Origin of the sequence: Pedobacter westerhofensis (assembly GCF_900182595.1) — a bacterium.
Taxonomy (GTDB): Bacteria; Bacteroidota; Bacteroidia; order Sphingobacteriales; family Sphingobacteriaceae; genus Pedobacter; species Pedobacter westerhofensis.
The window spans coordinates 344,630-386,088 of sequence record NZ_FXTN01000006.1 but is presented as its reverse complement, the minus strand read 5'-3'; the positions used below and the strand labels follow the sequence as shown (position 1 = coordinate 386,088).

30 protein-coding genes and 1 tRNA gene (1 of these 31 cut by a window edge) are annotated in these 41,459 nt (G+C 43.6%); 14 read left to right on the top strand and 17 right to left on the bottom strand.

What is annotated here, in order from left to right:
- Positions 1-187: hypothetical protein (locus tag FN831_RS27715; RefSeq protein ID WP_185960479.1), on the top strand; the 187-nt coding region annotated here is incomplete at its 5' end.
- A gap of 275 nt (positions 188-462) precedes the next feature.
- On the opposite strand, the gene FN831_RS14160 is transcribed toward FN831_RS27715, so the two are convergent.
- The 5 genes from FN831_RS14160 to FN831_RS14140 form a co-directional block, all read right to left on the bottom strand.
- Complete coding sequence (locus tag FN831_RS14160) at positions 463-2,790, bottom strand: Tex family protein (RefSeq protein ID WP_142528826.1); 2,328 nt, start codon at positions 2,788-2,790, stop codon at positions 463-465.
- Between the two features lie 77 nt (positions 2,791-2,867).
- Positions 2,868-3,854: a pyruvate dehydrogenase complex E1 component subunit beta gene (locus tag FN831_RS14155; RefSeq protein ID WP_142528825.1), complete on the bottom strand. Its 987-nt coding sequence runs from the start codon at positions 3,852-3,854 to the stop codon at positions 2,868-2,870.
- A 128-nt stretch (positions 3,855-3,982) separates the two neighbouring features.
- Positions 3,983-6,955: a PD-(D/E)XK nuclease family protein gene (locus FN831_RS14150; protein ID WP_142528824.1), complete on the bottom strand. Its 2,973-nt coding sequence runs from the start codon at positions 6,953-6,955 to the stop codon at positions 3,983-3,985.
- Between the two features lie 3 nt (positions 6,956-6,958).
- Positions 6,959-10,189 (bottom strand): UvrD-helicase domain-containing protein, encoded by a 3,231-nt coding sequence (locus tag FN831_RS14145; RefSeq protein WP_142528823.1) that lies wholly within the window; start codon positions 10,187-10,189, stop codon positions 6,959-6,961.
- A gap of 7 nt (positions 10,190-10,196) precedes the next feature.
- Positions 10,197-11,972, bottom strand: a complete 1,776-nt coding sequence (locus tag FN831_RS14140; RefSeq protein WP_142528822.1) for a glycoside hydrolase family 3 protein — start codon at positions 11,970-11,972, stop codon at positions 10,197-10,199.
- 279 nt (positions 11,973-12,251) lie between these two features.
- On the opposite strand from FN831_RS14140, the gene FN831_RS14135 reads away from it, so the two are divergent.
- A complete protein-coding gene (locus FN831_RS14135) occupies positions 12,252-12,863 on the top strand; it encodes a porin family protein (RefSeq protein WP_142528821.1) in 612 nt (203 codons plus the stop codon).
- An 84-nt stretch (positions 12,864-12,947) separates the two neighbouring features.
- Here FN831_RS14135 and FN831_RS14130 read toward each other — a convergent pair whose 3' ends face one another.
- The 5 genes from FN831_RS14130 to rhaT all read right to left on the bottom strand — a co-directional run bounded on the left by FN831_RS14130 (position 12,948) and on the right by rhaT (position 20,423).
- A complete protein-coding gene (locus FN831_RS14130) occupies positions 12,948-14,258 on the bottom strand; it encodes a carbohydrate porin (RefSeq protein WP_185960478.1) in 1,311 nt (436 codons plus the stop codon).
- A 248-nt stretch (positions 14,259-14,506) separates the two neighbouring features.
- The gene (locus FN831_RS14125) at positions 14,507-15,898 is read right to left on the bottom strand and encodes an FGGY-family carbohydrate kinase (RefSeq protein ID WP_142528820.1); all 1,392 of its coding nucleotides are present in this window, start codon (positions 15,896-15,898) and stop codon (positions 14,507-14,509) included.
- Entirely contained in the window at positions 15,898-17,172 is a 1,275-nt protein-coding gene (locus FN831_RS14120) for a TIM barrel protein (RefSeq protein WP_142528819.1), read from the bottom strand. Before FN831_RS14120 ends, FN831_RS14125 begins: the two co-directional genes overlap by 1 nt.
- Positions 17,173-17,202: 30 nt before the next feature.
- Positions 17,203-19,323 carry a bifunctional aldolase/short-chain dehydrogenase gene (locus tag FN831_RS14115; RefSeq protein WP_142528818.1) on the bottom strand — a complete coding sequence of 707 codons (2,121 nt, stop codon included), beginning with the start codon at positions 19,321-19,323 and terminating at the stop codon, positions 17,203-17,205.
- A gap of 23 nt (positions 19,324-19,346) precedes the next feature.
- On the bottom strand, positions 19,347-20,423 hold the full coding sequence (gene rhaT / locus FN831_RS14110) for an L-rhamnose/proton symporter RhaT (RefSeq protein ID WP_142528817.1): 1,077 nt from the start codon (positions 20,421-20,423) through the stop codon (positions 19,347-19,349).
- 287 nt (positions 20,424-20,710) lie between these two features.
- Here rhaT and FN831_RS14105 point away from each other — a divergent pair, with 287 nt between their 5' ends.
- Positions 20,711-21,601: a helix-turn-helix domain-containing protein gene (locus FN831_RS14105; protein ID WP_142528816.1), complete on the top strand. Its 891-nt coding sequence runs from the start codon at positions 20,711-20,713 to the stop codon at positions 21,599-21,601.
- A 65-nt stretch (positions 21,602-21,666) separates the two neighbouring features.
- Here the strand turns inward: FN831_RS14105 and FN831_RS14100 are convergent, their stop codons facing one another.
- Positions 21,667-22,884, bottom strand: a complete 1,218-nt coding sequence (locus FN831_RS14100; protein ID WP_142528815.1) for an ROK family protein — start codon at positions 22,882-22,884, stop codon at positions 21,667-21,669.
- 513 nt (positions 22,885-23,397) lie between these two features.
- Here FN831_RS14100 and FN831_RS14095 point away from each other — a divergent pair.
- The 5 genes from FN831_RS14095 (at position 23,398) to eutC (ending at position 31,670) form a co-directional block, all read left to right on the top strand.
- A complete protein-coding gene (locus tag FN831_RS14095) occupies positions 23,398-26,412 on the top strand; it encodes a SusC/RagA family TonB-linked outer membrane protein (protein ID WP_142528814.1) in 3,015 nt (1,004 codons plus the stop codon).
- Between the two features lie 18 nt (positions 26,413-26,430).
- A complete protein-coding gene (locus FN831_RS14090; RefSeq protein ID WP_142528813.1) occupies positions 26,431-28,014 on the top strand; it encodes a SusD/RagB family nutrient-binding outer membrane lipoprotein in 1,584 nt (527 codons plus the stop codon).
- A gap of 150 nt (positions 28,015-28,164) precedes the next feature.
- Complete coding sequence (gene eat, locus FN831_RS14085; protein WP_142528812.1) at positions 28,165-29,514, top strand: ethanolamine permease; 1,350 nt, start codon at positions 28,165-28,167, stop codon at positions 29,512-29,514.
- 2 nt (positions 29,515-29,516) lie between these two features.
- A complete protein-coding gene (locus FN831_RS14080; protein WP_142528811.1) occupies positions 29,517-30,896 on the top strand; it encodes an ethanolamine ammonia-lyase subunit EutB in 1,380 nt (459 codons plus the stop codon).
- An 18-nt stretch (positions 30,897-30,914) separates the two neighbouring features.
- Complete coding sequence (gene eutC, locus FN831_RS14075; RefSeq protein ID WP_142528810.1) at positions 30,915-31,670, top strand: ethanolamine ammonia-lyase subunit EutC; 756 nt, start codon at positions 30,915-30,917, stop codon at positions 31,668-31,670.
- Position 31,671: 1 nt separating this feature from the next.
- Here the strand turns inward: eutC and FN831_RS14070 are convergent, their stop codons facing one another.
- The 4 genes from FN831_RS14070 to FN831_RS14055 form a co-directional block, all read right to left on the bottom strand.
- Entirely contained in the window at positions 31,672-33,213 is a 1,542-nt protein-coding gene (locus tag FN831_RS14070) for an alpha-N-arabinofuranosidase (protein WP_142528809.1), read from the bottom strand.
- A 156-nt stretch (positions 33,214-33,369) separates the two neighbouring features.
- Positions 33,370-33,457 (bottom strand) — tRNA-Ser (locus tag FN831_RS14065).
- Between the two features lie 46 nt (positions 33,458-33,503).
- Positions 33,504-34,934 carry a pyruvate kinase gene (gene pyk, locus FN831_RS14060; RefSeq protein ID WP_142528808.1) on the bottom strand — a complete coding sequence of 477 codons (1,431 nt, stop codon included), beginning with the start codon at positions 34,932-34,934 and terminating at the stop codon, positions 33,504-33,506.
- A 140-nt stretch (positions 34,935-35,074) separates the two neighbouring features.
- A complete protein-coding gene (locus tag FN831_RS14055) occupies positions 35,075-35,494 on the bottom strand; it encodes an IPExxxVDY family protein (protein WP_142528807.1) in 420 nt (139 codons plus the stop codon).
- A gap of 161 nt (positions 35,495-35,655) precedes the next feature.
- On the opposite strand from FN831_RS14055, the gene FN831_RS14050 reads away from it, so the two are divergent.
- The 3 genes from FN831_RS14050 to rnc are packed head-to-tail and all read left to right on the top strand — an operon-like array spanning position 35,656 to position 37,932.
- On the top strand, positions 35,656-35,892 hold the full coding sequence (locus tag FN831_RS14050) for an acyl carrier protein (protein WP_008508386.1): 237 nt from the start codon (positions 35,656-35,658) through the stop codon (positions 35,890-35,892).
- Between the two features lie 29 nt (positions 35,893-35,921).
- Positions 35,922-37,175, top strand: coding sequence for a beta-ketoacyl-ACP synthase II (gene fabF, locus FN831_RS14045; protein ID WP_142528806.1), 1,254 nt, complete (start codon positions 35,922-35,924; stop codon positions 37,173-37,175).
- A 28-nt stretch (positions 37,176-37,203) separates the two neighbouring features.
- Positions 37,204-37,932 (top strand): ribonuclease III, encoded by a 729-nt coding sequence (gene rnc, locus FN831_RS14040; protein WP_185960477.1) that lies wholly within the window; start codon positions 37,204-37,206, stop codon positions 37,930-37,932.
- A 66-nt stretch (positions 37,933-37,998) separates the two neighbouring features.
- On the opposite strand, the gene FN831_RS14035 is transcribed toward rnc, so the two are convergent.
- On the bottom strand, positions 37,999-38,712 hold the full coding sequence (locus FN831_RS14035; protein WP_142528805.1) for a hypothetical protein: 714 nt from the start codon (positions 38,710-38,712) through the stop codon (positions 37,999-38,001).
- Positions 38,713-38,867: 155 nt separating this feature from the next.
- Between FN831_RS14035 and FN831_RS14030 the strand changes: the two genes are divergently transcribed.
- The 3 genes from FN831_RS14030 to nadD are packed head-to-tail and all read left to right on the top strand — an operon-like array spanning position 38,868 to position 40,906.
- Positions 38,868-39,731: a YicC/YloC family endoribonuclease gene (locus FN831_RS14030; protein WP_142528845.1), complete on the top strand. Its 864-nt coding sequence runs from the start codon at positions 38,868-38,870 to the stop codon at positions 39,729-39,731.
- 13 nt (positions 39,732-39,744) lie between these two features.
- A complete protein-coding gene (gene gmk, locus FN831_RS14025; RefSeq protein WP_142528804.1) occupies positions 39,745-40,314 on the top strand; it encodes a guanylate kinase in 570 nt (189 codons plus the stop codon).
- Between the two features lie 16 nt (positions 40,315-40,330).
- Complete coding sequence (gene nadD, locus FN831_RS14020) at positions 40,331-40,906, top strand: nicotinate (nicotinamide) nucleotide adenylyltransferase (protein WP_142528803.1); 576 nt, start codon at positions 40,331-40,333, stop codon at positions 40,904-40,906.
- 4 nt (positions 40,907-40,910) lie between these two features.
- On the opposite strand, the gene FN831_RS14015 is transcribed toward nadD, so the two are convergent.
- Positions 40,911-41,459, bottom strand: the 3' portion of a protein-coding gene (locus FN831_RS14015; protein ID WP_142528802.1) for an SAM-dependent methyltransferase. It continues 159 nt past the right edge of the window; 549 of the gene's 708 nt are visible here — the last part of the coding sequence; its start codon lies beyond the right edge, outside the window; the stop codon is at positions 40,911-40,913.

Here is a 41,459-nt window from a genome sequence, read left to right as displayed (position 1 = left end):
CAGAAATATTTCTTATCCGGAGCTTCGTTTGCTTTTGTTCGGACTTTGTTTTGCCCAGGACCACTCCGGAAGTACTCCAACTGTACCAGCAGAGCACCAAAACCAGGGTCAGCGTGCTGTGCGGGTGCTGTTGTGGTGCAGTTGTGGTGCAGTTGTCCAAAGCAAACACCGAACAAAGAACGATTAAAGGTCAGACTGTCTTATACTGGTTTGCATTAAAAGGCTGTCTGAATTTACATAGATCGCTCTTTCACTATCCAGGATACAGGATAACATGGTTACCTCTTGCTCTGTAAAACAGAAAGGCATGTAGCGTAATCCCTGACGGTCATCTTTGGAGGTCACAAATTGTGACTTGAGATCATCACAAAAAAGCCCCTGCGATAGACTGCCCCCAAAAAGTTAAACACTATTGGGGGGCAGTCTATCGCAGGGGCTTTTGAATAGAAATTACCGGAGTTACTATTTAAACTTATTTTTCAGCGCGGCAAGTTTCAGCTGCAAATCACCTTCAGGTTCAGGTTTTTCGGCTCTCTGCGGCTTAGCAGCAACCTGACCCTTACCTGGAGCCGACTGAGGTCGGTTTTGAGGTTTAACAAAACCCTCCGGCTTTCTGAATCCACCAGCTCTCTCAGATTTGCCTGAACCTCCTTGTCCTGGTGCATTCTCGCTCTTCATAGACAGCGAAATCCGCTTGCGTACTACATCAATCTCTTTTACGGTAACTTCTACCCGCTGACTAACTTTCACCACGTCATTCGGGTTCGCAACAAACTTATCTGCCAGCTGACTGGTATGCACTAAACCATCCTGATGCACGCCGATATCAACAAAAGCACCAAAGTTGGTAATATTGGTCACGATACCGGATAACTTCATACCCACTTTGAGATCTGCAATCTCGTTTATACCTTCAGCAAAACTAAATGCTTCAAACTGCTCCCTTGGATCGCGTCCTGGTTTTGCAAGCTCAGCCATAATATCATTTAAGGTCGGTAAACCAACACTGTCACTTACATACTGTTGTAATTTAATCTGCTTTTGCAGCTGCACATCTTTCAGCAAATCATCTACAGAGTGTCCTAAATCTTTTGCCATCTGGTTCACCAGTGCATAACGCTCAGGGTGAACACCACTTGCATCCAGCACATGCGCCGCGTCCCTGATCCTAAGGAAACCCGCGGCCTGTTCATAAGCTTTCCCTCCCAGTCTTGGAACCTTCTTTAAACTCTCGCGGTTTTTAAATGCGCCATGTTCATTTCTATAAGCAACAATGTTCTGTGCAAGCTGAGGGCCCAGTCCGGAAACATAGGCCAATACTTGTTTTGACGCTGTATTCAGCTCTACCCCTACGGCATTTACGCAACTCATTACCGTATCATCCAGCGATGCCTGTAGTTTCGTCTGATCCACATCATGCTGATATTGACCTACCCCGATAGATTTAGGATCGATCTTCACCAGCTCCGCCAGCGGGTCCATCAGCCTGCGGCCAATAGATACAGCTCCTCTAACAGTAATATCCTGCGTAGGAAACTCCTCACGTGCTACTTCAGAAGCAGAATAGATAGAAGCGCCGTTTTCATTCACCATCACGATCAGCACTCCCGAAAGGCCAAGGCCGCGAGCAAAAACTTCGGTTTCCCTTCCAGCTGTTCCATTACCTATTGCAATGGCTTCAACCCCATGCTTAGCACACAACTTCTGGATGGTGTCTGCCGCATTCTTAATATTTCCCTGCCCGGTATGTGGATAGATCGTTGTATTTTCCAGTAATTTACCCTGCCTGTCCAGGCAAACCACCTTACATCCCGTACGAAATCCCGGATCAATAGCCAATACATTCTTTTGTCCCATTGGAGCAGCCAGTAACAACTGTCTTGCATTTTCTGCGAACACACGTATAGCTTCTTCATCTGCTTTTTGTTTAGACAGCAGACGTAGCTCTGTTTCCATCGATGGGCCCAGCAATCTTTTATAGCTGTCATGTACAGCAAGCTCTACCTGTTTTGAAGAGTCGTTATTGCCCAGGATAAAGTGTTTTTCGAGGATAGCGATTGCCCCTTCTGCTTCGGGAACAGCTTCCAGTTTAAGGATGCCTTCATTTTCGCCGCGCCTCATTGCAAGAATACGGTGCGAAGGAGAAGATTTCACCGGCTCTTCCCAGTCAAAATAATCCTTATATTTTATTCCTTCTTCCTCTTTTCCTTTGATCACGGCAGACTTGATCAGGGCTTTTTGCTGAAAATACTTGCGCATATCTGTTCTCAGCTCAGCATTTTCACTGATCAGCTCTGCGATGATATCTCTTGCTCCTGCCAGTGCATCCTCAAAAGAAGAAACTCCCAGCTCTGTATTCAGGTATTTTGCGGCTTCATCCTCCAAACTCAATCTTCCCTGTGCAAAAATCGCCAGGGCTAAAGGCTCCAAACCTTTCCGGCGCGCTTCAGAGGCACGGGTTTTCCTTTTAGGTTTATAAGGAAGATAAATATCCTCAAGAACAGTGATGTTCTCAGCGCCATTTACCTGCGCTTCCAGTTCCGGCGTAAGTTTCCCGAGGGTTTCTAAAGCCTTCAGAATCGCTTCGCGCCTTTTGTCCAGTTCTCTCAGCTGCTGGAAGCGGTCACGTACCGCAGCCACCTGAACTTCATCCAGGCTACCTGTCATTTCTTTACGGTAACGCGAAATAAATGGCACTGTTGCCCCTTCGTCCAGCAGCTCTATGGTGGCAATAACTTGTTTTTCTGCTACTGCTAATTCCGCAGCAATAATCTTTGAGTGACTACTCATATGAAAAAAATAGGTTTAAAATAAAAAATCCCGCAGGGTTTAACCAACGGGATTCTATATTCATTGTATTGAATAGCTTATTTTGTTACGTACATTACTTCTTTTACCGCTTTGATTACGCGTTCTGCGTTAGGTAAGCTGGCAGCGATCAATGTAGGAGCATATGGAAGCGGTACGTCAGCGCAAGTGATACGCAATACCGGAGCATCTAAATGATCAAAAGCATTTCTCTGTACATTGAAAGCAATCTCAGAAGAAATTGACGCCAATGGCCATGCTTCTTCCACGATCACCAAACGGTTAGTTTTTTTAACCGACTCAATGATGGTTGCATAGTCGATAGGACGTACAGTACGCAAATCGATTACTTCTGCGCTGATACCTTCTTTTGTCAATTCTTCAACTGCAGGGTTTACAACGCGGGTAAGCATTTTACCAAAAGTAACGATGGTTACATCAGTACCTTCTTTTACAACCCTTGCTTTTCCCAGTTCGATATAATATTCCTCTTCAGGAACTTCACCTTTGTCACCGTACATTACTTCAGATTCCATGAAGATAACCGGATCAGGATCGATAATTGATTGTTTTAATAATCCTTTTGCCTCATAAGGAGTAGAAGGAACTACAACTTTTAGACCAGGGCAGTTTGCATACCAGTTTTCAAAGTTTTGAGAGTGTTGTGCACCTAACTGACCAGCATTACCGGTAGGGCCACGGAATACAGCAGGAATAGAAAACTGGCCACCGCTCATAGATAAAATCTTAGCAGCACCGTTGATGATCTGATCGATAGCAACAAGGGAGAAGTTAAAAGTCATAAACTCTATGATTGGAACTAAACCGTTCATTGCAGCACCAATCCCGATTCCGGTAAAACCTAGCTCAGCAATGGGCGTATCTATGATACGTTTGTCGCCAAACTCATCAAGCATACCCTGACTTACCTTATATGCACCATTGTATTGCGCAACTTCTTCGCCCATCATAAAAACGTTTTCGTTCTTACGCATTTCTTCGCTCAAAGCTTCACGCAAAGCTTCTCTAAATTGAATCTCTCTCATTGTATATTCAAATGTTAACTGGCGCAAATATAACTATTGTAACTTAATAATAAAGTAGTGTTTTAAATACAATCCTTTCTGGCCCAAAATCACGGAAATATATCGACAAAGTGCCCTAAACAAGGATATTATTTGCCGCATAATGATAAATACGGACAATATTTGCAGTTATCGGCCTGAGTAGTGTGTATAAATGGAAGTTCAGGATTAAATAATTCTTCCAATTTTGACTTTAAAAGCACAATAAATTCTGCCTTCTGCCCTGCCAAATGTTCTACCTGCAGCCTTAGCCCTTTAGTAAATCCACCCGAGTAAAACAGTGTGCCTTCTTTTCTCATTTTCCTGATCAGATACAGATTTGGTTCCATACCTGTAATGCCTTTAGCCTGCTCATAAATATAGGTGTAGAAAAGCGTCTGTATCAGCGCTTTGTTCTGCTTTCCGCTATCCGCGTCAAAAAGATCGCTCAGCGAAGAATATGACAGTTCATCCCTGCCCGTTTTGTAATCCACTACTCTTGTAATGCCCTTTTTAAGATCTACCCTGTCAATAATTCCGTGCAGGGTTAAGGATCTCTCCATGCCATTTACGTCAATCTTAAAGTTGATCTGGTCTTTGCTTTCCAGGTCGAGTACCGAGAAGGGAGCCTCTGTTTCATCATAGTTCAGAATTACATTGGCATATTCTGCAACGATGGCCAGTACCACCTGCTGCATACCATTGTGATTTACCTGCTGATGCTCATTGTCGGCCATAATTTTCGCAAAAGCGATTTTCCCCAGCCTGTCCAGCTGCTTTCTGTGTTCCGCTATGCGTTCCCTGGTGATGTATGGCTCATCAGCTTTGAGTTCTTCGTAAAAACGCTCCATCACAAAGTGGAGCATGGAGCCGATATTATTGGCCTCCAGGTTTTCTGACAATTCCTTGGGCTCCTCAATTTTCGCGATGTACTTATAAAAAAACTGGACCGGGCAATTCATATAAGTAGTTAAAGCCGTTGCAGAAATTCTTAAGAAGGGGTCTTGCTGGTCGAGGTATTGATGTAAGCGAGTTAATATTTCTCCCTCCTTTTTAATATCAGTTTTGGTATGATGGCTCGTGGCAATGGTTTGCGACTGGTCAAAATATTTAAAGGTGTACCCGCTTTCAAATTCAAGCTGGCGTAAAAAGCGGCTGGGTTCGCCAGTGTTATTTTCATCGCCCTGCCCGTTGTAAACCAGGCTTACCTTACGTGAACGCTGCAATAAGCGGTAAAACATATAGGCAGAGATCGCGTCCTGATTTTCGATTACAGGCAGTCCGTATGCCCTGCGGATGCTATCGGGGATAAAACTCGGTGATACACTTACCTGCGGCAAAATTCCTTCGTTTACCCCCAGGATATACACATGGTCAAAATCCAGGCTCCTGCTTTCCAGCAGTCCCATTACCTGTACGCCTTCTAAAGGTTCGCCGCTAAGTGGGACGGCAATTCCCTGGATGGCTTTCTGCATCAGCGATAACACGAATGGCAGCGGGAGCTCATTCGTATACTCGGTTAAAGTGTCATGCAGCCTGTTTAATTCTTTGATAATAGCAATGAACAGGTCTGCCTCGGTTTGTTTGAGTGTTTTTTCAGCAATCTGCTGCCGCAGAATCAGCGTAAACACTTCCAGAAGTCCTGAAATTGCTGCCACGCCGGTATTTCTTCTTTTGAAGAATAATCCGGACAGCTCACCTGCCTCTTTCAGCACCTCCATCTCAATTTCCACAAAGATCCCATCAAGAATCTTTTTCTGAAGCTCATTCCGCAGCCCGGCCGGAAGGCCAACCAGCGGATGCGATAAAAAGGCCTCCACTTCGCGGTAATGGACCGTATCTTTTTTGCCCCCGGATAATTGCGACTGCACGCTGAGCCAGATATCGGCAAGTCCGAAAATCGATGTAGCCAGCAATGGATACCCCATAGTTACATTCAGATTTACAGCCTTTCTTTTTTCGTGTTCGGCAGTTGTTCCCTGTTCATTCCCCGGTATGAGTGAGTACTGATGATTGTTAACTGCTGATTCCGCATGATAACTCGTAGGGATGGTCTGCAAAACGGGCAGCAGCAAACTTTCGTCGGCAAGAATTAATGCAATTTTCCCGGCGTTATCTGCTGCATCAAGCATCGGATAATCCTCTTCCAGCTCCTGCTGCAGGATCTTAGCCTGTGCCGTTTGCCCCTGCGTTTTGTATACCCTGATCTCTTTCTGTACCGCTCTGATCAGATCGCGGCTTTCGCCAAGCGCATTGGGCAAGCCCAGTTTCTGGATATTTTTCCTGAGAAAGAGTCCCGCTTCCTGGGTCTCATCCTGCATGTAATAGTTGTCCGTATCAAAATAGAACAATGCTTTTTCATCCTGGCTCCAGCGTTTAAAGATCATCGCTTCGGCATTGCTCAGCGCATTAAAGCCTGCAAAAGCAAGCTTTCCTTTTGCAAATGCGTCTATAAAATCTGGTTTTTCTTCCTGTCCAAATGCCAGTTTACGATAAACATGGGCCATCGAGGTAAGTCCCTTTTCTTCCAGTGCTTCATGAAAGCCGTTGTACAGAGCCGGCATCCTGCGCCACATGCGGATAAACTGCTCCTGGTGGTTCTTCTGCTTTCCTAATGAAAAGGACGTCCAGAATTGCTCCAGAAAGGACTGTTGTTCCGGACTAAGGTGCTGAAAGTTCTTTTCAATAACTGCGATATCCTTCAGTTCTTCAAACAGCTGGCCGGCATTCACCAAGTCATTATCAATCTGGGCAAAATCACTGAGGATAATCCTGGCAATGGGGTAAAAAACATCAGGATTGATCGCTTTTGTACCTTCCTTCTTTAGCAATTCATTATACTGATGATAAAGTGTGAAGAACTGCGTAAAGCCATCTGCTACCTGCAGATCGGTAGACAAAGCAAAAAACTCCTGTATCGTAAAAAAGGAAGGGCTCCAGAATGGTTTACCTATGGTTTGTGCCAAATGGTTCTGCAGGTAAGCCACCGGTCTTTTATTGTTGAATACCACCGCAGCATGGTGCAGGTCTTTGCCCGTCCTCGCTACCAGATCCTCTGCAACTTCTTTTAAAAATGACACCATGTTTTAAACCAGTTTCAATTCGCCGCTATTGGCATAAAATAAATAAGTGCTCACCGACGGGTAGCCCATTTCCTGGAGCAGCGCCCGGTAGCCATGAACCTGTTTGATATGCGCAGGGCTTTCTTTCTGTGTAAATTTATAGTCGATCACCACCACTTCCGTATCGGATATCAAAACCTTGTCCGGGCGGTAGCTCTTGCCGTCGCGGTCGATAATACTTTTCTCATTTACTGTCTGGGTACTGCTGTTCAGTAAACGCTGCAGATCAGCATGGGATAAAACGGTGGTAGCCTGCTGCTGTAGGGAGCTGAGTTCCTCTTCCCTGAAATACCCTTCGTTGAGCATCTCAGCAAGCACATGATCTACCTCTTCAGGATCTGACGCACGCGCAAGTACCTCATGGAGTATACTTCCTTCCCTCCCAGGGGATACTGTACCAAGCATATCCAGTTCCCTTCTTTTGAGGTCGGTATTAAATACAGCTGTTAACCTGTCAGAAACAGGGTATTCTTTCAGATTGATCAGCTCTGGCTTGATGGTTTCTTCAGCCGTATCCTGTACCTTTTTAATCACTTCATCATCCTGAAAGAATCTTCCATCTTCAGAGATATCATCTTCCAGAACACGGATCAGCAGGTCGCCGATTGTACTGGTACCTTCGCTTTTCTTTCCAAGGGTACTGATATATAAGTATTCTTTGGTTCTGGTTGTAGCCACATAGAGCATATTCAATGCATCCATCTGGTTATAGAGCAATTCCTCATAATACGGGATCGCAACAGATGAAGCCCCCAGGTTGGAACTATATTTCAAAGGAATACGTCCAAGCTGGTGATAGGGTGTGTTTGCTGCAGGAACCCAGAAGATCGAGTTGATTTTCCCGTTAATATCCCAGTTACAAAAAGGGATCATCACCACTTTAAACGCAAGTCCTTTGGATTTATGTATCGTGATCACCTGCACAGCGTCGGTACTTTCTGATGAAGGCAAGGTCTTCCTGCTTCCTTCCTCATTCCAGTATTTCAGAAACGAAGTAATCCCTTTTTCTCCCTGCTTGCCGATATTCCCTGTAAGGTCTCTCAGTGCAAATAAATAGGGGAGATGGATTTCTGCGGTGTTCAAGCCGTAGGCCGCCATCAGTTTTTCGAGCAGTTCAGGCAGCGGCTGCTGCATCCAGCTTCGCCAATGCTGACAAAGATCAGGCGGAAGTACTTCCGTCAGTTCTTCAAGGGTTTTATTTTTCAGGTTAAAGAGGTCTACCGGATCCAGCACTCGGTTTTGCAGCTGTGCATATAAACTGATACAGTTTGCTTTATACAAAGCTGTATTCTCTGTCAGCCCGGCCATCACCTTCAAAGTATCGATCAGCAGAATTACGGCGAGATCATTTTCAATTAACAAGGCTTCGCCAGAGATTACGCTGATGTGGTTCTCCATCAGGGCATCCACTACAGCGATAGCCTCGGCATTGGAGCGTACCAAAACGCAGGCATCACCAGCGCGGTAGCGTTTTTCCTCAACCAGCAGCCGCTTCAGGGTTTCCACCATTTTGCGCAGCGCTTCGGACTTAAAGTCAGTGCTCTTTAGCGGGGCACCATCTGCATTAGTTTTCAGCACCTGGAAATCTATCGCTCCTCCTTCTGGTGTACGTGCGGTGGTCTTTTGTTCGGCCTCCGCATACACACTGGTCATGATCTGATCAAAGCCTTTTTCTTCCCACCAGGGCTGAAGTTCAGCAACTGAGGTTTGTGAGCTGATCGTATCATTGATATTTCGCTGCATTAACAGCGGCAGCGCTCTAAACAGGAAGTTATTGAACGAAATGATGTTCTTTGTACTCCTGTAATTCTCTTCAAGGCTCGCATCCGTTACATAGGTAACGCCGATATCCTGTTTTGCCTGCTGGTGGAGAATGTTCCAGTCGCCATTACGCCAGCGGTAAATCGACTGCTTTACATCACCTACAATCAGGTGGTCTATCAGTTTCCCATTGGCTTCTGCCATGGCATTTTTTAACAAAGGCTTAAAATTGCCCCATTGGTTGCTTGAGGTATCCTGAAATTCATCAAATAAGAAATGCCTGTAACGGCTGCCCGTTTTTTCCCAGATAAAGGCAGGATTGTCATCATCATCGCCGGTAATTCCTTTGAGCAGGTTTTGCGCATCGCTGATCAGCAGGTTGCCGCTTTCTTCACGGTATGCTTTCAGTAAGACCGCCATTTCCTGCATCAGGCGGAGGTAGTATAAATTTTTATTAAAAGCTTGGGCCAGAATATATTCTGGCAAGCGTTCAAGATAGCCGGTATTCAGTTCCCGGATGATGGGGTTCAGCGAGTCGTAGAGCGACATGTCTGAGCCTGGTTTAAACCATTCTTCGGGCTCATCAATCAATTTGTTAAGGCTATCCATTTTGCCCATTTCTCCGGCAGCGATTTTTTTAAGATTGTGCAGCGGAGATTTGGATTTTCCTTTTAACTGATCATGGTTTATGCCAGATGAATCAAACAGTTCAGTAGCCCTGGCAGACAGCTCGCTCACCATGTTTTCAAAAGAGCTGATATGTTTTTTGGTTTCCTTACCGTAGTTTTTGAATAATTCATTCAGATCATTATGCTGAACCAGGTCCTGTATGGCCGTATCAAAGGGCTGGTAACGTTCTTTAAAGATTTCTCCCGCAAGATCCGTCAGCTCCGTCCGGTAATTCCAGCTGATATTATTGCTGATCCGGTCCAGTGCCAGATCAATAATCCACTGCAGCAGGTTTGGGTTATGGTCCAGCTGCTGATCCAGCCGGTCGGCAAGATCATTTTTCACCTTCTCAAAATTCATTTCGAGGGCATAGCCCGAGTCAAGGCCCAGCTCAAAGGCAAAGCCCCGGATTACCTTCTGTACAAAACCATCAATTGTACTCACTGAAAAACGGCTGTAATCATGAAGGATCCTTTTATAGATCCGCTCAGATTTCTCCTGCAGCGTTTTTGGATTTAAATCAGGATGAGCCTTTAACACCAGCTCCCGGTAATCTTTTACGCCTTCGTTGCCGGTTGCAAAGCCCTTTAGCACCTCCATGATCCGCGATTTCATTTCTTCCGTTGCCTTATTTGTGAAAGTAACCGCCAGGATTTCCCTGTACTTGGTTTCTCCGGAAAGCAATAGCGTCAGATAATGGGCAGTAAGGCTGAATGTCTTACCTGATCCTGCAGAAGCCTGTAATATTTTAAGGGGCTGAAGCATTGCCGGGTTATAAACTGTTTACCAAAGTGATATTGATACCATCGCCATATTTAAAGGATGGGTTAACCGACACCGGCAGTTTACCAGTTGGGGCCAGCTGATTTTTAAATACCGAGGCGGCAGCTTTCTGCATAAAATCTTCCTTCTGATAAGCCACAAGAAGCGCTTTGCTTTTCTCTAAGCCAGGTATATTTGCCAGGTTATACGGATTGGCAAATAAGGCAAAAACTGCATTTTTATAGGCCATATTACTGATAAATGATTTTACGTCATCACTCAGCGGCATTCCATTGCCCGGACGGGCACGGCTATCATGAATACCAATGATCACCTGGTCTGAGGATACAAACGTACCGATCAGCTTTTTGATCATATTGATATCTGCATTGGCAGGAAGGTTGAGCAAGTCAGAATTTTTATAATATTTGTGGAGTTCCTCCTGGAAGGTTGTGGTAGGAATTGAACCAATACTCAGGATAATCGTATGCTGATCAGGAGATAAAGCTTTTATCGCACCAGAACCATTCAGCAGCGTCATGGATGCATCGGCAAGCTGCTGCAATAAGATTTTACTTTCCAGCCTGTTTACCCCTGCCTGTACATTGTGCACATCAACAGTATCCTTTTTATTTAATCCGGCCCAATATTTAGCCAGCAGGATTTTCTTCACACTTGTATCAATCCGGCCCATGCTGATCTTGTCCTCCCGTACGGCCTTACGAACCAGTTTCACTGCCCTTTTGCTGTTTTCTGAGAGTTCCAGGATATCATTGCCTGCGATGACGCCCATTACATCGGCTGTGCCATCCTTAAAGTTTTTTACTACTCCTTTCATTTCCATCGCGTCCGATACGATCAGTCCGCGGAAACCAAGTTCATCTTTCAGCACACCGGTAACAATCGGCTTTGATAAAGTAGAAGGCAAATTTGGTGTTTTATCCAGTGAAGGGATATTCATGTGCGCAACCATTACTCCAGCAGTTCCTTCCCTGATCAGTTCCCTGAAAGGGTACATCTCCAGGCTATCCAGACGTGCCTTTGTGAAGTTTAGCTGTGGCAGGTCGTAATGTGAATCCACATCGGTATCGCCATGGCCGGGGAAATGTTTAATGCTGACCAGCAAGCCGCCGTCCTGCATCCCGCGCACATAAGCCGCAGCTTTAGTGGCTACGTTATATTTATTTTCTCCGAATGACCGGTAATTGATAATAGGGTTTTTAGGGTTGTTATTGATATCTACATCCGGGCCAAGGTTCATCTGCATACCAATTCTTTTATAATCTTTCGCAATCTGTAAGCCCATCTGATAGATCAGGTCTGTGTTCTGAATGGCGCCCAGTGCCATCTGGTAAGGATAAGAGATCGTGCTGTCGAGGCGCATGCCTAAACCCCACTCTCCATCTGAAGCGATCAGCAAAGGTACTTTTGCCAGCGCCTGATATTTATTGGTCAGGATAGCCTGCCTGCCGGGACCGCCCTGAAAAAAGACCAGTCCGCCAATACGCTCTTTTTTGATCACCATCCCTACAGAATCTTCATAGGCTTTCCCCAGGTTGGTATGCGCACGTACAAAGAACAGCTGGGCTATTTTCTGCCGTCTTCTCATGGTGTGAAAAACAGAGTCTACCCATTGGTTGGGTTGGTCCAGCATCTGGATGTACGATTGGGTTGCAGACTGAACGTGTGGCGCCGGCGCAGATGGATCCTGCACATTTTGTGCTTTTACAGAATATACAGTTGAGCACAGCAGAATACCGGCGGCAAGTAATTGTCTTTTGATCATGAATGGTAGTGTATTTATACCAAAGTTAATCAAAATGACCAAAGGTGTGTCAGATGACCCGTTAATTCCGCTATTGCCATCAACAATTGTATCAAATTTGATACATAGATTTAGCAATATTTTTCTGCCCCAATTTAGTTATACCAGACGCAGACATGAGACACAAGAAGCTGATTATCAAATGATAATCTGCAATATTTAATTTCATAACGAAGCGATCTCATCAAACTGGCACATTTCTTTCAATGCCCTGTCAAACAAACACAAATATATACGACTATGAAAAAGATCTTTATTTTGGCTATAGGCCTATTTGTTGCAACTGCAGCAAGCGCACAGGATAGAATTAAATTTGGGATTAAAGCAGGATTAAACTATTCAGATATTATCAAAGGAGACGGTAACAACAATTTTGATACCGAAGCAAAACCAGGTTTCAATGCGGGTGTTACCGTAGAGATCCCATTAATTGCAGGCCTACAATTTACACCAGAGGTATTATATGCACAGAAAGGTTACAAAAACACTTACTCTTACGGAACATTCAAACAAACTACAAACTTTATCGATGTGCCGGTTTTATTCGCATTCAGGTTAGGAAGCAGCTTTAACATCGTAGCTGGTCCACAGGTATCTTTCCTGCTATCTACTAAAAACAAATTTGAGAATGGATTTGGCGGAGTAGAGGAAACACGCGTAGAAGATGATTCTGACAGGTTTAAGAAAAGCCTTGTTGCCGGTGTAATCGGTTTCAGGTATGATGTAAATGATAAATTTGATATCCACGCACGTTATGCACTGGATTTCCAAAAAAATAATGAGAACGGAACTGATTATACTCCAGAGTATAAAAATCAGGTGTATTCAGTTGGTGTAGGTATCAAATTCTAGTCAACATCTACTTAAGATACATTTCCAAATCCTTTGGAAAAACAGGCCCCGGCTTCTTTTATTAGAACCGGGGTTTTTTATGTGTTAGAACTCCACATGTGCTCTGAGCGCAAAGGCATTTACCGGGCCGCGGTCTTTATTGTAAGCTGGATGCAGCACAAACTGGTAGTCGGGCGACAAAAAGAATTTATGCTGGTATACATTGACCTTATAATATACTTCAGTTATCATTTCAGGGGCATAATTCAGTTTCCCGTCCCCGATAATAAAACCATATCCGCCATCGGCAAGATAATCGCGGTGATCTTTAGAAATCCCGTTCCCCACAAAGGCCAATCCTATTTCTGCGTCCTTCTGATTCCAGCTCCTGCCGTTGAGCACTGCACCAAAACTTAGTGAACGGTCTATTTCTGTGAAAGCCCAGGTTTCTGTTTTGCCGTCATTGTAACTTATTTTGGCAAACACCCCAAGATTACTATTCACATTTTGTTCGATGTTGAGCCCAAAACCATATTTATCGCGGCCATAAGCACGGGTTTCGGTTATATCAGGCGCCAGCGGATTTTGCGTGACCGCCAACCGGTAGCTTCCCATTTTTGCGGAATTGTTAAATCCTAACACGCGGATGGTTCCCTTCTGGTCGCTGATCGCATACCGTTTTTCGTATTCCAGTGTAAATGCATGTGCTTTACCGATCTTAGCATCCCAGATGGCTCCGTTTGCACTGTTGGTTACCATGGTTGTAGCCAGACGTAATGACCAGTCGGGTTGCCCCAGTTCAAATATAGCACCAAATACATAACCTCTGGTATTTGCCGGATAATCCCATGCACCATTGGCCATGAGCGACCAGTTCATGAACTGTGATCTTGCATCGTGACTAAATGCATTGTTATCAAAAAAATCATTCAGGCCAAATTTACCTGCAGTAATAGAGAAATATCTTTTTTTACGGTATCCGGCCAGCTGGTTTTGATCGTCAGCAAGGGTATCCACTTCGCTGCCCCAGCCAAAGGTTTGCACCAGGTAAGCTCTGGCGATGTAAATAGCCGGTTCCGGTGAGCCCACCCTGAAGGTTTCCCCATTGGTAAAGCCTGCGAGCCCCAGGGTTTGACTGAAGCCTTTTCCACCAGACATTTCAGGGTTAAAATACGCCTCGGCACCTTTCCAGAGTCGGGCACCGCCAAACAGAGTAGTTGTTAATGAAGTCGCTGTTTCGTGTACTGTAGACAGACTGTTATCGCCTGAATATTTTGCACTGAAACCCGGTTTGGTCTGCGTAATTACCGTTTGCTGGAAATGCAGGTTAAATCTTTTTTTGATCAGACTGTCAGTCTGTGCGTAACCTTTGCATATGGCCATTGTTGCGAAAGCCAGCAATACTATTTTTTTCATAACGAGCTTGTTCTGTTAACTGGCAGCAATTTACTGTATTACCCCGGTGCCCATCTTAAACTACGATTAAAATGAAAAGTTTGGATCAATTCTATCCCCCATTAATTTATTTATCCACTGAGTCGGGATTTTTCAGCTTCTTATAGGCTGAGGAACTTATTTAAATTTATGTCAGATCTGAAAACTACACATAAACACTATAATTAGCAGGGCTACTTTACATAAGAAATAGTAGCCCTACTTTATGATCATAACGCCAGATCATTGTTTGAAGCGTAATACTTCAGTTCAATAATGTCGTTAGGCATTGGTTTGGTATTCCAGCATTTATGTATAGCCAATGCCGTTCCTATGGCGGTAGCCTGAGCCATTGAAGCAGCAAAAACTTCCATTTCCGGGAACATCATCGCCAGCAGGTTCATATAGATGGCGTTTTTACTAAACCCGCCGTCCACAAAGATCCTTTTCACCTTACTGTCTCCTATCACTAATTTTGTAGAAGCCAGCTGCTGCCGCGCGATATCCAGGATAAACTGGTGGTATGCTATTTTATCTGACGAAAAAGAATTCAAGTCACGGCTGATGAAAGCCGAGTCTTTGCTCCATACCGGAACTACCGGTTCGTTGCGGCTTTCCATTTCCCGCAGCAGGTCGTAAATAATTCCTGCATCATATTTCATGTTCCTGTACCGCCCGGGGCCCTGATTAAAATGTGAGGATATCCTTTTCAGCTGCTGCTCATGTTCATATCCCGCAAATATCCTGGAGGCCTTTACCGGCTTACCTTTATACTGCATATAAGAAAGACAGTCCTGCTCCAGCTCTTCTGGTTTCAGCGGCGAAGAATTAAAAGGATTAAGCGTGATACACCAGGTACCGGTGGAGATCAGGACAAAAGGTTCATGGAAATTGATCAGGTAAGGGATCAATGCAGCCGAGCTGTCATGCAGCCCCACGCCTACCTTATATTGATTTCCGGGAAACTCAGAGGGGAAAACCTCATCCCCGTCAACGATAGGGGCCAGCTTTTTATCCAGCCCCTCTTTTTTCACCCAATCGTGGTAATCATTTTTTGTAAAGTCCCACAGCTGTGTGTGGCAGCCAATACTGGTCAGGTCAGAATATTCTGCGCCCGAAACCAGGTAACTCAGGTACTGCGGCAGGTGGAGCGCATACTTCAGCTTTTTATAGACAGCCGGCTGCTCCTTTTTTAACCGGTACAGCTGCATGCCCGAGTTGAGGCTGTCCAGCACCGGGGATGCAGTAGCCGCAGAAATCGCATTTTCGCCGCCATATTTCTTGTAAAACTCCTTCTTGATATCTTCAGGATAAGCCTTTAGATAATTGTACAGTGGTGCCAGGGGTTTCCCATATTCATCAATATAGACGAAACTGGCGCCATAGGTAGAGAAGTTGATCGCCCTGATCTCAAACTCTTTCCTCCTGAGCACTTCACGCAGAGAATCATATACTGAAAGCCTTAGGCTTTCAAGGTTTTCACAAGGGTCACCATCTTCATCAAAGGTTTCTATGAACCTGGCCGACCGTTCAAAAACGATCTTATAATTTTCGTCGAAGAGGAAGATCTTTTTATTGGTCTTCCCCACGTCGAAAATTACAACTACTGGCACCGCACTCATTACAACCCTGTAGCTACGGTTTTCAGCCCTCTGTTAGCAATCAGGTTTTCCCTTACCTTCAGTTCGCGGTACAATTGTACCGGCTGTGCTGCTCCACCGCTTCTCAGCCTGGCTTCCTGAACAATTGCCCTTACATCGGTACGGAATGCGTCCTGCAGGATCTCCTGGCAGCGTACTACGTCATTTTCCTGTTGTGCAACAGTCAGGGCTGCTCTGTCTACCAGCAAAGCCTGTGTATATGAAATCATAATGGCGTCTACAGATTGCAGCAGATCCTCCAGAGGATCTTTTACATTGTGCGAAGCATCGATCATCCAGCCCAGGCCTGTGGCATGGTCTATACCTTTGGCGTCCATACCATCAACAAGTTCATTAAAGATCAGGAACAGCTGGTAAGGCTTCATGCTTCCTGCGGTAAGATCGTCATCTCCATATTTGGAATCATTGAAGTGGAAACCACCCAGTTTACCTTCCATTAATAAGAGGGATACGATCTGTTCAATATTCGCATTTGGCAAATGGTGGCCCAAATCTACCAGTGTATATGCTTTAGGGCCTAATTTGCTGGCATATAACAGAGACTGTCCCCAATCCCCTACCGTGGTAGAATAGAAATTAGGTTCAAATGCCTTATACTCTACAAATACTTTCCACGCATCCGGCAAAGCCGCATAGATCTCTTCAAGGCTTTCAAGTGTATTTTGAAAAGCCTTTCTGAAATTCAGCTGTCCGGGAAAACATGATCCATCGGCAAGCCATACTGTAAGCGCGTCAGACCCAAGGGCTACACCCTGACGGATAACCTCTATATTATGATCTATCGCCTGCTGGCGCACTGCTTTATCCACATGCTGTAAGGATCCGAACTTATAGCTCAGCTTTTGATCTGCCTGATCCTGAAATGTATTGGAATTCATCGCATCAAAGCGCAGGTTGTGGTGTGCAGCTAAAGATTTGATGGCATCATAATCTGTTGGGATATCCCATGGAATGTGCAAGGAGATGGCTCCGCTGGATTGGTTCAGCTTATGCAGTAAACCTATGTCTTCTATTTTCTCTTCGAGGCTGCGTGGTTCACCACCGCCGGAAAATCTTCCGAATCGTGTACCACCGGTACCCAAAGCCCAGCTTGGAATAGCGATCTGAAATTTGATCAGCTTACTGATCACCTCTTCTACCCTTGCATTTTCTGATGCAGCGAAACTAAATCTTTGCTTGTGAGTAGCGTCTAACTTCTCATTATGTGCATCAATCTGATATTTCTCTATTTCCATTGTCTTATTGTTATTGTATAAAAAACCTAATTATCTTACAAACGCCATAGCTACGCCGCCATCCACGTTCAGCACATTCCCTGTAGACTTGCTTAACAATCCGCCTACAAATACCAGACATGCATTGGCTATATCTTCCGGCAGAATAATCTTGTCAAGCAGTGTACGTTTTGCATAAAATGCAGGCAGTTCTTCCACTTTCACGCCATATGCTTTTGCACGACCCGCAGCCCAGTCGCCCTCCCAGATCTTACTGTCTGAAATTACTGCATCAGGGTTTACCACATTGACACGGATCTTATCTGCACCCAGTTCTGCCGCATTTAACCTGCTCAAATGTAGTTGTGCTGCTTTTGCCGATCCGTAACCTGCGTTATTAGGTCCTGATACCAGTGCATTTTTACTTACGATATTCAGGATATCACCGCCGATTGCCTGTTTGCGCATTACACCAACAGAAGCCTGGGTAACTTTGAACTGGCCTTTTACCAATACATCATATAATAAGTCCCAGTCTTTATCCGTATGTTCTTCAATAGGCTTAGAGATCGACAGTCCCGCACAGTTCACCACGATGTCCACTCCGCCAAAAGCTAAAGCAGCGATATGGAAAGCATTGGTAATATCATCGCCACTGGTTACATCAAGTAAGGCTGTAGTATAGGCATCTTTACCATACTGCGCTAAAAATTCAGCATCAGCTTTTTCCAAACGTCCGGCATCATTGTCGTTGATCACCACTACGGCGCCTTCATCTACAAATTTCTTTGCAATTGCTTTTCCGATACCACCAGCACTGCCTGTAACAAGTGCGATTTTACCTGAAAGTGCTTTTGGTTTTGGCATCCTTTGAAGTTTAGCTTCTTCGAGCAACCAGTATTCGATATTGAAAGCTTCCTGGCGCGGCAATGAAGTATATTCAGAAATCGCCTCGGCACCTTTCATTACGTTAATGGCGTTGGTATAGAATTCTGCTGCCACACGGGTAGTTTGTTTATCCTTGGAGAAAGAGAACATTCCAATACCAGGATATAAAATGATTACCGGGTTGGCATCACGGATAGCCGGGCTGTTGGGATGTTTGCAGGTTTCGTAATAATCCGTATACATTTGACGGTATGCTACAAATGCCGGTGCCAGTCTTTCTTTGAGTGCTGCAGGATCAGAAAGATCTTCATCAGGAGCTAACTCCAGTACCAGCGGACTGATCTTGGTTCTCAGGAAGTGGTCCGGGCAGCTTGTTCCAAGTGGGGCCAGCCTGTCCAGATCGTTGGAGTTGATAAACTCCAGTACGCGGGCGTCATCTGTAAAGTGGCCCACCATATGTTTTTCACTGGAGCAGAAACCACGAAGGATGGGTGCCAGTAATGCCGCCTGCGCTTCACGCTGGGATTTTTCTGGGCTGCCTATTTTTTGTCCCCCGAAAACCGGGCCTTTTTTGCCATAGTTTTCCTCAAGGTAGATTGCACATTTCTCGATTACCTCCAGGGTATTGATATAGCTTTCGTACGCGGTATCGCCCCAGGTAAATAATCCGTGAGATCCCAGCATAATACCGATGATCCCCGGGTTTTCATCCAGGCAGGCTTTGAGCTGCAATCCAAGATCGAATCCCGGTTTTTGCCATTCTACCCAACCTATTTTACCGTCAAACAGATCATGCGTAATCTGCCTGCCATCTTTAGCCGCAGCAATTGCAATCGCAGCATCAGGATGTAAATGGTCGATATGTTTAAAAGGCAGGAAGCCGTGTAAGGGCGTATCGATAGAAGGTGCTTTGGAATTCAGGTCGTAGATGCAATGGTTAAACAACTCTACCATTTCATCCTCCATTTCAATTCCTTTGTAGATATTTTTCAGGCTCCTTAAGCGCTCTACATATAAAGCGGCCAGGCCATTGCGTTTCAGGGTACCGATATCGCCCCCGGAACCTTTAATCCACATGACTTCTACGGTATCACCCGTCAGCGGGTCAATAGCATCGGCTTTGCAGGAAGTATTTCCGCCACCATAATTGGTCAGGCGAAGATCTGCTCCCAGCAGGTTAGAGCGATAAAGTAACAGGGCAACTTCGTCTCCTGCGAGCTTAGCGGCTTCAGTCTCGTCCCATAAATAACTTACGTGCTTAAAACGGTCTTTTTCGTCAGACATATCATTAATGTTTATAAATGTTACTATTTAATTGAGTTTCCATATCCAACAATCATGATGGAAATGATAATAAATAAAATACCTGCAAGAACGGTGTATAAGGTTTTTTTGCTTACTGCCGACCATTCTTTTAATACCAGTCCCCATACATTGGCCACCAGGATAATAAAGGCCATATGGAGAATCCATGAACTGGCACCATTGCCCAGCTTGCTTTCGCCCATTCCGTAGAAAAAGAACTGCAGGAACCAGGTCGTGCCCGCCAGTGCAGAAAAAATATAGTTAGCCAGCAGGGGCGTTTTTTTATTGGTATAATCGCTAAACGTTTTGTTACGCGCATTAAGTACCATACACCAGAACAAATTAGTTGTTAAGCCTCCCCAGAGGATAATCACATAGGTTACGTTGTTCTGGTACAGGAATTCTCCCTGTCCGGGATGCAGTGATTTCCAGATTGTGTTGGCTTCATTAGCCATATCCTTACCAGCATCGATACCAAAGGCAAAACAGGCACTTAAGATCCCTGAAACGATGGCTACAAAAAGACCGATCCCGATTTTAAATTCAGCACTTTCTTTCGTCTCCTGCTGTTTGGCAAGGTCCTTTTCTTTCATCATTCCGGCCCTGCCGCATAAAACGATCCCAAGCACACAAACCAGCAGTCCGGCAATCACCCATTGACCCCAGGGACTACTGATGATATGTGTAAAACTGTCTTTCCCATCTTTAGGGTTAAAATCATAGTATATAGACGGAAGCAAGGCCCCAAAAACAGAACTTAGCCCCAGAATGATAGAGCTGCCCAAAGAGACGCCCAGGTAACGCACGCCCAATCCATAGGTGAGTCCGCCGATGCCCCAGAGGAGACCAAAAAAATAAGTTAATGCTAAAATAGAACTGCTGGTATGGCTGATGATTTCTCCGAATGCCGGAATAGTAAGGTATGCTGCCAGTGGCGGAACGATCAGCCAGGAGAAGATTCCTCCCACGATCCAGTAACTTTCCCAGGCCCAGCCCTTAACTTTTTTGTAGGGGATATAAAAACTTCCGGAGGCAAACCCGCCGATAAAATGGAATATGACTCCAAAAATAATTTGCATAATTTTTTATGATATCTGGTTAGAAAAATATGACAAGTATAAAGCTTGCAATTGGCTTAACTGTACTTAACTGTCCTGCTCCGCAAACAGTTTTTTTAATTTTTTAATGGTTACCCGTTTTATGGAAGACCTGAGAGTTCACATTTGGTTTAGCTAATTTATCACTAATGCCTATGCCATGCCTCTATGTTTTGATATTTTAACTGTATATTTTGACAATAAGGGTGGATTCATAAATTCTTAGTAGATTTATTTCCGATTTCTGCAAGCAACCAATTATAAAACTGATGACCAATTACTACAAATATTTGCCGCTGAGTGCTGAAGATAAGAAATGGGGATTGTATGTCCTGAATGCAGGCTGTATCAGTACAGAACCGTCATCAAACTATCCCATCATTGCCCATCCGGCCGATTATTATTTCAACTGGAATAACGGCAGGATCCTGGATGAATACCAGTTTTTGTATATCACTAAAGGAAGCGGCATATTCGAATCAGACAGCTGCAAATATCAGGCGGTAAGGGCAGGAACGGTCATTGTGCTTTTTCCCGGCGAGCGTCACCGTTACAAACCCAACGAAGATACCGGCTGGGACGAATACTGGATTGGCCTGAAAGGAGAGATCATAGATAACCTGGTACAGAATGGCTTCTTTAAACCAGAGGCCCCATGTTTATATGTTGGGTTTAATGAACAGATTTTTAATCTTTTTGATACGATTATAGAGAAAACCAAAACGGAGATCAGCGGTTATCAGCCCCTGGTATCGGGCGCGGCCCTGCATCTGATGGGCAGCTTACATGCCGTGCTCAAACAAAGTTCAGTAGAACATGAAGACAGGGAAATCCTGGTGAATAAAGCCCGGCTGCTGTTTCGTTCAAATATTGACAAGGCATTTTCTCCAGAACAGGCCGCAGAAGAACTGCAGGTGGGATATTCATGGTTCAGGAAAGTATTCAAAAGTTACACAGGCCTTTCTCCGGGACAATATTGTATACAACTAAAGATTGAAAAAGCCAGGACGATGCTGTCAGACCCCAACCTGTCAGTCAAAGAGATCGCCTATACACTTAAGTTTGAGTCGAGCTTTTACTTTTCAAAGCTTTTCAAGGAAAAGACTGGCATCACACCAACAGCTTACCGGCAGCGTGCCCTGGGCTTACAAACGGCGTAAGCGTGTGTTGCCTGTTTAGTCGCGTTAAAAATTGCAAGCCCTGAACTGCATCAGGTAATCAGATGCTAACTGGCCTTATTAAGAGAGCCTATCTCTATTGCATTTAATTTATCACCCAGTGCTTTCCCAAAGTTCTCTACAATTAAAGCGGCGCCTCCGATCAGCTGGGCTTTATTATTTAAATCCGAAATCTTGATTTCCGTAAAATTGGTCAGTAAAGGTATACAATGTTCATTTATAGCCTGCTGAATAGGTGAAAGCCATAGCTTGCCCACCACGCTGCCCTTTCCGCTCAGTACAATTGCACTTGGATTCATCAGGTGGATCAGTATTGCCAATCCCTCCCCTACATGATAAGCTGCTTCAGAAATCAGTTTTACAGAAAACACATCCCCTTTAATTGCCTCATTGATGATTGCATCGGCATCAACGTCGGCATAATTAGACAAACTTGTAATCTGCCCATTGCTGATCCCCTCTTTTGCAATACCTGCTACAGCCACTAATGAGGCCTCGGTTTCCAGGCAGCCCCGTTTTCCGCAGTTGCATAGTTTACCATTTTTAAACAAAGGTATATGGCTGAATTCTCCTGCAAGCCCATTATTGCCCCTGAAGATTTTATTGTTAAGGATCATTCCCAGGCCAATTCCCCAGCCCAGATTAAGCACCATTACATTTTTCATATGGGCGGCCACACCAAATTTCTGTTCTGCAAGTGCAATTGCTGTTGAATCATTATCCAGAAAAACAGGAATGGACAGTTGCTGCTGCAGGTATCCTGCCAATGGCTGGCCCGCAACCTGCAGGTAGGTGTAGTTGATGCCGATCTCTGTATCAATAAAACCAGGCATGGTAATCCCGACCCCTAATATGGCAGATTTTGAAATATTACTGCTTTCAATAAATTGATTGATAGAGGAAATCAGCTGATCCGGCTTCAGCGTGAAAATATCAAATTCATACCTTATTATATCTGTTACAAAATTATTGTTCATATCTACTGCCACCATTCGTGCAGAAAATTGGTCCATCGCCACTGACACCAAATAATATGAATCAGAAATGAGGGAATAATTGAGGGGCTTACGTCCCCCGCTGGAGTTCGCAAGTCCCATTTCTTCTACAAATCCGTTCTTTTTTAATTCATTTAAGACCTTTATTGCGTAAGGTATGCTCTTTCCGATCATATTACTTACATCTGCACTGGTTAACAGCTTGTTATAATATAAACATTTGATCGTTTCGCTATTTGATACAAGCACTTTTGTTTTATTGAGAGACATAATTAGTGTAATTTATTTCTTGGCTAGAATTTTTAGAGGAAAATCACTAATCTTTTTAATTTTCTTAAAAAGATTACACAATTTACTAAAAAAAAGTTATTTTAGATTATTGTTTTGCATATAAAACGATTAACTATAAAACTAACTAAACGCTCATCTCTCCAATTCTTGGTTTTATTGAAAATCAGGAATAAATAATCGCAAAAAGCCGTTATTTTTTACAAAAAAAGATTATAAATACTGTTTTTAAAACGACAAAACGTTTTAAAGGCTTATAAACATCCCTAACTATCCAATTCGTACACAAAAACCCGTTAAAATGAAGTAAAAACAACAAAAATCCAGGCTCAGGGATTTATTTCAAATCAATATCATTCCTGTTGCAACACTTTTAATCTTGTACTTAAAGAAGTGAAACTGTCTATTCCTTGATATAAGTATAAGCGTCCTATTACGAGTGATTATTTTTTTCCTAACCAACAAACAAAAACTTAAACCCTAAACTCAAGTTTTATGAAAAGATTTTACATGCTTTTTGCATTATTTCAATTCTGCTGGTTTTGTGTAGCTGCACAGAACATAACAGTTACCGGAACAGTGCTCGACCCTACAAATGCCCCTCTTCCTGCTGTAAGCATTAAAGTGAGCGGTTCCAATACAGGAACGCAAACAAATGCAGCTGGAAAATTCTCTATCAGTGTGCCTTCCAATGGCTCAATAACAATTAGTTCTATCGGCTATGTAAGCCAGACCTTGTCGGTTAACGGGCGCACAACGATAAACGTAACCTTACTGGATGATGCTAAGTCATTGGAAGGCGTTGTGGTAACAGCACTGGGTATCACCCGTGCAAAGAAAAGTCTGACATACAGTACTACCTCAGTATCGGCAGAAGAACTGAACCAGGTAAAAGGCCCGAGTGTCCTGAATTCTCTTGCAGGGAAAGCTGCAGGTGTATTTGTTACGCAGGGAGCTGGTGGCCCGGGCAGTACGCCAAGGGTTGTTCTTCGTGGTAATAAATCAATTTCAGGAAATAACCAGCCGTTATACGTTGTAGACGGTGTGCCAATCGGTGGTTTTGCCGATTATAACCCGGAAGATATTGAAAACCTGCAGGTACTTCAGGGTGCTTCTGCTGCGGCTTTATATGGTAGCCAGGCAGCTAATGGTGTAATCTTAATCACTACCAAAAAAGGTAAATTAGGTGCTCCGGCAGTAAACTTTACTTCTACAGCTACATTTGACAATCCGGTATCTTTACCAGAAGTTCAGACATCGTACGGAAATGGTTCTTTAGGCGTAGCTCCTACAACACCAATTAATGATAGCTGGGGTCCAAAAATCACCAACGGATCTGACAAATACATTAAAGATTTCTTCCAGACAGGCCAGAATTATATCAATAGCGTATCGATCAGCAGCGGAACTGAGACTTCTAAACTCTATTTCTCTTATGCAAATACCGATGCTAAAGCGATGCTTCCGGGATACAAATTTGGAAGAAATAACATGACAGTAAGAGGTAGCACTCAATTATTCGATAACAAAATCGTTATTGAAGGTGGTATCAACTATATCCAGACAAAAACTACAAACAGAAACGAGTCTTCATGGTACAATAGCCCAATGTTTGGTTTGTATTTATTCCCGATGGGCGTAGACATCTCACAATATGCTGCAAATGGTGGTACTGTTTACAGTCCGACCAGAGGATTTAACGTTCAAAACTGGCCTTACATTAAAAATGAACACAGTTCTAACCAAAACCCTTACTGGATCCTGAACCACATCAACCGTGATGAACTGGACAACCGTACCAATGTAAACGGTTCCGTAAGATACAATATCACGGACTGGTTAAACTTAACCGGAAGAACAACTGTGAACAAATACAGCTATGATAATGATCAGCGCTATGGCGCAAGTGGTGACCCTACTTCGATTGGCGTGAACGGATCTTACAGAAAAGATGTGAACATCGGTCAGGATTTATATACCGACATCTTGTTGCAGGCTAACAAATCATTATCAAAGGATTTCACTTTAAATGCAACTGCAGGTTTTACCAATACAATCCTGACTTACCAGGCTATCGGTAACCGTACTAATGGTGCTGATAACACTTTATATTATGCAGATTACTTTTCTTTACAAGGCTTAACAGGAAACTACATTTCTGAAACTGAAAAAACAAAAAGGATCAGCAGATCTGTACTGGGTACTGCAACAATCGGCTGGAAAGACAGGTTATTCCTGGATGTAACAGCAAGAAACGAGTGGTCATCAACAACAGATAATTCTTTCTTCTATCCATCTGCAGGTTTAGCCTATGTTGCTAAACAATCTGCTCCGAACGACCTGCTTTCATTTGCAAAAGTTAGGGCAACGTATGCAGAGGTAGGTAACGCTTTACCATTCGGTGCAGCAGCCAGAAATTCAAACTACACAGTTAACCCTGATGAAAGTGTTAACGGAAGGGAAACACTTCCATTCTTCAGCGGTCTGGATACCATTAACCTTAAACCTGAGCGTACAAGATCTTATGAGGTAGGTGCTGAATTGCGCTTATTCCAGGATAAGTTAAACGTGAACGTAACTTACTATGATGCTACAACACGTGATCAGGTATTCAAAATTACAGCTCCTACAGGTGCTGGTGCCACAGAATTTTATATTAACGGAGGAACAATCCAGAACAGAGGTATTGAGGCTACTGTAAGCTACAATGCAAAACTTGGAAATGTAAGCTGGACCCCGGGTATCAATTTCACAAAAAACAAAAACAGGATCAAATCACTGAGTAACCTCTTAACGTCTGACCGTTTTGTACTGCAGAGTGGAAACAGATTAACCAATTTATACCTTCTTCGTCCGGGAAGCAGCTTGCTGAACGGCAGAGAATACGGTGCTTATGGTGATTTGTTTGGTAAAACTTACCAATACAATGAAGACGGATCACAGAAATTTGATCCAACAACAGGCCTTCCTGTCCTATCTGTACAAGCAGATCAGTATATCGGAAACGCAAATCCGGATTTCCTGCTGAACATGAACAACCAGTTCAAGTATAAAAACTTCAGTTTCTCTTTCCTGGTTGACGGCAGGTTTGGTGGTTTGGTATCGTCATCTACTCAGCAATGGTTAGACTACAAAGGTCTTTCTCCAAGAACAGCAGCTGCACGTGATGCTGGCGGCGTAATGGTTAACGGCCGATTAATTGACGCACAGACTTACTACAACTTCATTTCGGCAAGTGCTGATGCTGGCGCTGTTGCAACAGAATATACTTACAAATCGACTAACATCAGATTAAGAGAAATTGCAATTGGCTATACGCTTCCAACATTCAGCAAAGTGATCAAAAGTGTAAATATCTCACTTGTAGGACGTAACATCCTGTTCTTCTACAAGAAAGCACCATTTGATCCTGAATTGGCCTTAACTACAGACAACAACAGCCTGGGCTTTGAATCATTCCAGATGCCTTCTGCAAGATCTATAGGTGCTACACTTAGAGTAAATTTCTAATCCCTAAAAATTAAAGAAATGAAAAAATATACACATAAGATGAATTACAAGGTGTTCTTTCTCTGCATGTTAATGTTCGCAGCATCATCCTGTACCAAAGACTTTGATGGATTAAACACGGACAAAGGAGATATCTCTGATATAGACCTGCAAAAAGACGGTGCTGAGGCAGCATTCTTACTGCCTGTAATGATGAACAACATTGTTAAGACCACTCCGGATGAACAAACCCAGCAAAACCTGCAGGCAGAGTCTTACGCAGGATACCTGGAAGCCCCAAGTAACTTTTTAGGTAACGTAAATACGACAACCTATGTAACCAGGGGTATCTGGGAAAGTTCTTATACCATTTCAGTAAATGGCGTAATGAACAACTGGCTGACCATGAAAAGAAAAGGTTTTGATACAAAATATCCGGATTTATATGCTATTGCCCTGATCACGAAAGTTGCAGCAGGACAAAGACTGGTTGATACTTTTGGCCCCTTCCCTTACTCAAAATACGGAGATACTGCCGAGCCAGCGTTTGATTCGCCGGCAGCAGCATACGCTGCCATGTTCCTGGATCTTGACAAAGCCGTAGCCAATTTACAGGCTGCGGAAACTGCCGATCCGAACGCAGACCAGACACGTTTCAAGAAATGGGACAGATCTACCTTGCTTGGCGAGTATACCAACTGGATTAAACTTGCAAACACACTTCGTTTACGTATGGGAATGAGAATTTCTGTAGTAGATGCTGCCCTGGGAAAAACACAGGCAGAAAAAGCTGTTCTTGCTGCAAGCGGCGGTCTTCTGGATGCAACTACAGGATCATTCTCTGTATCTGCTCCAAGCGGAACAAACCCTCACTACACGATGACCAATGCATGGTCTGATACACGTATCTCTGCTGCAGTAGTAACTTACCTGCAGGGATTTGGCGATCCGCGCTTACCTGCTTACGTTCTTCCTGCAACTGACCCGGTTCTTAACGGTACTTACAGAGGAATCAGACCAGGTGTGGAAAGACCAACAAAATCTGTTTATGAAAACTATTCAAAATACAATGTTGCACAGGCAGCACCAATGAAAGTAGTTGACGTAGCAGAGAGTTACTTCCTGAAAGCAGAAGGTGTTTTAAGAGGATGGAACATGGGTACCGGTACAGCTCAGTCATTTTATGAAGCGGGTGTAAGAGCCTCTATCGCAGCAAACGGTGTTGCTGGTGCAGATACATATCTTCAAAGCACAAGCACTCAACTGGCATATGTTGATCCAAAACGTCCTGATTACGCAAGCGCACCATTAACAACAAATGTTGTAAAATGGGATGAAGGTGCTGCTTTTGAAACTAAACTTGAAAAGATCATCACTCAGAAATGGATCGCAGTATTCCCTGAAGGGACTGAAGGATGGTCAGAGTTCAGACGCACAGGATATCCTAAACAATATTTTATCATGTCGCCTCAAAATCCTGTATTGCCATTGGGAACATATATTAAACGTTTAACCTATCCTACAAGTGTGGTAACGTCTAGTCAGAATGCTTACAATGCAGCAGTTGCCGCTTATTTAGGTGGTGTAGAAAATGAAGCCACTAAATTTTACTGGATAAAATAATATCTGAAATTCAGATTCTGCTTTGAAGGGCTTGTCAGTAAATGACAGGCCCTTCTTTTTTGGATCATTTCATTGTTTATGAACCTCCTAATCCGGCAAAATTTCATTATATTTCTTGCTCTTTAGCATTCACCCAAACGCCTCCCCTTTATGACGAAATCCACTGCAGAGACCTTAAAAAGAACCTTAAAACCAATCCACTTATGGGGCATCGCTGTAGGGCTGGTTATCTCAGGAGAATACTTTGGATGGAACTACGGTTGGGGGGTAGCCGGCACTATTGGCTTTTTGATTGCTACACTGCTCGTCACCGTGATGTATGTTACCTTCATTTTCAGCTATACCGAACTCACTACCGCAATTCCCCATGCAGGAGGTGCTTTTGCCTATAGCTACAGGGCCATGGGGCCATTTGGCGGGCTGATTGCCGGCTATGCTACGCTGATCGATTTTCTGCTGGCCACGCCAGCCATTGCATTTGCCCTTGGCAGCTACCTGCATTTTTTGTACCCCTTGGTCCCCGTGCTGCAGTCTGCCCTGATCTTTAACGTCATCTTTATTTTTATCAATATCTCCGGCATCAAGGAATCCGCTGCATTTTCCATTTTTATTACTGTACTTGCCGTAGGGGAACTGCTGTTATTTATGGGTATCATCGCACCTCATTTCAAAGCAGTCAATTACCTGAGCAACCCCATGCCTTTTGGCTGGAAGGGAATATTTGCAGCCCTGCCCTATGCCGTTTGGTTTTACCTCGCTATCGAAGGGGTGGCCATGGTTGCCGAAGAAGTGAAAGAACCTGAAAAGAATATTCCAAAAGGCTATATCTCCGGTCTGGCTACACTCATGTTCCTGGCGCTGGGCGTAATGGTCCTTACGGGGGGGATTACCGACTGGCGTACCCTCAGTACGATCGACTATCCGCTGCCCGAAGCCATATCTGTAGTTCTTGGAAAGAACAGCAGCTTCACAAAGATCTTCGCCAGCATTGGCCTCTTTGGTTTAATTGCCTCATTCCATGGAACGATCCTGGCCTCGTCCAGACAAATCTTCGCGATGGCCAGAAGCGGTTATCTGCCGCAGGGACTTGCGAAGATCAATCACCGGTTTAAAACACCCCACTGGTCGGTTGTTGCAGGCGGCTTTGTCAGTTTCGCCGCATTGTTTACAGGCACTACCAGCCAGGTGATTATCTTATCTGTTCTGGGGGCGATAGTCATGTATATGATGAGCATGATCAGTCTTTTTATGCTGCGCAGCAAAGAGCCCGAACTGAAGCGTCCTTTCCGCTCGCCTTTTTACCCGGTGTTTCCGGCTGTAGCGCTGTTCCTCTGCACAGTCTGCCTGTTTGCCATTATTTATTACAATGTCGTGCTCACCGGGGTCTTCCTTGCCGGCATGGCTGTCGCCGTTCTGCTATTTATTATCAGTGGCAAACATAAAGAGAGAATTAACGATGATATCCTGCTTGAAAAAGCAATTGTAGTCCAGGCAGAATAATCATGAGCTATCAGCATACCATACGCCAGCGTGTTTACCAGTTCAGGGACCTCAAAGACCTGCTGGCAAAAGCATCTCCCCTGAGAAGCGGGGATACGCTTGCGGGCATTTGTGCCATAAGTTATGAAGAACGTGTAGCCGCACAGATCACCTTAGCAGATGTGCCGGTAAAGAATTTCCTGAACGAGGCCATTATCCCATATGAAGAAGATGAAGTTACCCGTTTAATTATAGACAGCCATGATCAGGAAGCATTTAAGCTGATTGCGCATTTTACAGTTGGCGAACTGAGAGACTGGCTGCTTAGCGATCAGGCCGGCACAGCGGTGCTAAACCAGCTAAAAACCGGTCTTACCCCAGAGATGGTGGCTGCAGTATCCAAGCTGATGCGAAATCAGGACCTGATCACGGTTGCAAAGAAATGCGAGGTAGTCACCCGTTTTCGCAATACCATTGGGCTTCCGGGCAGGTTTTCAACACGCCTGCAGCCTAATCACCCTACTGATGACCCTAAGGGTATTGCCGCAAGCATTATCGATGGCTTACTATATGGCAGCGGCGATGCGGTGATTGGTATCAATCCCGCCACTGACAGCCCCGCAGGTGTGACAAATTTGTTAAATCTGATCGATACCATCCGCCAGCAGTTTGATATCCCTGCACAATCCTGCGTACTGAGCCATATTACCACAACCATCGCACTGATCAACAGCGGCGCGCCGGTAGATCTCTGTTTCCAGTCTATTGCCGGTACCCAGCTAACTAACACCAGTTTTGGAGTTAACCTTTCCTTACTTGACGAGGCTTATGATGCTACCCTATCTTTAAACAGAGGCACATTAGGCCAGAACGTGATGTATTTTGAAACCGGTCAGGGCAGTTCACTGTCTGCGAATGCTCATCATGGTGTAGATCAGCAAACCTGCGAAGCAAGGGCTTACGTTGTAGCCCGCAAATATCATCCCCTGCTGGTCAATACCGTGGTTGGTTTTATCGGCCCCGAATACCTGTACGATGGTAAACAAATTATCAGGGCTGCACTGGAAGATCATTTTTGCGGAAAACTGCTGGGCCTCCCAATGGGTGTAGATGTATGCTATACCAACCATGCGGAGGCCGACCAGGATGACATGGATAATCTCCTGACTTTACTCGGCGTAGCAGGGTGCAATTTTGTAATGGGTATTCCCGGATCAGACGATATTATGCTCAATTATCAGTCTACCTCCTTCCATGATGCCCTCTATCTCAGGAAAGTCCTTGGTTTAAGGCCTGCACCTGAGTTTGAAGCATGGCTGATCAGACAGGGAATTACGGACGACCGCGGCAAAATCAGGCATACACAATTGATGATGAATAAATTAATAAATCACCTGTTTTAGCTGCTCAATCTGCCTGTTATGGAAAATACCCCGGTAAAGATCACAGATTCATGGGAATCATTAAAAGAATTTACAGCTGCCCGTATTGCTTTAGGCAGAGTTGGCGACAGCATTCCGCTGTCTGCATCGCTGGAGTTTAAGCTTGCCCATGCGCACGCCCGGGATGCTGTTTATTCTGAACTGGAGCCTACGACGCTGCTCAGCAGCCTGGCAGCTTTTAAAATACCCCTCCTCGAGATCCACAGCAAAGCAGAAAGCCGCCACCAATATCTGCAGCGCCCGGATCTGGGAAGAATACCGGATGTACAGTCTCTACAACTGTTAAAAGAACATTCCGGTGCATTTGATATCTCTCTGATCCTGGCCGACGGCCTGTCCGCAACCGCCATTAATACAAATGTGGTTCCACTGCTTGCAGCGTTGTTACCGATGTTAAAGGGGATGAAATACCACCTGGCCCCTATCTGCCTGGCCTCACAGTCGCGCGTGGCTTTATCTGACCATATTGCGCACACGCTGGGAGCCCGCTTAGCGCTGATGCTGATCGGCGAGCGGCCAGGACTAAGTTCTGCAGACAGTGTCGGTGCATACTTAACCTACGATCCAAAACCAGGGCTTACTGATGAATCACGCAATTGTGTGTCCAATATCAGGCCCGAAGGCCTGTCTTTTGAGCTTGCCGCCAAAAAGATCTTTTACCTGATACGCGAAGCATTCAGCAGAAAATTGTCCGGGGTAGAGCTGAAAGACAATGCAGGTTTACTGGAAGAGTGATTTATTTCAATTCCAGCACCACCAATGAAAAAGGCGGCAGGCTTACCGTAAGCATACTACCATTAAGAGACACGTCTTTGAAAATCACCGGCTGTACTTTATCCGGTTCCTCAAAGCTGTTACAGTCCTGCACCCGCTTTGAGGTCAGGATTCTTCCGGTAACTGTACTGAATTTCCTGCCTTTAAGATTAACCGTAGTTTTCTGTGTCTTTTTCGCATCAATATTGACGAGACTGATATGTGCTGCAAGATTAGCGTCTATAGAAGCCGATGCGGACACTGCAGGCAATTTGCCGTCACCAAGTACATATTTATTTGTTTGAATCGTCAGTGGCAGCAATTTCGCGTTTTGATGCACATTATACATCTCCATCACATGGTAGCTCGGAGTCAAGATCATTTTTTCCTTATCCGTAAGGATTACCGCCTGCAGCACGTTTACGCATTGCGCAAGGTTGGCCATCCGCACCCTGTCGGCATGATTATTAAATACATTTAACGTAACCCCCGCAATCATCGCATCCCGCATGGTATTCTGCTGATAGAGGAAACCCGGATTTGTATTTGGTTCAACGTCATACCAGCCGCCCCATTCATCAACAACCAGCCCTACTTTTTTCTTCGGGTCATATTTATTCATGATGGCCGAATGTCTTGCCACAAGTTCCTCCATCCATACCGCCTGCTTCATGGTTTTAAAGTACTGCGTTTCATTAAAAACGGATGCCGAACCCTTTTTCTCCCAGTCTACATAAGAATAATGATGCATGGCAATACCATCCAGCATATAGAGCGGCACACCTTTCATCAGTGTTTCTGTCCAGTGGTAATCATCATTTTTAGCCCCGGCAGCAACAAAAGACAGGTTATTTTTACCATCGTTGCGCATAAAAGAAACGTACTGACGGTACATACCGGCATAATACTCAGCAGTCATATGTCCGCCGCAGCCATAAGTCTCGTTACCAATCCCCCAGTATTTAACGTTCCAGGGCTTATCTCTTCCGTTTTGCCTGCGCATGTCAGACATCGGGCTTTTGCTGTCAAAGTTGGTGTACTGCATCCAATCCAGCATTTCCTGCACGGTTCCCGTCCCTACATTACCGGATAGATAAGGCTCAGTACCCAGCAGTTCGCACATATTTAAAAAATCATTGGTACCAAAGCTGTTATCTTCGGTGACATAACCCCAGTTGGTATTGACAATAGAAGGCCTTTTATCTTTGGGACCAACGCCGTCTTTCCAATGGTAGGTATCAGCAAAGCATCCGCCCGGCCAGCGGAGATTTGGAATTTTGAGTTTTTTTAATGCTGCAATAATATCATTTCGTACCCCATCCGTATTGGGAATAGTCTTATTAGCCTCCCCAACATAAAATCCATCGTAAATACAACGCCCAAGGTGCTCTGCAAAGTGCCCGTAGATATTTTTATTGATCGTTGTTTTAGCGGCCGTTGCGTCGATTGTAATTATATTTTGGGCAAATACACCGGTACCGACCAGCAAGCCTATACCTAAGAAGAGGCATTTTACTTTAACCATGAACGAGAGTTTTATGAGATGATCTGATGTTTAACAAAGACATATATCGATGTTATTCTCTCACAAAATAGGTAAAAATCTATGGAATTCAATACAAACAAAAAGCGCCCTGAACTTACGTTCGGGGCGCTTTTGTGTATTTTACTTTGCTTAACGCGGAGAGAGAGGGATTCGAACCCTCGATACCCTTTTGAGGTATACACACTTTCCAGGCGTGCTCCTTCAACCACTCGGACACCTCTCCATTACGGGGTTGCAAAAGTAGTATTTTTTTTGATTTCTAAAGCAAATTAATCAATAACGGTAACTTTTACCATGTTTGTTCTGCCCTGGCTTTCCATAGGAACAGCAGCAGTATTGATTACAATATCTCCTTTTTTGATCAGTTTCATTTTCACCAGCTGATCATTTACATCTAAAATAGTCTCATCAGTACTCTCAAACTTATCATAATAGAACGCCTGAACGCCCCAAACTAAGGCTAAAGTATTGATCAGTTGCTTATTGTTAGTAAAGATATAAGTCAGTGCTTTTGGCCTGTGACTAGAGATTTCGAAAGCAGTATAACCACTAACTGTCATAGAAACGATACCTACTGCACTTGTTTGTTTAGCCAAAAATGTAGCTGAATCACAAACTGCATCGCTTAAGAACGACTCAGATTTAGGTTTCAGATATTTATCTACGTTAAACGGATAGTTGTTTGTTTCGATGTTCTGAATGATTTTCTGCATCGTTTCGATAACGATCAGTGGAAACTCTCCAACAGAAGTTTCGCCGCTCAGCATCACTGCATCAGCTCCATCCAATACTGAATTTGCAACGTCATTTACCTCAGCACGTGTTGGCCTTGGTGTAGTGATCATGCTTTCAAGCATTTGTGTAGCGATAATTACAGGTTTAGAAGCTGCAATACATTTCTGAACAATCATTTTCTGAAGCAAAGGAACTTCTTCCATTGGCATTTCAACACCAAGATCTCCACGGGCAACCATGATACCGTCAGAAACAGCGATGATTTCATCGATGTTAGCGATAGCTTCAGGTTTTTCGATTTTGGCGATCACCCTTGCATGTTTACCTCTTGCTTTGATAATTTCTTTTAATTCTACAATATCAGCAGCATTACGAACAAATGACAAGCCGATCCAGTCTACATTATTTTCCAGTACAAAGTCAAGGTTATAACGGTCTTCTTCAGTTAAAGAAGGGATAGAAACCTTGGTATTTGGTAAGTTCACACCTTTTCTCGAAGTAAGGATACCACCATGGACAACCTCACAAACAACCTCATCTTCAAGGTTGGTCGAGATCACTCTCATCTGCAGTTTTCCGTCGTCAAGCAGGATAATTTCGCCCGCTTTTACGTCTTTAGGGAAAGTGTTGTAAGTGATATAAATACGCTCTTCATTACCAATACACTCTTTAGTGGTAATTGTAGTACGTGCTCCATTAACTAACTGTATACCACCATCCTGAACTTTTCCAATCCTGATTTTAGGACCTTGTAAATCCGCCAAAATGCCGACATTATAGTTATATTTTTCGTTGATCGAACGGATGGTGTCCAGGACCTCCTGGTGATCCGCTTGTGAACCATGTGAAAAGTTAAGTCTGCAGACATCTAATCCGGCATTAAACATGCTATATAAAACATCTGGTTTAGCCGAGGCAGGACCTAGCGTGGCTACAATTTTTGTTCTGGAATGAAAAGGTTTCATTGAAATTACTTTTATTTGTTACTGACCAACAAAATGGGGGTTTTATATGAAAAAACCAATGTTAGTCTGGTTATTTATGTTATTTAACTAATAATGTAAGCTTCAAATATAGTGTATTTAATACACCTTGTATATAAAATTTACATTACCAAATTCTCCTTTGATTTGAGCTTAAGCGGATCTATCTGCGCAGCAACCTGAATATCAGGCAGTTTGTTGAGCCCTGTGAGGATATAATTCAAATCTTCTTTATCAATGTAAGTGTGAATGATCATAAAATAATCTACTTTGCTCATCTCCGGGATCAGGAATCCTTCACTATTCCGGTTGCTGAGGATGTAATATTCATTGTCTCCCTGCTCCACGTAAAAATAATATTTGGAGAAAGCGCGCGGAGGTTCATCAATATTGAAGTAAACCTCATGGTCATCCGCCTTTTCAAAGTTCAGGTTGAGCCTCGTATTGATCTGGTGACAGAACACATAATCCTTTAGGGATGCAGTGATTGCGATCAGCACAAAATCAAGATCCAGAGAAAGTTTTAAATAAGTTTTGTTCAAAGTAGACGAATAAGATTTTAGGATACGAAATTATAAAACTAATTTTGTTTTTCAGTTCGGAATAAAAACATTAAAATTGACAGAGAAATAAAAACATTTGAAATGTGTCAGAATTTATTTTTCTTTGCACTGAATTATTTAACCCATTAAATTATAACATTATGTCTGATATTGCTTCAAGAGTTAAGGCTATTATCGTTGAAAAATTAGGTGTGGATGAGAGCGAGGTTACCCCAGAAGCTTCTTTCACTAATGACCTAGGTGCGGATTCTTTGGATACTGTAGAACTTATCATGGAATTCGAAAAAGAATTCAATGTAGCGATTCCTGATGATCAAGCTGAGACTATCGGTACAGTTGGTCAAGCAATTGCTTATCTAGAGAAAAACGTAAAGTAGAACATACGGTCTCCGTATAATCCGTATAAATGGAATTAAAAAGAGTAGTAGTTACAGGTCTAGGTGCGCTCACTCCAATTGGCAATACTATCCCAGAATTCTGGGATAATTTGTTAAAAGGGGTGAGCGGCGCTGCGCCTATTACAGGTTTTGATACAGAAAAGTTCAAAACAAAATTTGCATGTGAGCTCAAAAACTTCAATCCTGAAGACTTTTTGGATAAAAAAGAAGCACGCAAATTAGATCCATTTGTTCAGTATGCCATGGTATCTACCGAAGAAGCCGTTAAAGATTCAGGGGTTAATTTCTCTGATCTGGATACAAACCGTATCGGCGTCATCTGGGGTTCAGGTATTGGTGGCATAAAAACGTTTCTGGATGAAATGAGGAATTTCTATGCTGGTGATGGAACTCCCCGCATTAACCCCTTCTTCATCCCTAAGATGATTATTGACATTGTTACAGGTCATATTTCCATCAAATATGGCCTTCGCGGCCCTAATTTCGCTACGGTATCTGCCTGTGCTTCATCTACAAATGCAATGATAGACGCTTACAATTACATCCGCCTGGATATGGCAGATATGATTATCAGCGGCGGATCAGAAGCCATTATCAATGAAGCAGGTATTGGAGGATTTAATGCCATGCATGCGCTTTCTACACGCAATGACGATCCTTCAACCGCCTCCAGACCCTTTGATAAAGACAGAGATGGCTTTGTTGCAGGAGAAGGTGCAGGAACGATTATCCTGGAAGAATTAGAGCATGCAAAAGCACGCGGTGCTAAAATTTATGCTGAATTAGTTGGTGGTGGAATGAGTGCAGATGCAAATCATATCACAGCCCCGCATCCTCAGGGATTGGGTGCCAGGATGGTGATGACCAATGCACTTAAAGATGCAGGAATGAGTACTGCGGATATTGATTATATCAATGTTCACGGCACCTCTACTCCTCTTGGGGATATCAGTGAAACAAAAGCCATTGTAGACTTATTTGGTGAAGATGCTTACAAATTGAATATCAGTTCAACGAAATCAATGACTGGCCACCTCCTGGGTGCTGCCGGAGCTGTTGAGGCCATTGCTTCTATTTTATCTGTAAAAAACGACATTGTTCCGCCTACGATCAACCATTTCACAGATGATCCTGATTTCGATCCAAAGTTGAATTTCACATTCAATACTTCACAGAAACGTTTGGTACGTGCGGCATTGAGTAATACTTTTGGTTTTGGTGGGCATAATGCCTCAGTCATTTTCAAAAAGTACGAAGAGTAAACGTTACAAATCGATTTTATAGAATTTAATGCCCCTATTTGACCTGTATAAACTCTATTTATCCCCCGATAAAGAGTTTATAAAAAAGCTTCGAAATATGTTAGGCTTTGTGCCTGGAAATACCATTTTGTATAAAATGGCGTTCAGGCATCGGTCTGTAGCAAAAGTTTTAAAAAATGGAAGCCGCAGCAGCAACGAACGTCTCGAGTTTTTGGGCGATGCCATTCTCGGTGCCGTTATTGCCGAACTACTTTTTAAACATTATCCCTACAAGGAAGAAGGCTTTCTTACAGAAATGCGTTCAAAGATTGTAAACAGGGCGAATCTGAATCAGCTTGCACGCAAAATGGGATTTGATCAGCTGATCGTTTTTGATCAGAAAATGGTGAATGCACAAACAAAACACCATTCCATGCTAGGCGATGCATTTGAAGCACTAATCGGTGCGGTATATCTGGATAAGGGATATAATTTTACGAAGGAATTATTGCTGAAACGTATTGTTAAGCCTTATATTGACATTCATACACTGGAGCTCACAGAAACTAACTTCAAGAGCAAGCTGATAGAATGGTGCCAGCGACACGCCAAGGATATTACCTTTGATATGATCCAGAACGGTGAGGGTGAAAGTGCAAAACTGTTTACCATCCAGGCGGTGATTGAGGGAGAAAGTTATGGTATCGGCAGAGATTATAACAAGAAAAACGCAGAAAAACAAGCCGCAGAAAAGGCATGCGAAGCGTTATCTATTTAAGTAGTTTATCCATCTATATCGATCCGTCCCTGATAATTATGTGCCGGATCTTCCTTTTCAATAGAATTATTTCTTTCTTAAGGTATCAGTATACTGTTTGTAGGAATCCCTGATATATTTGACCGCATCGTACTCTGTCCAGTTTTTGGACCTGCTGTATTCCGGGCGGTAGTTCAGCATAAAATTCTCCAGGTCTTTACCTTCCAGCTCCGTATTTTTCTGAATCAGCGCTTCATTAAAAAACCCGTCTATAGTTGTCTGCTGTAATTCTGTATTGTAGTATTTGCCAAATCGCCTGGCTTTTTTAGGCGTGCTGCCAAAAAGTTCATACAAAGCCGTAATTGGTGCAAAAATATAGGAAAGCAGTGGCGGTTTGCCCTGATAAAAAGAGCCTTTATCCCTGTAATCCTGCTTAAGCTGGTCCAGCTCCTGCTTCTTGGATTGGCCGCGGATATTCACCTGATTCAGTGTATTGCCCATATCCACATAAATAATCATGTCGCGGTCAGACAGCACTACCTGTTCTACATCAGAAAAACTGCGTTTGATCACCAGCAGGGTATCCCCTACCAAAGCCTTGATCTGAAAGATCCCCAGATCATTACTGCCCACGGTATATTTAGTCCGCTTGTTGGTAATTTCTGCCAGCGCAACGCGTGTTGTAGAGCCTTTCACCATGATCACCCCATTGAGGCGGAAATCTTCCTGTGCAGAGACAACAGATGTTGAAGCAAGCAAAAGAACCGGAATGAATAAACTTTGTAAAGCAGTGCGAATCATGATCTGAAATCTATTTGATGTAAATTTAACCAATGTTTATCAATCCGGCGTATCTGATATGATCAAATGACCATTTAAAGGCAATTGGGCACATTAAATCCATTACACCCTAACCAATTTAACAATAAATTATATCTTTGCACATGATAAAATCAATGACGGGCTATGGCCTGGCCTCTGCAGATCAGGAAAATACAAAGTTTGCCGTAGAGATTAAGTCTTTAAACAGCAAGTTTCTGGAACTCAATTTGAAACTGCCAAGGGCTTATGCTGATAAAGAGCTGCTGCTAAGAAACATCTGCAGTAAAGAAATTGAACGCGGAAAAGTAAATGTTTCTATCAATATTGAGCGCAGTGAAGAAAATCTGAAAGGCGCTACGATCAATGCTGCACTGCTCAGCAAATACTACAAACAACTTGAGGCAATTAATATTGATTTAGGAGCCAATTCAAATAATCTTTTACAGGCTGTTTTAAGCTTTCCTGATGTAATCACTTATACAGAAGAAGTGGTAAACGAAGGCGAATGGGATATTGTACAAAGCACATTTAACGCAGCTTTGGAGAATTTCAACCAGTTCAGGGAAACTGAAGGTGCTGTGCTTAAACAGGACCTGGAATTAAGAATTAAAAATATACTGGGCTTTTTTGCACAGATAGAAGTGCTTGCACCGCTGAGAATTCCTCAGATCAGGGCAAGATTAAACCAGTTCCTTGAGGAAAATGCCGGAAAAGTGAATGTGGACCAGAACCGTCTTGAACAGGAACTGATTTATTATATAGACAAACTGGATATCACTGAAGAGAAAATCCGGTTAAAGAGCCACTGCGATTATTTTACAGAGACCCTGAAAAGTAAAGATGCCAATGGTAAAAAACTGGGCTTTATTTCGCAGGAAATTGGCAGAGAAATCAATACAATGGGCGCAAAAGCAAATGATGCACAAATTCAGCAACTGGTTGTGGGGATGAAAGAAGAATTAGAAAAGATTAAGGAACAGTTGTTAAACGTTATATAGATCGCATCAATAAATGATACAAGGCAAGCTCATTATATTCTCTGCGCCTTCAGGAGCAGGAAAAACTACCATCGTTAAACACTTGCTGGATAAATTTCCGGCATTAAGCTTTTCCATTTCTGCAACCACAAGGGAGCGGCGCGGGGACGAACAGCATGAGAAAGACTACTATTTTATTTCCAAAGAGGCATTTCTACATAAGGTTGCCCACCAGGAATTTGTAGAGTTTGAAGAGGTATACAATGGTACTTTTTACGGCACCCTCCGCTCAGAAATTGAGCGGATCTGGAATGAAGGCAAACATGTGATATTTGATATTGATGTAGAGGGCGGATTACGTTTGAAACGCAAATACGAAGAGGATGCTTTGGCAATCTTTGTACAGCCACCATCACTGGAAGTACTGAAGGAACGGTTAAGCGGACGCGGAACAGACAGCGCTGAGAAACTGCAGGAAAGGTTTATCAAAGCAGAAAAAGAGCTGGAATATGCAGATAAGTTTGATGTGGTGCTTAAAAACTTCGATCTCGATACGGCCTGTCAGGAAGCTGAGCGACTGGTAGCTGATTTTATCAATAAATAAACTCTCTTTTTCAAGGATGGCAAAAACAGGATTATTTTTTGGTTCCTTCAACCCGGTACATGTGGGCCATATGATCATTGCAAGCTATATGGCCAATTACACCGGCCTGGACGAAGTTTGGCTTGTGGTATCGCCCCAAAATCCTTTAAAGAATAAAAAGGGGTTGGGAAATATGTACGACAGGCTGGAGATGGCCCGTTTAGCCGCCGAACCTGCCGAGAATATCAAAGTGAGTGATATAGAGTTTACGCTTCCGCAACCCTCATACACGATTGATACCTTAACGTATCTCCATGAGAAGTATCCTGCCCGGGAGTTTGTGCTGATTATGGGCGAAGACAATCTTGTTTCGCTCAAAAAATGGAAGAATTTTGAAGTGCTGCTGCAGAATTACAGCATCTATGTATATCCCAGGCCCGGCTGCGACTCATCAGAGTGGGCAGGCCACCCTTCAATTACTTTTACGGAGACTCCCCAGATGGAAATCTCCTCTACTTTTATCAGGAACGCGCTCAAAAACAAAAACAACATTCAGTTTTTGGTTCCTGAAAATGTGATCGCCTTTATGGATAGCAAAAATATGTACAGGTAAGTACTTATCTGTAGATCAGGAATATCGTAGGTTTTTTATGCAGGTCTATTTTTTCCTGGCGCCATTGACCTACCGACTGTGTCCTGATGTATTCGTCCTCTCCCGTAATGTTACAGGCCACACAAAGCTGTGTTTGTGCCGCAGTATTTTTAATGATATCGTCAAACAGGTGATTGTTACGGAAGGGCGTCTCAATAAACATTTGGGTCTGTTTATTTTGCCCTGCAACCCTTTCCAATTCTTTGATACTCTTTACGCGCTCCACCTTATCAATAGGCAAATAGCCATGGAAAACAAAACTTTGTCCATTAAAGCCCGAAGCCATCAGCGCCAGCAGCAATGAATTTGGCCCTACCAGCGGAACCACCTGGATTCCTCTTTTGTGCGCTTCAGAAACCACGTCGGCACCCGGATCTGCAACCCCCGGACAGCCGGCTTCGCTCATCAGTCCTACATCCTTTCCTGTCATCAGTTCCTTAAAATACGGAACCATAGAATCGTGACGTTTATGTTTGCCATAATCGTGGATAGTTAGGGCACTTTGTGGAATTTT

Coding starts and splice junctions, on each gene's coding strand:
- FN831_RS14160 (WP_142528826.1), bottom strand. CDS start 2,790: ATGAGTAGTCACTCAAAGATTATTGCTGCGGAATTAGCAGTAGCAGAA.
- FN831_RS14155 (WP_142528825.1), bottom strand. CDS start 3,854: ATGAGAGAGATTCAATTTAGAGAAGCTTTGCGTGAAGCTTTGAGCGAA.
- FN831_RS14150 (WP_142528824.1), bottom strand. CDS start 6,955: ATGGTGTCATTTTTAAAAGAAGTTGCAGAGGATCTGGTAGCGAGGACG.
- FN831_RS14145 (WP_142528823.1), bottom strand. CDS start 10,189: ATGCTTCAGCCCCTTAAAATATTACAGGCTTCTGCAGGATCAGGTAAG.
- FN831_RS14140 (WP_142528822.1), bottom strand. CDS start 11,972: ATGATCAAAAGACAATTACTTGCCGCCGGTATTCTGCTGTGCTCAACT.
- FN831_RS14135 (WP_142528821.1), top strand. CDS start 12,252: ATGAAAAAGATCTTTATTTTGGCTATAGGCCTATTTGTTGCAACTGCA.
- FN831_RS14130 (WP_185960478.1), bottom strand. CDS start 14,258: ATGAAAAAAATAGTATTGCTGGCTTTCGCAACAATGGCCATATGCAAA.
- FN831_RS14125 (WP_142528820.1), bottom strand. CDS start 15,898: ATGAGTGCGGTGCCAGTAGTTGTAATTTTCGACGTGGGGAAGACCAAT.
- FN831_RS14120 (WP_142528819.1), bottom strand. CDS start 17,172: ATGGAAATAGAGAAATATCAGATTGATGCACATAATGAGAAGTTAGAC.
- FN831_RS14115 (WP_142528818.1), bottom strand. CDS start 19,323: ATGTCTGACGAAAAAGACCGTTTTAAGCACGTAAGTTATTTATGGGAC.
- rhaT (WP_142528817.1), bottom strand. CDS start 20,423: ATGCAAATTATTTTTGGAGTCATATTCCATTTTATCGGCGGGTTTGCC.
- FN831_RS14105 (WP_142528816.1), top strand. CDS start 20,711: ATGACCAATTACTACAAATATTTGCCGCTGAGTGCTGAAGATAAGAAA.
- FN831_RS14100 (WP_142528815.1), bottom strand. CDS start 22,884: ATGTCTCTCAATAAAACAAAAGTGCTTGTATCAAATAGCGAAACGATC.
- FN831_RS14095 (WP_142528814.1), top strand. CDS start 23,398: ATGAAAAGATTTTACATGCTTTTTGCATTATTTCAATTCTGCTGGTTT.
- FN831_RS14090 (WP_142528813.1), top strand. CDS start 26,431: ATGAAAAAATATACACATAAGATGAATTACAAGGTGTTCTTTCTCTGC.
- eat (WP_142528812.1), top strand. CDS start 28,165: ATGACGAAATCCACTGCAGAGACCTTAAAAAGAACCTTAAAACCAATC.
- FN831_RS14080 (WP_142528811.1), top strand. CDS start 29,517: ATGAGCTATCAGCATACCATACGCCAGCGTGTTTACCAGTTCAGGGAC.
- eutC (WP_142528810.1), top strand. CDS start 30,915: ATGGAAAATACCCCGGTAAAGATCACAGATTCATGGGAATCATTAAAA.
- FN831_RS14070 (WP_142528809.1), bottom strand. CDS start 33,213: ATGGTTAAAGTAAAATGCCTCTTCTTAGGTATAGGCTTGCTGGTCGGT.
- pyk (WP_142528808.1), bottom strand. CDS start 34,934: ATGAAACCTTTTCATTCCAGAACAAAAATTGTAGCCACGCTAGGTCCT.
- FN831_RS14050 (WP_008508386.1), top strand. CDS start 35,656: ATGTCTGATATTGCTTCAAGAGTTAAGGCTATTATCGTTGAAAAATTA.
- fabF (WP_142528806.1), top strand. CDS start 35,922: ATGGAATTAAAAAGAGTAGTAGTTACAGGTCTAGGTGCGCTCACTCCA.
- rnc (WP_185960477.1), top strand. CDS start 37,204: ATGCCCCTATTTGACCTGTATAAACTCTATTTATCCCCCGATAAAGAG.
- FN831_RS14035 (WP_142528805.1), bottom strand. CDS start 38,712: ATGATTCGCACTGCTTTACAAAGTTTATTCATTCCGGTTCTTTTGCTT.
- FN831_RS14030 (WP_142528845.1), top strand. CDS start 38,868: ATGACGGGCTATGGCCTGGCCTCTGCAGATCAGGAAAATACAAAGTTT.
- gmk (WP_142528804.1), top strand. CDS start 39,745: ATGATACAAGGCAAGCTCATTATATTCTCTGCGCCTTCAGGAGCAGGA.
- nadD (WP_142528803.1), top strand. CDS start 40,331: ATGGCAAAAACAGGATTATTTTTTGGTTCCTTCAACCCGGTACATGTG.